Consider the following 40,895-nt stretch of genomic DNA (forward strand, 5'->3'; position numbering starts at 1 on the left):
CCGCCCGGCATCGTCCGCAAGGACCTCAAGCGCTGGGCCACCGACACCTGGCGCTCCCTGGACGCGATGACCGACCCCCTCACCGGTCTGGTCGCCGACAACATCGGCGCCGACCTGTCCACCCGCTCGGGCTACACCTCCCCGACCAACATCGGCGGCTACCTGTGGAGCGCCATGGTCGCCCGCGACCTGGGCATCATCAGCCCCGCCGACTGCTCGGCGCGCATCCGCACCACGCTGACCACCCTGGCCAGGATGGACCGCCACGAGCACTCGGGCATGTACTACAACTGGTACGACGAGGCCACCGGCGAGGTGTTGCGCATCTGGCCGGACAGCGGGGACGTGGTCGTCCCGTTCGTCTCGAGCGTGGACATGGGCTGGCTGGGTGCCGCCCTGTGGCTGGTGGCCAACGGTGACCCGGCGAACCGGTCGGCTGCCCTGGCCCTGTTCACCCCCATGCGGTGGGACGTGTTCTTCGACCGCGACTTCTGGCGTCAGCCGGGGGCCAACTACGGCGGCTTCTACACCGAGGACCCCAAGGGCGGCGGCGTCAACCCCGACGTGGTGCTGCGCGAGCCCCTGAACGGTGTCGGCGGCCCCTCGCTCTGGTACACCGCCAGCCACCACTACGACACCTGCGTCTCCGAGGCCAGGATGGTCACCTACCTGGGCATCATCCGCGACCAGATCCCCGGCGGCGCCTACTACGCGACCTTCCGCACCTTCCCGCCGGACTGGACCTGGCCCGAGATGCCGCCGGTCGGTGAGTTCCACACCTACCTGGGGGTCGAGGTCTTCGAGGGTGCCCACACCTACCGCGGCATGCAGGTGGTGCCCGGGTGGGGTGGCTCGATGTTCGAGGAACTGATGCCCGACATGTTCGTCCCCGAGTCGGCCTGGGCGCCGCGAAGCTGGGGGGTCAACCATCCCCTGCACGTGCGCGCCCAACGTGAACACGGACTCATCGAGGCGGGCTATGGCTACTGGGGCTTCTCCCCCGCCTCCGACCCCTTCGCCGGCTACCGCGAGTACGGGGTGGACGCCCTGGGCCTGAACCCTGAGGGCTACTTCTCGGACAAGGAGAAGACCGACTACCACTACGACAATCCGCCGACCAGCTACGGCGACGGTGTCGTCACCCCGCACGCCGCCTTCTTGGCCATGATGCACGAACCCAAGCAGGCCATCCAGAACCTGCAGCGGCTGGAGAAGAACTTCGACTGCTATGGCCCCGGCGGCTTCCACGACGCCATCGCGGTCCGTTCCGGGGCGGTCGCCCACCGGCACCTGTCGCTCGACCAGGCCATGGTGATGGGGTCGGTGGGGAACGTGGTGTTGAACAACCGGGTCAAGTCGTGGTTCGCCACCGACCTCGTCCACGCGAAACTGGCCCCGGTGATCGGGCCCGAAGTCTTCAGCGCTCGCGGCTGACCCTGCCAACCCTCTCGTCCCACCCCAGGAGACCATCGTGACGGTGCCCACCATCACTGCCGACTTCACCTCGACCGGCGCCCCTTCGCGTCTGGACGCCGACGGGCTCAGCCTGCTGCAGTACCCGGCGACCGAACTCGAGGCGGGCCCGTGTCGGGTCTGGTTGCGGTTGCGGGGTTCGGTGACCACCGCCCATCCCCTCTTCGGGCCGGACACCCCGGGCCGGGCCACCAGTCACGGGGTGGTGGCCTCCGAGGCCCGAAGCTCCCCGGGTCAGCGAGGCGTGACGGCGGTGGTCCGCTTCGAAGCCCCCGCCGGGGCCGGGGCGTACGGCTGGCACTGGACGATCACGAACACCGATGACCGTGCCTGTGAGGTCGACCTGCTCTTCACCCAGGACGTCGCCCTGACGGCGGCGGACGCGGTGGCCCGCAACGAGTACTACGTGTCCCAGTACCTCGACCTGACCCCGTTGGACCTCGACGGCTCCACGCTGCTGTGCGTGCGCCAGAACATGCCGGGCGCCCGGCAGCCGTGGTTGGCGCTGGGGTCCAGCGTCGGCACCGCCGGGTGGGCCACCGATGCGCGGCAACTGCTGGACCGGCGCCGCGGCGCCGGACTCGACCCCACCCTCGACCTGCCCAGCACCCGGTGGCAGCACGAACACACCCTGGCGGCGCTGCAGACCCCCGCCAGGACGTTGGCTCCGGGGCAGACCTGGACGGGAGTGTTCTGGGGCCTGGTCGAGGCCGACCATCCCGACGCCACCAGCGCGGCCGACGTCGAGCGAGTCCGGGGGCGACTCAGCACGATCGACTGGGGCGACCCGTCGGCGGCCGACAGCGAATTGGCCGACGCCACGCCCTGCACCCCGACCGTGTTCAGCCCGGCCTCCCACCTCGACGCGGAGCCCGCCGGGCCCGACCTGCTGGCCGACTTCGCCCCCGGGGAGCAGCGCCTGGTCGAGACCCACGAGGGGGCCTTCCAGTCGTGCTTCGTCGGCGACGAGCACGTGGTCAGCGGAGCCAAGCAGGCTCGGGTGCTGCGACCCCACGGCTCGGTGCTGCATCGCACCCCCACCGCGGTCGCCGACGAGCGGGGGCTCACCTCGACGGTCTGGATGTCAGGGGTGTTCTGCTCGCAACTGACCAGCGGCCACGTCAACGCGGCCCCGGTCGTCGACCGGCAGCGGTCCTACTTGGGGCTCGGTGAGGCAGGCGGCATTCGGGTGCTGGTCGGCGGTCCCGGTCACTGGACACTGCTCTCCCGGCCCTCCCTGTGGAGCACGGCCCGTGACAGCGCCCGCTGGCTCTACCTGCACGACGGGCGACGCATTGAGGTGACCACCCGCCTGCTGTCCACCGCCCAGGCGCAGCTCGCCATCGAATCCGACCAGCCGATCATGGTGCTGGTGCCCGGGCCGGTCGATGCTCTGATGCTGTCGGGGGCACCCGTGGGTGATGACGGCCCGGCCTTCGCCGACGGCCACTCCCGCGGACTGCAGCTTCGCACTGTGCGTGCCGAGGGACACCTCGACCTTCGGCTCACCGTGCCCGCTGTCGCCGAGGACCCCTCGACCCACCAGTGGCGGCTGCCACGCTTCGACCTTGACCTGCCCGACCAGGACGTGGCCGCCGTCCTCGATGCCCTGGAGTGGCTCGCCCACGACGCCGAAGTCCACTACCGGGCACCGCGAGGGCTGGAACAGTTCACCGGCGGCGCGTGGGGCACCCGCGACGTCTGCCAGGGTCCGGTCGGGCTGCTGCTGGTGGGCGGTGAGCACGCCGCGCTGCGTGACACCCTGCTGAAGGTCTTCGCCAACCAGCAGGACGACGGTGACTGGCCGCAGTGGTTCGAGTACCTGGCCACCCACGCCACCCCAGGTCATCGGGAGTCCCACGGCGACGTCGTCTACTGGCCGCTGCTGGCCCTGGGTGAGTACCTGCTGGCCACCGGCGACGACACCATCCTGGACGAACCCGTGCGCTGGGTCGGGCTTAGTGCCTACGGTGCGCCCGCACCCGTCCGGTCGCACGTCGAGCGGGCCCTGACCAGGCTGCTGGCACGCCGCACCGACGACCCGCGGCTGCCCGCCTACGGCCATGGCGACTGGAACGACTCGCTGCAACCGGCCCGTCCGGAACTGGCCCAGGACATGTGCTCGACGTGGACGACCTGGCTGGAGATCCACTCCCTGCGCATCCTGGCCGAGGGTCTGGACGGACCGTGGCCGCAGCAGGCAGACCGGTTGCGCACGGTCGCCGCCATGACCGAGCAGGCCCTGCGTGAGGTGCTGCTGGTCGACGGCGAACTGGCCGGCTACGCCATCATCCGCGGCCAGGACGTCGAACACGTGGTGCATCCCCGTGACCGGAGCACCGGTCTGCGCCATGGCGTCCTGCAGATGATCCACTCGATCGCCAGCCAACTGCTCACCCCTGCCGAAGCCAAGCACCACCTCGACCTGATCGAGCGGCATCTGCTCGGCCCCACCGGCGTGTACCTGTTCGATGCGCCGGTGTCCTACTCCGGCGGCACGCTGCACTCGTTCCAGCGGGCCGAGGCAGCCACCTTCTGGGGTCGGGAGGTCGGGCTGATGTACACCCACGCCCACATCCGCTGGGTGCAGGCCCTGGCCACGCTGGGCCTGGCCGAAAATATGTGGGATGAACTGCTCAAGATCATGCCCGTGGGTCTGGGTGAGCGGGTGCCGGGGGCGGCACCGCGGCAGGCGAACTGCTACTACTCCAGCTCGGATGCCGCCTTCGCCGACCGCTACCAGGCGCTGGCCAACCCCGAGGCGCTGCGCGACCCGCACTTCTGCTTCGAGGGCGGCTGGCGGGTCTACTCGTCGGGGCCCGGACTGCTGCTGCGCCTGCTCACCGAGGACATGCTGGGACTGCGGCAGCGCGCCGCGGGCCTGGAGATCGACCCCGTGCTGCCGGCCACCCTGGACGGTCTGAGGGCGCGGGTACCCATCCCCGGCGGCTGGCTGCGGGTGCGCTACCACGTGGGCGCCGGGGGGCACGGGGTGCGACGCGTGACCCTGGACGGCCGCGAGGTGACCGGCGCCGAGCTCGGCAACCGTTACCGACACCCTGGCATCCGCCTGGCCGCCGGCCTGCTGGACGGCTTGGCTGAGCCGAGCCTCGAGGTCTGGGTGGGCACGACCCCCGACGAGTAACGTGGAGCCGACTCCCCACGACCCGACACCCCCAGGAGCCAGCCGTGTCGCTCAGCCTCCAGACCGCCGACTTCTTCGACTCACGCCTGCTGCAGGTGGCAAAGCTGGTCCGCCAGTCGTTCGTCCGGTTGCTCTCCGACACCCCCACCGACCAGATCCTGGGGTTGGCACTGGTCACCGACGCGGCCGCCCAGCGGTTGGTGCCCACCATCTACCGCGTCCACGACCACGCCGCCCACCTGGCTGACGCCCAAGCCCGCTACGACGACACCGGGGTCGACTGGGATCTGTACCTGCGCTGGACACCGCTGGAATGGCCCCGCAGCACCACCAGCGCCCCCACCACTGCCGTGACCGCGCTGGACGAGCTGTGGCAGGAGTTGCTCGACCGACGCGCCCTGACCGGTGGGGTGGATCGCAGCTACTGGCCCTCGCTCATGTACGAGGTGGCCGCGAACGCGATGATCGTCCTGGCGCGCGCCGGCTGGTTCGACGAGTACTCCCACGCGGTGCGCATCCTGCAGGTGGCCGACGGTCGCATCGACCGGATCACCCGTCGTCGCTGGGTCGAGGCCATGAACACCGAGGCGGCCCTGCCGTCCTACCTGTCCCACGAACTCCAGTTCGTGGGCGCGCAACGCTGAGCCGGCGAACTCCCACATAGGATCGTCTGGTGGCGAAGCTGATAACCGACCGGTCCTTGATGGACTTCGTGCTCAGACTCGGCGCCGACCACCCCCCGATCGAAATCTCCTCGGTCGATCGTCACATCGTGAACCCGGCCCTGGTCAGGGACCGGTTCGCCGGCAGCATCGACTACCTGGCCCGGGTCGAGCTCGAGGTCGAGCGCAACGTCCTCGAAATCCTGACGATCCTGCCGCAGGCCTCCGAGGTCGACACCACCTTCTACCGCGATGTCTGGGCCGACCAGGAACTGGCCCACGGTCGGATCCTCGACCAGTTGCAGACCGATCTGGGCATGCCGGCAGCCGAACCCTTCGAGACCATCCCGCTGCGGATGAAGCTGTTGGGGGCGCTGGCCCATTGGCAGCCCATTCATGACATCTCGCGCATGCTCTACTACCTGACCGGGGCCTCCACCGAACGCCAGGCCGTGCTCGCCTACTCCTCGATCACCCGGGGACTGGACGCGATGGGCGAGCGGGCGATCAGCCAGACGATCATTGCGCCCATCAAACGCCAGGAGCCCGGCCACTTCGCCTTCTACCGCATGTCGGCCGAGAAGATGATCCAGGACGGCGTCCTGGCCCCCTGGCAGCTCTACGTGACGCGGCTGCTGCGCAGCAAGACCTTCACCATGGTCGGCGTCGACTACCTCAAGACCTACCAGGCGCACTTCGGCGGCGTGGCCACCGAACTGGGCATCGCCGATGAGATGGAGGTCTACGCCAAGGAGATTGGTCGGCTGGAGGCGAAGTTGCTGTGGGCCAACCAGAACGGGATGGAGTTCCCGCCCTACTTCCTGCGAGCGTTGCGCGAGTCGGTGGAGCTGTACCAGGCCCAGGGCAACTTCGAGCGCCCCCATCCCCGCCAGTGGGTCTTCTGAATCAGTCGGCCGTGCCCAGCAGGGGGTTGGGGTCCAGGACGATCTTGCCGCGCGCGTGACCGGATTCCAGTTCCCGGTGGGCGTCGGCGGCCCGCTCCAGTGGCAGCACCCGCGAGACTTCCAGGGACAGGGTGCCGGCGGCCAGGCGTCGGGCCAGCTCGGCCAGCTCGTCGGGCAGCGGATGGATCGACGGGATGTGCACCTCGATCCCCCGGTCGACCGCCGGCCCGATGTCGGCCAAGGTCGGCAGCACCACGATCCGGCCGCCCTCGACCAGATGGTCAAGGGACGGCACAAAGGTGTCGAAGTAGACCGCGTCCAGCACCACGTCCAGCTTGGGGCTGGCCTGGCGGAAGTCGGTGGTGGTGTAGTCGATGGGGGTGGCGCCCAGTTCCCGCAGCCGATCCTGGTTGCGGGTCGAGGCGGTCGCCCAGACCTCGGCGCCGGCATCGCGGCACAGTTGCACCATGAGCTGGCCCACTCCCCCGGCCCCGCCGTGGACGAGCACCTTCTCACCGGCACCCACCCTGGCCTGCTCGTGGACCGCCACCCACGCCGTCGACCCGGCCAGGGCAAGCCCGGCCAAGGCCGTGACGTCGGTGCCGGCCGGTGCAGCCGACAGGCTGGACTCGGGGAAGACGACGTATTCGGCGTAGCAGCCGGGCACCCCCGGTGCGAACGGCAGCATCCCGAAGACGAGGTCGCCCACCGCCAGGCGGGTGACACCCTCACCGAGCGCGTCGACGATGCCGGCGGCCTCGCGTCCGAGCACCAGCGGGAAATCGGCGTCGGTGAGGTTCTTCACCGCACCCGACGACCCGTCGCGCATCTTGTAGTCCACCGGGTTGGTGGCGGCGGCCTGGACGCGGACCAACACCTGCCCGGGCCCGGGCACCGGGACGGGGACCTCAGTGACGTGGAGCTCGTCGGCAGTGCCGAACCGGTCGATCTGTACCTGTCGCATGACCCCATTCTTGCGTCCGGCGCCGACGTCGTGGGCAGGTGTGCAACGACTGGCCCGCCGGGAATGCCCGGCCGGTGCCCCACGTTCCACCCAACGCCCGCGTTCCACCCCGCGCCCGTCGCCGACTAGACTCGGCGACGCCCTTCCACGATCGAAAGACAGGTCATGTCCGACGACATCCGCGACGTCATCATCATCGGCTCCGGCCCGGCCGGCTACACCGCCGCCGTCTACACCGCGCGCGCCATGCTGCGTCCGCTCGTCTTCGAGGGCGCGCTGGAGGCCGGTGGCGCCCTGATGAACACCACCGAGGTCGAGAACTTCCCCGGGTTCAAGGACGGGATCATGGGCCCGGAGTTGATGGACCAGATGCGCGAGCAGGCGTTGCGCTTCGGGGCGGAGATCATCACCGACGACATCACCGCGGTCGACCTCGTCGGCGAGATCAAGGTCGTCACCGACTCCGAGGGCGTCGAGTACCGCGCTCGCGCGGTCATCCTGGCCACCGGATCGGGATACCGCCGCCTGGGCCTTCCGGACGAGGACCGTCTCTCGGGTCGCGGCGTGTCGTGGTGCGCCACCTGCGACGGTTTCTTCTTCCGGGACAAGAACGTCGCCGTGGTCGGCGGTGGCGACTCCGCCGCCGAGGAGGCCACCTTCCTGACCCGCTTCGCCAAGAACCTGACCATGATCCATCGTCGCGACGAGCTGCGAGCCTCCAAGATCATGGCCGACCGTGTCGCCGACGACCCCAAGATCACCATGGCCTGGAACTCCCAGATCGTGGGCCTGGACGGTGAGACCAAGCTCGAGGGGATTCGGGTGCTGGACTCGGTCACGGGCCAGGAACGCGTCATCGAGGCTGACGGCCTGTTCGTGGCGATCGGTCACGACCCCCGCAGCGAACTGTTCGTGGGCCAGGTCGACCTGGACGACGACGGCTACGTGCTGGTCGAGCACCCCAGCACCCGCACCAACCTGTCCGGCGTCTTCGCCTGTGGTGACCTGGTCGACCACACCTACCGTCAGGCCATCACCGCGGCCGGCACCGGCTGCCAGGCCGCCCTGGACGCCGAACGCTTCCTGGCGACCCAGGCCGACTCGCATGTCACCAGCGCCCAGACCCCCGACCCCGTCACCGGGCAGGTCGTCGTCGCCTGATCAGGGCCGGCCGGGCCATCCCCATCCATCACCTGTCAGTATTGAACTGACGAAAGGACACCCCATGTCGAACGTTGTTGAGGTCACCGACGCCACCTTTGACCAGGTCGTGCTGCAGTCGTCCAAGCCGGTGCTGGTCGACTACTGGGCCGACTGGTGCTCACCGTGCAAGCAGATCGCCCCGATCATCGAGGAACTGGCCGCCCAGCACGCCGACAAGGTGGTCTTCGCCAAGATGGACACCAACGAGAACACCGCGGTGCCAGCGGCCCGCGGCATCATGAGCCTGCCGACCCTGCAGATCTACGTCGACGGCGAGGTGGTCACCCAGCTGACCGGCGCCAAGTCCAAGGCCGCCCTGACCAAGGCGCTCGCCGAGTACCTCTGAGCTGCTGATGGCTACTGGCGACGACGTGGATCCGACGACCGGGGACGCAGGCGGTTGGCACCACGTGGCCAGCCCGGCCTCGCCGTCGCCCGCCCAGGTCACGCCCACCGACGGGCTGGTGCGTGAGCGGCGCCGACGTCGGGGCCCGGCCCGCGCTGCCGACCCGACGCCGAGCCGGACCCGTCCGCTCGTGATCGCCGCCATCGTCTCGCTGCTCCTGGTGGGCCTGGCCGCGGGTTTCGGTTGGGTCTACGCCCGCTCCCAGCCCGACACGGTCACCACGCAGACCCAGTTGGCCACCCGTCCCCCCTTCGAGATGGTGCTACCCCTCGAGATCGGTGACTACTCCCGCGACGCCAACCAGGGCAACACCCCCAATACCGGCGCCGACGGCAAGGTGACCATCTCGGCCACCTACGCCAAGGGTGGGCAACCGGCCTTCGTGCTGCTGCTGGGCCGTCCCTATGGTGACGGTCGGGAGTTCATGCGCGACCTGAACATGAATGCCATCGCCGAGGTCGACGACGGCCTGTGCGGCATCTCCGGCGACAACCAGAACGACGGCTGCTCACTGATTCGCGACAACACCGGCATCCTGGTGCTGTCCACCGTCGACATTTCGCGCGCCGATCTGATGGTGATCACCCAACAGGCCGCCACCCAGCTAGCCGGCTAGTCGCCCCGACCCGGCGCAGCGCCCGCGCCCACGGCACCTTCCAGGCCACCGTCGTGTGCAGGTCCAGCCGCATCCGCCGGGCCCCTGCCGGCAGCCACTCCATGCCCGGTGCCGGGCGGAAACCCAGGTCGGCCAACCACTGCGAGGACGGTGCCTGACACGTGGGGTGCACCCTGGCGCCGGCCGCCTCGATCGCCCGCACCTGGCCGGACAGCCTCCCGACCAGCGAGGTGACCACCAGCCGCGACAGCCCCCGCTGACGCAGTCCACCATCCCCCTCGACGTGGGCCGCCAGCAGAATCGCGGTCCCTGGGCACTGCTTCTGGCCGAACAGGGGATGATCGCCGGGAAGCGACGTCGGCAGCGCCACCAGGGCGTAGGCCGGGACCCCGGTGGGTGACCCGAACTCGACGCCCACCATCCCCCACTCCTGCTGGGCGTCGCGCGCCCACACCTGGTCGGGGTCTGCCCTGAAGCCGCAGTCCGGGCAGGGCGGCAACCCCGCCAGCTCTGAGCGCCTCAGCGGGCGCACCCGTGGCACACCGAACATGGCGGACCCCCCTCTCGGCGTCGGCTGGTCCCATCCTATGAACTCCCACCCCATGCGGCAGTATTGGGGGGTGACCCAGTTCGAAACGACTCCCAGCGACGATGCCCCGACTGACCTCACCCGCGCCAACGCTGCAGCAGCGTCCGACGCCGCAGCGGTCGCCCGGGCCACCGGCCAGCGTTTCGACACCCGTCTCGACCGATACGTCGACCACTACGCCGAACGCGCCAACGCGCTCACGGCCTCGGCGGTCCGCTCACTGTTCTCGGTGGCCGCGCGGCCCGAGATCGTCTCGCTGGCCGGCGGCATGCCCAACATCGTCGACCTGCCCCTCAACGTGGTCGCCGAGGCAATGAACTCGGTGGTGATGAGCTCGGGGGCGATGGCCATGCAGTACGGCTCGGGCCAGGGTGAACCCTTCATGCGCGAACACATCTGCGAGGTGATGGAACTCGAGGGCATCAGCGCGCACCCCGACGACGTCGTGGTCACCGTCGGCTCCCAGCAGGCGCTCGACCTGGTCACCCGCATCTTCTGCGACCCCGGCGACGTGATCATGGCCGAGGCGCCCAGCTACGTGGGGGCACTGGGCACCTTTGCCAGCTACCAGGCCGAGATCGTCCACGTCGGCATGGACGACCAGGGCCTGCGTCCCGACGCCCTGCGCGCCGGTGTGGCGGCGGTCAGGGCGGCTGGCAAGCGCGCGAAGTTCCTGTACACCATTCCCAACTTCAACAATCCGTCGGGCATCTCCCAGAGCCTGGCGCGACGTCGGGAACTGGTCGAGACGTGCCGTGAACTCGACCTGCTGATCGTGGAGGACAACCCCTACGGCCTGCTCACCCTGGACGGCGACCCGATGCCGGCGATGCGGTCGATGGATGCCGAACGGGTCATCTACCTGGGGTCGTTCTCGAAGACCTTCGCCCCCGGGTTCCGGGTCGGCTGGGTACTGGCACCCCACGCGGTCCGCGAGAAGTTGTTGCTCGCCCAGGAATCCGCGGTGCTCTCACCGCCGGTGTTCAGCCAGTACGCCGTCTCTGCCTACCTGGAACAGCACGACTGGAAGGGTCAGATCGTGGCCTTCCGCGACATGTACCGCCAACGGCGCGACGCGATGCTCGACGCGCTCGACGAGTACATGCCCGAGGGCACCACCTGGACGCGACCGGGCGGCGGCTTCTTCGTCTGGGTGACCCTGCCCGAGGGCCTGGACTCCCAGTCGATGCTGCCACGCGGCATCAGCGGCCGGGTGGCGTTCGTGCCGGGCACCGCCTTCTATGCCGACGGCTTCGGCAGCAGCCACCTGCGACTGTCCTACTGCTACCCCACGCCTGCGAACATCCGCGAAGGTGTCCGGCGACTGGCCTCGGTGATGCGCCAGGAACTGGAACTGCGCGACACCTTCGGGCTGCGCGGGGCCGAACGCAAGCACCTCGACCGGGGCGTGCCCGCCTCGGACGTCTTCTGAGCGACACGGAGTCTTCGATGCAGGAACAGGAAGGAGCGGCCATGCCCGACCAGACGCACGCCGACCACACCCGGGCCGACCACGCCCAGGCCGACCAGGGCCCGTCCACGCGGCCAGCCGCAGCGGTGGGGGCGTCGCGACTGCCCCGGGTCATCGTGCTCTCGGGGGGCCTGTCCCACGAGCGTGACGTGTCCATCCGTTCGGGGCGACGCGTCGCCAATGCCCTCGTGGACGCTGGCCACGAGGTGATCGAGAGTGACGTCAACGCCGGCCTGATCGCCATGTTGAGCCAGAACCGCGACGCCGTCGTGGTCTCGTTGCTGCACGGCGGAGTGGGCGAGAACGGCGCATTGCGCGAGGTCTTCCAGTTGCTGAGCACCTGTTTCGTCGGCTCGTCGGGCGCCGCCTCCCGGCTGGCCTTCGACAAGTCGATCGCCACCCCGCTGCTGGCCGCACACGGCATCCGAACCCCCCGCCAGGTGGTCCTGCCCGCCGAGGTGTTCCGCGAGCTCGGTGCCCCGAGCCTGGTCGAGGCGATCAGCGTGACGATGGGCTACCCGGTGATGGTCAAGCCGACCCGCAGCGGATCGGCCCTGGGCTGTACCAAGGTCGACCGTGCCGAGGACCTGCCCTCGGCGATGGTCTCGGCCTATGCCTACGGTGACGAGGCCGTGGTCGAGGAGTTCATCGAGGGCACCGAGGTCGCCGTCGCGGTGCTGGGCACCGGTGACGAGGCCCGGGCGCTGCCCGCGGTGGAGATTCGCCCGGACTCCGGGGTCTACGACTACACCGCCCGCTACACCGCGGGCGCCACCCGGTTCGTCACCCCGGCCGAGGTGTCCGACGAGGTGTCGGCTGCTTGCGCGGAGATGGCGCTGACCGCCCACCGGGCGCTGCAGTTGTCGGGTGTCTCCCGCATGGACATCATCATCCGCGACGGTCAACCGGTCTTCATCGAGGCCAACGTCGCCCCCGGCATGACCGAGACCTCGCTGGTGCCGCTGGCCATGGAGGCTGCCGGGCTCGACCTCGGCGAGGCGGTGAGTGCCCTGGTGATCGAGGCCACCCACAAACCATGATCAAGTTCAAGCAGGGGGCTGTCCTGACGTTGGGGGTGGTGATCGCCGGCGTCATGGTGCTGCTCGGCATGTGGCAGGCGAGCACCTTCCGCAGCCAGGGGCAGCAGGCGACCCTTGAGCGCGCGCAACTGCCCGCTGTCGACCTGCCGGCGAACGCCGACGGCGACACCGTCGCCGGTCTGTACGGGCGTCCGATCACGGTCACCGGCCAGTACCTGCCGGAGTGGCAGTACTACGTGGGCAGCACGCCGCCGCTGCGGGTGGTGACCGCCTTTAAGACCTCCACCGGGCAGATCGTCGCGATTGTGCGCGGCCAGGTCGCTGAGGGCCAGACCCCGGCCCCCGCCCCCACCGGCACCCTGACCCAGAGCGGCCTGGTGATGCCCTCGGAGAAGGACTTCCACACCACCATGGGGCCGGGACTGCCGCGGCCGGTGATCCCAACCGTCAAACTGGAACGTCTGGCCCAGGAGTGGCCCGCTCCCCTGCTCAACGGGTTCATGACCTTGTCAGACGATGATTCGGCAGCGCAGTCAATGAGTCCTGCCGAGGTCGTCCTGCCGGAGGGCGAGGGCAGCCAGCGCAATGCCGGCTACGCCCTGCAGTGGTGGGTCTTCGCTGCGTTCGGACTGGCCATGTCGGTGGTCTGGGCGCGTCAGATCGGCAAGCCGGCGCGCGACCAGAAGCGCGCCGCCAGGGCCCGGGCGATCGCCGAGGCACGAGCCCGAGCGGGCCGGGCGACCGGCGACCACACCGGCTCCTGACTGGTGCACCAGGGTCTCACCCAGCGGGGTGAGGCCCTTTTCGTTCCTCGATAGACTGCGGGGGTGACCCATGACGCCCCCCGACCCACCGCCGCCGACCCCGCCGTGCCGACCGGGATCGACCAGTTGAGCGACGAAGAACTGCTGGCGCTCAGCGATGAGGACGCGATCCTGCCCGAGGAGGTCAAGGGCATCACGGCGGCCCTGGTCCGCTACCGGGTGATGGCCTATGTCGTGGGTGTCCTGCTGGTGGTGCTGGTCTGCGTCGGCATGCCATTGAAGTACATCTGGAACAACGGGGTGGTGGTCACCTGGACGGGTGTCCCCCACGGCTGGCTGTACATGATCTTGATCATCACCGCTGTTGATCTTGGTCGACGGGTGCACTGGTCATGGGGCCGCCTGGCATTGATCGCGCTGGCCGGCACCGTGCCCTTCCTGTCCTTCGTGGCGGAGCACTTCGCCACCAGGAACGTCCGGGAACGCCTTCGGCAGCACGTGGTGTCGACCAGCGACTAGTCTTTATGTCGACAAATTGATGAGTCGGCATATCTCTAGATCGATGGATCAATGATGCGCAGGACTCTCCCGAGGTCCTCGTGGTCGCCGAACTCGATGACGATCCGGCCCTTGTTGCGCCCCATGCTGACCTTGACCTTCGTGTCGAAGTGGTCGGTGAGCTCCTCCTGCACCTGAAGCGCGCGCTCCGACGGCGGACGTGGTGTCCTGCGGCGTCGCTCGGCGGGTTGGCTCCCATGCACCGACACCAGTTCCTCGGTGCTGCGCACGGACAATCCCTCGGCGACGATGCGCTGGGCCAGACGCTCCTGGTCGACGGGGTCACTCAGCCCCAGCAGGGCGCGGGCATGTCCGGCCGACAGCACGCCTGCTGCGACCCGTCGCTGGACCGGTGCCGGCAGCTTCATCAACCGCAGCGTGTTGGAAATCTGTGGACGTGACCTCTTGATGCGGGTCGACAACTGTTCCTGGGTGCACCCGAAGTCGTCCAGCAACTGCTGGTAGGCGGCGGCTTCCTCCAGCGGGTTGAGCTGCGCACGGTGCAGGTTCTCCAGCAGCGCATCGCGCAACATGTCGGTGTCGTCCGTGCCCCGGATGATCGCCGGGATGTGGGTGAGCCCCGCCTGGGTGGCGGCGCGCAGGCGGCGCTCGCCCATGATCAACTCGTAGGACTCCCCCGCCTGTCGCACCACGATGGGCTGCAGCAGGCCGACCTCCTTGATGGAGTCCGAGAGCTCCGCCAGGGCCTCTGGCTCAAAAACCTGTCGCGGTTGCCGCGCGTTGGGCACGATCGCGACGACTGGCAGTTCGCCGTAACGAGAGCCGTCCTCCAGCGCCCGCGACGTGGTGACCGGCTCGTCGGGCTGCGACGCGTGTGTCGGCGCCGGCGTCATCGTCTCCGTGTCGGTGGGACGGAACAGTTCACCCAGGCCACGGCCCAGGCCGCTGTGCTTCGCCATTACTTCTCTCCTGCGTCTCGTCGTGCCATCTCATGGGCTGCCTCGCGATATGCCACTGCGCCGGCTGATTTCGCGTCATAGCTCAACACGGTCGAGCCGTAACTCGGGGCTTCGGACACCCGCACCGAGCGAGGGATCACGGTCTGCAGGGTTTCACGACTGAAGTGTTCACGCACCTGGTCGGCGACTTCGCGTGAGAGGTTGTTGCGCTTGTCGTACATCGTCAACAGGACGGTGCCGAGTTTCAGGGAGCTGTTCAGCTCGCCCTTGACCATGGTGATGGTCCTCATCAACTGGGTGACGCCCTCCAGGGCGTAGTACTCGCACTGGATGGGAACGAGGATGTCGGTGGCCGCGACCAACGCGTTCAAGGTCAGCAGGCCCAGGGACGGGGGACAGTCGAAGAAGATGTAGTCGACGTCGTGTTGCCGGATGTAGCGCTGGATCGCCTTGTCCAGTCGGCGTTCCCGTCCCATCAACGAGACGAGTTCGATCTCGGCCGCAGCCAGGTCGATGGTGGCGGGCACGACCCACAGGTCCCCGGGTTCGGGGGAGGGCACGGCGACGTCATGGATGGACGCGCCTTCGATGAGCACCTCGTAGGTGCCCTCGGTGCCCTGGTTGTGGTCCACGCCGAGCGCCGTGGAGGCATTGCCCTGGGGGTCGACGTCCACCACCAGAACCTTCAGACCACCGAGTGCCAGCGCGCCGGCGAGGTTGACCGTGCTGGTCGTCTTGCCGACGCCGCCCTTCTGGTTGGCGACCACGATGATGCGGGTCGCCAGCGGGCGGGGGAGTGTCAGTGGGAGTTCCGTTTCACGTGAAACGCCCTCAGGTTCTGGCGGGTCGGCGAGGGGCTCCTCGCTGGTGGCATAGTAGGCGCGCCGGGGTCGGGGGACGGGGTCCCCCGTTTCACGTGAAACATCAGGCTCAACCGACGTGGCCATACAACTCCTCAGCAAGAGATCCAAGTACGTCGGCCAGCCTATCGGGCATCGCCACTCGGCCCGTCACTCCACGGCGGGTGCGCCGTCAGATCTTCCGCACCACGATGGCCTGGGTCGGTTCCGCGCGCTGATCGGCGCGCACCGTGACCACGGTGCCGGTCAACCGCCGCCGGGCCAACTCCCGCCCTGCCGCCGCCAGGTCGTCGTTGGCTGATGCCCCTTTGAGGGCCACCAGGGCGCCGTCCGGAAGGAAGTGGTTGGCCGTCCACTTCAGGAGCTTCTCCAGGGGGGCCACCGCCCGGCAGGTCACCACGTCCACCGCCATCGACTGGTCCTCGGCACGCCCGCGGACCACCGTGACCCGGTCGGCCAGACCCAGTTCGTCCACGGCGAGGTCGAGGAAGGTGGCGCGCCTCTGCAATGACTCCACGAGCACCATCTCCAGGTCGGGCCGGAGGACCGCCAAGGGGATGCCCGGCAGTCCGGCCCCCGAACCAATGTCCATCACGGTCGACCCGTGGGGGAGCAGGCCTGACAGTGAGGCACAGTTCAGGATGTGTCGGCCCCAGATGCGTGCGGGTTCCCGAGGGCCGATGAGACCCCACTCGACACCACGGCCTGTCAATATGTCGACATATCGTTCTATCGTCTTGAACGAACCGTCAAACACTGCCTTGGCAATGGTCTTGGCGCCGGCGTCGTCGCTGGTCTCCGGGTTGGCAGAAGCAGCAGAGCCGCCGCCGACCTGGGTCGACGACGGCTCGGATGCAGCACTGTGCTGGCTCACGGCAGGATGACCACGCGACGCTTGGGCTCCACGCCCTCGGACTCCGAGACCAGACCTGCCTCGGCCACCAGGTCGTGGATGATCTTGCGTTCGAAGGGGTTCATGGGTGCCAACCGCACCGCCTCGCCGCTCTGCTTGACCTCGGCGATCGCGTCCTTCGCCAGGATGGTCAACTCACTGCGGCGACGATCGCGGTGCCCGGCGATGTCGAGCATCAAGCGCGATCGATGGTCGGTCTCGGTCATCACGACCAGCCGAGCCAACTCCTGCAGCGCGTCGAGCACCTCGCCGTTCTTGCCCACCAACTGGTCACCCTCGGTGACGATCGAGACCTGGGCGCGGCCACCCTCGACGTAGGTGTCAATGTCGCCGTCCAGGTCGGCGATGTCCAGCAATTCCTCGAGGTAGTCGGCGGCAATGTCGCCCTCGACCTCCAGACGACTGGCTGGCCGGTCGTCCCCGTCCGCGGCGTCATCGGCCGCGTCCGCGTCGGCGTCATCGGCCGCGTCGTCCTCATCGTCCTCGTCAGATTCATCGTCGGACTCATCCTCGGGAACGTCCTGGTCGGAGGCTGCCGGGGGAGTGGGCTGCGGGGCTGCTGCCCCAGCATCCCCGCCTGCCTCGGCGTCCACGCCTGCCTCGACGACCGGGGCCGCTTCCGGGGTCTCGGTCGGCCCGCCCTCGATGGCGGCGTCCTCCGCGGACGCGGCTTCCTCGGGGGTCACAAAGGTGCTGTCAGTCACTGTTCTGCTCCTGGGATCGCAGGGGGCCGCCGAGCGGCCAATGGGTCGTGGAAGGGTTGGTCACTGCTTCTTGCGCGCAGCGCGCGTCTGGCGCGCCGGCTGCTGGCGGGTGACGACCTGCTTGGTGCCGCTGGCGTCGGTCTTGACCACGCTGCGAGCACTGCCCTGGCGCGCCACCGTGGCCTTGGTCTCGCCATCAGCCGTGGTGATGGTGCTGACGGGGGTGGCCTTCGCCTTGCCTCGCAACTTGGCCCGGCGTTCGCGCTCGATCTCGTCGGGGTCCTTGCCCTTGGCGCGCATCCGCTCCTGCCAGTCGACGTGCGCGGGAGTTCCGGGCGTGGGGTTGTTGTGGATCAGGAAGTACTGCTGGGCCAGCGTCCACAGGTTGGTGGTGAACCAGTAGACGAGCACACCGACAGGGATCCAGGCGCCGCCCACGGCGTACATGAACGGGAACAGGTACAGCATCATCTTCTGCTGTTGGGCCATCGGGCCGGTCAGGGCCTCCGGCGGCATGTTCTTGCGCATCAGCTGGAGTTGGGTGACGAACAGCACGGCCGTCATGCCGATGATCAGCAGGATGGCCAGGATCTGGGTGGCACCGAAGCCGTTGGTGAACGGCCAGGCCCTGCCCGAGAGTTCCGCGCCCAGGAAGCTGGCGTTCTGCAGCGACGCCAGCAGATCGGGGTTCTCGCGGAAGAAGGTGCCGCGCGGGATGCCCCGGGCGGCGCCCTCGAGCACGCGGAACAACGACAGGAAGATGGGCATCTGCAACAACAGGGGCAGACAGGACGCCAAGGGGTTGACGCCCTCCTCGGCCATCAACTTCTGCGTCTCCATGCCGAGCTTCTCGCGGTCGCCGGCGTACTTCTCCTGCAGCGCGCGAATCTTCGGCTGGACCAGCTGCATGTTGCGCGAGGTGTTGATCTGCTTGACGAACAGCGGAATCAGCAGGATGCGGATCGCGATCACCAGGGTGACGATGGCCAGCACCCAGGTGACGCCCGAGTCGAAGCCGAATACCGGGGTCCACATGGAGTGGAAGAGGTACAGCAGCCCGGACAGGGCCCAGTAGACCGGCTGGATCATGGAGGACAACAAGCCTTGAAAGCTGTCCCACAGGGACTGCATCGCGACAATGTTCACTGCTCACCTCGTGGTTGGTGATCGGGCCCGGCAACGTGATCTGCCGGGTAGGTCTGGTGGTGGCGCCGCTCTTCTTCCCAGTCGAGCGCCGCCTGGGTGCCCGGCACCGGGTCGTAGCCACCATGGGACCAGGGGTTGCAACGCAGGATCCGCCAGACGGTGAGGGCGGAACCGCGGAACGCTCCATGGACCTGGAGTGACTCCAAGCCGTAGGCCGAACAACTGGGGTAATACTTGCAGACGTCGCCGTACAGCGGCGAAATGACCGCCCGCCACAGTTTGACGAAACCGATCATCAGCCAGGTCAGCGGACGAAACCGGCGCAGGCTCCTCATGCTGGGTCGCGACGTTCTGGTGTCAGGCGTTGCAGCACCGAGCGCACGGCACCGTGCAGGTCGGGCTCGAGACGTCCTGGGTCGGTGGCCGCCGCGGGCAGCGCCCGGACGACCATGTGGACATCTTGTGGAAAACTCGTCAGGAGTGGCGCCACCAGGTGCCGGAGCCGACGCTTGACCCGGTTGCGTGTCACGGCATTCCCCACGGCCTTGGACACAACAAAGCCCACCCGGGGTGCGCAGGTTTCCGGCGAGGAATCCTGAGAACTCGGGGGGCTCTGGTCCAACAGCCGTGCGTGCACGACAAGTGTGGGACGGGCTGCTCGGACACCGCGTCGGGTGGTGGCACGAAAGTCGGCCGCCACCGTCAACCGCGAGGACGCGGGCAGCATCCAGATCTCGTCAGGCCGACAGTTCCGAGCGACCCTTGCGACGGCGGGCAGCCAGGATGGAGCGGCCAGCGCGGGTGCGCATGCGGGTGCGGAAGCCATGGGTACGGCTGCGACGCCGGTTGCTGGGCTGGAACGTGCGCTTGGTCACGGCAAATCTCCGTCTAGTTCGTCAGGATGAGCACCCAGACCGACGGCCCAGAGGTCTGGGCTGCCGCAAGGGCACAGGGAAGTGGACACCGACAAGCGGTGACTTGGCAACGATACGCAATTCTGCCCCGCAGTGCCAAACCGGCGACGAGACTCACGTGAAGTCCCCGCGTGGTCAGGGCCCGTGCCTCACGTACTTCTCCCCGCGAACGGGGTGGGCCGGTCACGATGGGGTGTGAGTGTGAAGGATTTGTCGTTGTCGGCACGGGTGGAGATCACGAAGAAGTACGCGGCGGCGTATGCGAAGGCCTCGAAGCTCGACAAGGGCCTGATCCTGGACCAGGTCGTGCAGGTGACCGGCTGGAACCGCGACCATGCCCGTCAGCAACTTCGTCGCCGGCTGGCCCAGCCCATGGGCCGCGCCCAAGCCACGGTCGCAGTGATCGACCGACGACGCACCAAACCCCGCAAGTACACCTACGACTCGGTGAGGGTCCTGCAGCAGGTCTGGGCCGCCTCGGGCGGCTCCTGCGGGAAGTACCTGCAGGTGTCGTTGCCTGATCTGCTCGACGCGATGGAAACCGAAGGGGCGCTGGTCTTGGGCCACGATCGCTACACCGACCAGGTCCGTGCCGAACTGTTGCAGATGTCGGCGGCCACGATCGATCGCTACTTGGCCCCGGCCCGGGCCACTGACCCGATCCGCGGCAAATCAACCACCAAACCCGGCACCTTGTTGCGGAACTCCATCACCGTGCGCAGGGCCGGTGATGAGGTCGAGGCCGAGCCGGGGTTCTTCGAGGTCGACACGGTCGCCCATTGCGGCCCGACCCTGAAGGGTGAGTTCATGCGCAGCGTGAACTTCACCGACATGCACACCGGGTGGGTGTTCACCCGCGCGATCCGCAACAACGCCGGGGTGCACATCTTGTCCGCGTTCGACCTGTTCATCGAGCAGGTGCCGTTCATGGTCACCGGGCTCGACTGCGACAACGGGTCGGAGTTCATCAACCACGGCCTGATCGGCTGGGCCGGGGTCCACAGCATCTTCTTCACCCGGTCACGGCCCTACAAAAGCAACGACCAGGCCACCATCGAGTCCAAGAACAACCACCTCGTGCGCCGCTACGGGTTCTACCACCGCTACGACACCGCACTGGAACTGGAACTGCTCAACCAGCTCTGGGGGCTGGTCAATGACCGGCTGAACTACCTGACCCCCACCAAGAAACCGATCGGATATGCCACTGACCAGGTCGGACGACGCAAACGGCTCTACGACAAGCCCCGCAGCCCCTACCAACGCCTCCTGGACGCCGAGGTCCTCAGCCCGGCCCAACAACGTGAGCTCAGCGCCCACAAGGCCACCCTGAGACCAGCCGCAATGGCCACCCAGATCCACCACCTCCAACAAGAACTCACCCGCCTCGCCGGACACAAGACCCGCCGCCTCGCCGAACAAGCCCGCCCAAACCTGCCGAACCCCTCAGGGATCCGCCTACAAGCCAGCTGAACCATGCGGGGAAAACTTGTGTGAGGCACGGACCCACTTTCGCGGGGACTTGACAGTGAGGCACCACGACCGGGACGCCCGCGAGCCGAGCACCTTGGCGAATGCCATCGGTGTAGTCCAGCCGCCACGCCGATGTTTCCTGAGTTTTCCCTGTCAAATGTTTGCTGATCCGCACGCGCGGGCACTACCGTCCTAGGGAACACCACACGACCGACCGACCGAACCCTGGTGGGCGCCGACGCGCTCACCCCACAAGTTTTCCACAAGCAGTTTCGCTGGGGACAAATCTGTGGAAAACTATTGTCTCTGCACAGAGTGGGCGAACCTCGAGGAGTCGGTCACATGCATCGAGAGCGGACGGCAGTGCCGGTTCGTCTGGGAGGAATCGCACATGGGACAGCCCGCATCATCGGGGGCGGCACTGCCCAACTCCGAGGCTCCCGCACCCCCACTGGTCTCCCTCGACACGGCCTGGGCCGACATCCTGCGCGAGGTCGACAACCCGACCCGCGCCTGGCTCGGCAACACCAAGCCGCTGACCGTGCACGAGTCAACCGTGATGGTGGCCGTCCCCAACGAGTTCACCCGCGAGCGCATCGAGTCGCGTCTGCGCCACGCCCTGGAGGAGTCCCTCTCGGACATCTTCAACAAACCGATGCGCTTGGCCATCACCATCGAACCCGATCTCGAGTTGAACCTCGGGGCCCCCGAACGCCCTGACGAGGACGACCTGGACGACGACGACGTCGAGGAGCCGCCGGCGCTCAGCGAACTGGCGAGCCAGGTCCAGGTCAACGAGAACGACGCCAGCCGCCTGAACCCGAAGTACACCTTTGACACCTTCGTGATCGGCCCCTCGAACAGGTTCGCCCATGCGGCCGCCGTGGCCGTCGCCGAGGCCCCCGGGAAGTCGTACAACCCGCTGATGATCTACGGCGACTCCGGGCTGGGCAAGACCCACCTGTTGCACGCCCTGGGCCACTACGTCCGCAACTTCTACAGCCGGCTGCGGGTGAAGTACGTGAGCACCGAGGAACTCACCAACGAGTTCATCAACGCCATCTCCGAGAATCGCACCGCCAAGTTCCGCCGCACCTACCGCGACGTGGACGTGCTGCTGATCGACGACATCCAGTTCCTGGAGTCCAAGATCCAGACGCAGGAGGAGTTCTTCCACACGTTCAACACCCTGCACAACGCCCAAAAGCAGATCGTGATGACCTCCGACCGTCCGCCCAAGGCGTTGGAGGCCCTGGAACCCCGACTCCGGAGCCGCTTCGAGTGGGGACTGATCACCGACATCCAGCCCCCCGACCTCGAGACCCGCATCGCGATCCTGAAGAAGAAGGCAGCAGCCGACGGGTTGAGCGTCTCGCCGGAGGTGCTGGAGTTCATCGCCAGCCGCATCCAGACCAACATCCGTGAACTCGAGGGTGCGCTGATCAGGGTGACCGCCTTCGCCTCGCTGAACCGCAAGTCGGTCGACCTGGAGTCCGCCGAGCAGGTGCTCAAGGACCTGATTCCCCAGGGCGGTGACACCCCTGTCGAGTCCGGCCTGATCATCCGCACCACCGCCGAGTACTTCGGGATCAGCATTGAAGAGCTCACCGGCACCTCCCGCACCCACGTCCTCGTCACGGCCCGCCAGATCGCGATGTACCTGTGCCGGGAGCTCACCGAACTGTCCCTGCCGAAGATCGGCCAGCAGTTCGGCGGCAAGGACCACACCACCGTGATGCACGCAGAACGCAAGATCAAGGGGTTGATGAGCGAGCGGCGCAGCGTCTTCAACCAGGTCACCGAACTGACCAACCGCATCAAGCAGGAGTCCCAGCAGCGCTGAGACCGCGTCTTGACCCTTGTCCACGACCTGTGGATGAGGACCTGAGAGGTTGTCAGCATCGTGGTGGACAACCTGTGGACAACTCGGCACAACGGTGCGGCACCCGCTCTCGTCCACAGCCGACAGGCGCCCATCCACCGGCGGTGCACAGCGGCTGTGGAGCAGCCGTCCAGCGGGCTGACAAGGCAAAGCACGAGTTGTCCACAGTTTCCACAGCAGTGACTACCAGTACGAAGAGATAGATGTCATTCACTGGTCCAAGTACGTCGGTCCCCGATCTGGGGATGGCTCAGGCAAATGACAAGAACTCTCGACGCCACCTACAGGCGCGGCGCGCCGGGCCAATGGCATGGATATGATGCCCTTGCCAACGATTAGACCGTGCGATCCATTTCCCGTGCGGACGACTTTCCAGTCTCACCAGAGGAGAAACCCCGAGTGAAGATTCGCCTCGACCGCGACGTCATGGCTGAAGCTGTTGCCTGGGCGGCACGCAGCCTGCCGACGCGCCCCTCTGTGCCGATCCTGGCCGGACTGCTGATCAAGGCCAGTGATGCCGGGGTCACCATGTCCAGCTTCGACTACGAGACCTCCGCGCAGATCGACGTTCCCGCCACCGTCATCGACGAGGGTGAAGCGCTGGTCTCGGGCAAACTGCTGGCCGACATCGCCCGGTCACTGCCCAACAAGCCGGTCGAGCTCAGCAGCGACGAGTCACGGGCCGAACTGGTCTGCGGATCGGCCCGGTTCACCCTGCAGACGCTGCCGGTCAATGAGTACCCGAACCTGCCCGAGATGCCCGCCGCCACCGGCAACGTGGTCTCCGGCGACTTTGCCAAGGCCGTCGCCCAGGTCGTCGTGGCCGCCGGACGCGACGAGCTGCTGCCCGTCTTCACCGGCGTCCGGCTCGAGATTGAGGGCGACAAGCTGTCGCTGCTGGCCACCGACCGCTATCGCATGGCGCTGAAGGAGTTGTCGTGGAACCCGGGCAACTCGCAGGCCTCGGGGGCTGCGCTGGTGCCGGCGAAGGTGCTCAACGAGACGTCCAAGTCCATGACCACCGGTGAGACGGTCACGATGAGCCTGTCGTCCGGGTCCCTCGGCGACGGCCTGATCGGCTTCGAGGGCGACGGATCGGGCGGCACCCGCCAGATCACCACCCGCCTGCTGGACGGCGAGTTCCCCAAGGTTCGCCACCTGATGAACATCACCCCGAACGTCAGCGTGCGGGCCAACACCTCCGAGATCATTGCCGCGGTCAAGCGCGTCGCCCTGGTGGCCGAGCGCAACACCCCGCTGCGGATGATCATTGGTGACGGCCAGATCGCGCTGGAGGCTGCCACCGGCGACACAGCTCGCGCCTCGGAGGCCATCGAGGCCACCGTCGAGAACCACGCCGGGGGAGAGCTCGCGATCACCGCGGCCGGGTTCAACCCCGTCTACCTGTCCGATGCGCTCTCGGCGGTCGACGCCCCGTTCGTCCACTTCTCGTTCACCGCACCGGGCAAGCCCTGCCTGGTCACCGGTCTGGACAGCATCGACGGTGACCAGCACGACGACTACCGCCACGTGATCATGCTGATGCGCCTGCCGAGCTGATCGCATCGCTCTATCGTTGGAGGCGTCCGCAGCCCAGGCTGCGGGCGCCTTCGTCGTTTGTGCTCCACATCGTCCACGGAAGGACGCAACATGGAACTCGGTCTGATCGGTCTGGGCAAGATGGGCGGCAACATGCGCGAGCGACTGCGCGCCAAGGGCCACACCGTGGTCGGCTACGACCGCAACCAAGAGATCAGCGACTCCACCTCGAACCAGGACATGGTCAGCCAGTTGACCGAGTCGCCGAGGATCGTCTGGGTGATGGTGCCCGAGGCAGCCGTCGACTCCGTGGTGGCCGAGCTCAAGGGCCTGCTGGCGCCTGGCGACATCGTCATTGACGGCGGCAACTCCAAGTGGAGCAATGACAAGGTGCACGCTGCGACGCTGGCCGAGGCAGGCATCAAGTTCCTGGACTGCGGCGTCTCGGGCGGCGTCTGGGGCCTGGAACTGGGCTACGCCCTGATGGTCGGCGGGGACCAGGATGCCGTCCAGACCTGCCAGCCGATCTTCGACGCGTTGAAGCCCGACAGCAAGTACGGCTTCGTCCACGCCGGCGGCCACGGTGCCGGGCACTACTCGAAGATGGTCCACAACGGCATCGAGTACGCCGTCATGCAGGCCTACGCCGAGGGCTGGGAGCTGTTGGAGGCCGCCGAGGAGGTGGTCGCCGACGTGCCCGAGATCTTCACCTCCTGGAAGGAGGGCACCGTCATCCGCTCCTGGCTGCTCGACCTGCTGGTCAATGCCCTGGAGAAGGATCCCGACCTGAGTGCCATCAAGGGCTACGCCGACGATTCCGGCGAGGGTCGCTGGACGGTGCAGTCGGCCATTGACCTGGCGGTGCCGGTGCCGGCCATCACCGCTGCCCTGTTCGCGCGCTTCGTGTCCCGCCAGGAGGACTCCCCGGCGATGAAGATGATCGCGGCCATGCGCAACGAGTTCGGCGGCCACGCGGTGCTGCCCGAGGACGACTGACCCGCACAACCCGCACAACCCGCACAGCTGCAGTAGTTAGCAGCAGGTGCACGCCTTCAAGCCATGCAGGAGCACCGTGGCGTTGCAGATGGCGAGGTGCGCCGCGTTCCAGCTTCGACGGCGTGCTTGTGGTGCACCTGGTGCCCTCTCGCGGCGGCTTGTGGATGACTCCGGAGTTGTCCACAGATCCCCTGTCACGTCTCGGAGCAAGGCGAGATTCGGCTTGTCTGGTGGGCATGGACGTGTTCACCACCACCGACCTGTTGGCCCAGGGGCTGAGCCCCAGGATGATCGTGCGCCTGGTGGACCAGGGCAACCTCGTGCGCATCAGTCGAGGCTTCTACCAGTGGGCGACCGACGACGACCACCGGGCAGAACTCGTCCACTTGGCCAGGGCCGAGGTATGCCGCGGCGAGGTGCTGGCACTGGAGTCGGCCGCGCTCGTCCACGGCCTCCCCCTGCTGCGTGCGGTCCCCGACCTGGTCGAGGTCATCGAGGATGGCGATGGGCGAAGTTGGCGGCGTGGACTGCGCCAGATTCGCAGTGCGCCCCTGCCTGATGACCAGGTCACCCAGGTGGACGGCTTCCGCCTCACCTCCCCGGCACGGACCGTGGTCGACCTGACCCGTCTGCGTGGACTTGAGGCGGGCCTGGTTTCCTGGGAGGCGGCACGCTGGCAGGCACGGGTCGCCGGGAGCCTCGAGGTCTTCGACGCCGGCACCATCCGGGCCATCAGCCTGCTGGAACGACGGACGGGCATCACCAGAGCCCGGCGTGCCCTGGAATGCGCCTCGGCCTGGTCACAGAGCCCGATGGAGACCCGCAGCCTGCTGGCCATCACCACCGTGGGTCTGCCCACACCCGTGCAGCAATTCGAGGTGCGCAACGCGTGGAACGAGGTGCTGGGCATCGCCGATTTCGCCTGGCCGGATCTCGGCGTGCTGGGGGAGTACGACGGCGAGGGGAAGTACCTGGAGCTGGCTCACCGCGATGAGTCACCGATGGACGTGCTCCGGCGGGAGAAACGCCGCCAGGAGTCCATGGAGGCTGACGGCTGGATCTTCGCGCGGTGGGGCAAGCAGGAGGTCGCCAGGCCACGGTTGCTGTACGGCCGGATCACCACCGCCTTCGCCATCGCCCAGGGCCGCCGAGGCCGATCGGCATGAGTCGGCCACACCTGCAACAGCTGCGTCCTGTTGCAGCGTTTGAAGCCGTGCAGCTGACCCGAACCGCTGCAGGTGCTGGCTGGGGCGGTTCGGCTAAGGTGCGCACGTGTACGTAGAGCACCTCAGCCTGGTCGACTTCCGCTGCTATCGCAGCGCGGAGGTCGCGATGCTGCCCGGGGTGAACCTGTTCATCGGCCAGAACGGCCAGGGCAAGACGAATCTGGTCGAGGCCGTGGAGTACCTGTCGACGCTCTCGTCGCACCGGGTCAGCAATGACGCCCCGCTGGTGCGAGCCGGCGCCGAGCAGGCCGTCGCCCGCGCCCGGGTCCGGGCCAGTCGCGAGGACACCCGATCGCTGCTGCTCGAGCTGGAGATCAACCCTGGCCGGGCGAACCGCGCACGCATCAACAAGGGACCCCAGCCCCGGGCCCGTGACCTGCTGGGGGTGCTGCGCACCGTCGTCTTCTCCCCCGAGGACCTGGCCATCGTCAAGGGCGACCCGTCCGACCGGCGCCGGTTCATTGACACCGTGGTGGTCACCCGCTGGCCCCGGATGGCCGGGGTCAAGGCCGATTACGACCGCATCCTCAAGCAACGCAACCACCTGCTCAAGCAGCTGGCCCAGCGCGGTGCTCGCGCCCAGGACGAGGATGCCATGTTCACCCTGGAGGTCTTCGACGAGCAGCTCAGCCAGGTGGGCGCCGAACTGCTGCTGGCCCGGCTCGACACCCTGACCGAATTGTTGCCGCACACCACGCTGGCCTACTCCGACATCGCACCGGCCAACAACAGCGTCCAGGCCAGCTACCGCACCAGCATCGACGTGGCGGCGGCGGTCGAGGGCGAGCCACTCACCCGCGACGACCTGACCGGCCGGCTGCGGGCCGCCCTGGTCGAGCGACGCAAGGACGAACTGGTGCGTGGCGTCAGTCTGGTCGGGCCCCATCGCGACGAGATCGTGTTCAGCATCGGTGAACTGCCCGCCAAGGGGTACGCCAGCCACGGCGAGTGCTGGTCGCTGGCCTTGTCGCTGAAGCTGGGTGCCTTCCACCTGGTGCGTGCCGACGGCGTCGAGCCGGTGCTGATCCTGGACGACGTCTTTGCCGAGCTGGACGCCACCCGCCGCGACCGACTGGCCGGGGCCATCCTGCAGGCCGAACAGGTGCTGATCACCGCCGCCGTCGGCGCCGACGTCCCCGAAAGGCTGGTCGGACGACGATTCCTGGTGGCCGACCGGCGGGTGGTGGCCGACCCTGCCGACCCTGCCGCCGGCGAGTTGTCCACAGGTGTTGTGGACAACGAGGGGACAACGCCGTTGCAAAACGTCTCACCGGGCGCGTCGGCGAGCGTGTCGAGCGGGGCGGGGGCGACGCCATGACGCCCCCACCCGGTTCCTGGCTGCACGAGCCTGTGGAAAACTCCGACCCGGTGGATGACCCCGACACGGCGCAGATCGATCCGGAGGTGGCGGCCGCCCAGGAGGCATTGGACCAGGAACTGCTGGCCGAGCATGACCCCACCGGCATCGACCTGGCCACCTCGGTGGCCCACCAGACCCGCGGCAGCGGCGGGGGAGTGAACCTGCCGCCACCGCGGGGGGTCCGCACCGGCCCGGTCCGGCGACGCACCAGCCGCGTCACCGGCATCACTTTCTCGGGGGCCCGCCCCGACGACCGCGACCCCCAGTCGGTGGAGTCGGTGCTGGGCGAGGTCATCCGCCGACGGGGATGGACCACCCAGGTCAACGTCCGCTCACTGCTGGTGCAGTGGTCCGCGCTGGTCGGTCCCACCAACGCGGCGCACTCGGTGCCCGAGGGGTTCCAGGACGGGGTGCTCACCATCAGGACCGAGTCCACCACCTGGGCCTCGTCCCTGCGCGCCCTGGCACCCAACCTGGTCGCCGAGCTCAACCGCCAGCTCGGCAACGGCTCGGTCAAACGCGTCGTCGTGCTCGGCCCCCAGGCGCCGAGCTGGAAGCACGGCATCCGCAGCGTCCGCGACGGTCGGGGACCCCGGGACACCTATGGTTGAGCCGTGAACCAGCTGCGCATCTGGTGGGACCACGTCTGGACCATGGGGCACGAGGCCGTCGCCCTGTGGTGGCGGGTGCTGCCCAAGGTGGTCGGCATCACCATGGCCTGCTTCGTGCTGAGCCAGGTCACCATGGTCGTGGCCGCCTCGCAGACCGAGGAGCACCCGTGGCTGGCGCTGGGTCTGCTCGCCCTCGGACTGGTCTTCACGCTCAGCGCGATGATCATCAGCCTGCAGATCATGGGACGCGACCTGGGCATCAAGAACGAACTTCCACCCGGTGCCCAGCCGGACGACCGCGATGAGTCGGTGACCCGACTGGTCGCCATCACGCTGCTGCCATTTCTGGGCATCTACGCGGCCTTCGACTACATCGAGGAGATCGCCAGCCTGGTGATCGCCTACGAAATCGTCCTCAATGGCCTGTTCAGCGGCGGGATCCTGGACAGCCTCAGCCCGGACACCCCCGAGGAGGTCCGACGCACGGTCCTCATCATCATCGGCGCCTACATCGTGCGCCGCCTGGTCGACTTGGCCCACGAGAAGAGCAACTTCCGTCCCCTCGGGTTGGTGGCCGCCCTGATCGAGGCGTTCTTCCTGCTGCTGCTGGTCTTCCTGGGCACCTCGTTCATCAGCAGTTGGCTGTGGCGGCTGCGCTCGACCCGCGTCTACGGCTGGGGGGTCGAGGTCTGGCAGGGGTTCAGGACGTCGCTGGGACGGATCAGCGACGTGCTGCCCGGGGTGGCCGACTGGGTCGTCGGCCTGGTCGAATGGCTGTGGCCGGTCTTCACCCACGCCTTCGTCCAGCCAGTGATGTGGCTGGCCGTGGCCGCCCTGGTCTACGGCTCCCACGTGCTCAGCTTCGCCGAGATGTGGCGCAAGGGGGAACCGTTGAGCGCGCACCTGGACGCTCAGTCCGACGTGGTGCTCGACAAGCGCGGACGCCGCCGTGCCCGGCCCGGCACCAGGGGGCGCTCGGTCGCCATCGAGGTGCAGGAGGCACTGTTCGGTGACCTGAACGACAAGTACCTGCCCACCTTCCAGTCGGTGCGCCTGGTGTTGCGCGGCGGGGTGCTGTTCCTGGCCGCCTACGTGTTCATCTACTCACTGGTCACCGTGGTCGCCCGCGCGTTCAAGGACACCGTCCTGGAGATCTTCGGGGGTCGGGTCGCCACCTTCTGGGTGGCCTGGGACGACCTGATCACCGGCCTGACCCAGCCCTTCGGCGAGACCCTCCGGTTGGCGCTGTTGGCGGTCGCCTTCCGTCGGGTGCTCACCCACTTCCGGGACTCCGCCGACCCGTCGACGGTGCGGCCGGAGCACCGCGGACAGTTGACGGGGGCGCTCCCGCGATGAAGTTCAGCCTTCCCACCACCATCGTGCTGGTGCTGTCGGTGATCGCCGCCGGCCTTTTGGGCCAGTTCCGCGACAGCGCCATCGAGGACTTCCAGAAGGTCGCGGAACTCGGTCAGGAACTGGACCTGGACAACGGGCAGACCATCACCCCGCTCGACCTGAGCTTCGGCCAGTTCGCCGTGCAGCCCAGCGGCGCCAGTTCACTGATGTCACCCGAACGCCTGCTCAGCATCCGCTTCCAGTTCACGACCCCGCGTGAGAGCGAGATCATCGGCATGCGCTGCTTCCTGCGGATCGCCGGTGACGCCGTCGTCGAGTCGTTGGCCGAGGACAACCTCAGCTTCCCCAAGCCCGGCTTCCGCAGCACCGGCACCGTCATCTTCGAGGTCACCCGCGAGAACCTGGTCGGCGCCAGCGTCGCCTGCGTGCCCACCGGGGTGATCGTCTACCGCGAGCCCGAGATGGTGATGTCGTTGGGCGTCACCCCGCGCAACGTCGACCAGATCTGGGAGAACTCGGCCTACAAGCGGGTCGCCTGGCTCGACGACACCCTGGAGGTGGTCCGATGAGTCGCGCCCGGCTCTCGCCACGGGCCCGACCCTGGCTCGGATTCGGCCTGGCCGTGCTGATGGTGCTGGTCTGGGGCATTGGCTGGGGAGTGTTCACCCATGTCCGGATGGATGCCTACGTCAACCACGTGGTCCCGGTCGGCGAGTCCTGGACCGATTCCCGCACGGGCACCACGTACAAGGTGCTGGCCACCGAGGTGCACAAGCGCATCGAGCGAGGCTCGAGCGATGCCCACACCGCCCCCGACGGCGCGGTCTACCTGCTGGTCAAGATGGAGCGGGCCAACCTGGCCGAGGACTCCACCTGCGGTTTCGACCTGGTCGGCCCCGATCGGATGAAGTGGACCACCGATTCCCTCTCGCTGCCCGACCAGTACCCCTACTGCAGCAACAGCGATGCGGTGACGACCTACTGGATGACCTACCTGGTGCCCGAGGCACTGCTGCCGGAACTGGTCGGGGTGACCGTGCACTACATGCAGCTGGTGCACAACCCTGCTCTGGCCCTGCCCGAACGCTCCAACTGACCGCCGTCCTGCCTGAGGACGACTGAACAACACCTGCGCAGCGGCAGTAGAAAACCTGCGCAGTTGCAGTAGTTAGCAGCAGGTGCACGGCTTCAAGCCCTGCAGGAGCACCGTGCCGTTGCACCTGGCGAGGCGCGGCGACCCGGCTCAGTCCTCGGGCAGGACGGTGACCGGCACCTTCATCGAGACCCCTCCCCGGACCACCACCCACTGCTCCGACTCGCCGGAGGCGAAGCCCTGGTTGGTCCACTTCTGGTTGAGGACCAGCAGCTGGACGAAGGGCGCCGGGCCCTGGTTCGGGGGCAGGTCGCCCTTGATGATGCACGGGGTGGGCTCGACGCCCGGTGACAGCTCGTCGCGCGCGGTGGCGCTGCTGGTGTTGGGACCGAACTTCACGTACCGCTCGGCCTGGGCCACCACCAGGCCACCAAAGGTCATGCCGACGCCACTGCGCACGTCGCTGCTCTGCACCCGGGTGGCACTGTCGACGACCAGTCGGCACAGGGCCTCGACGATGATCTCGGGTTCGGAGTACTCGGTGCCCGGCTGGTAGATCGCCCGCAGGACGGTGATCTCGACGGGGCCCGTGACCGCCGGGGTGCGCCAGTCGACGGCGGTGACCGTTGCCTGCGGCCGCAGCCCGCCGGCCACCCACGTCAGACCGGCGAGGACCGCCAGGGCGGTGAGGACGGCCGCCAGCTTGGTGCCCGGACGGAACCGGTCGTGCCACTTCGGCGGGTCCCAGTCGCTGTCCAATGGACGCGGATCGACCCACACCGGGGCCGGCGGCGGGCCCGGCGGTAGCTGGTTGCTCACCCCGGCATCCTAGCCAGCAGCAGGACCGCCCCAACGATTTCCCGCCGCAAACGATTCAACCCCCGCGTCAGTGTCCTCCCACCGGTTGACCCGTTGCGGGCCTTGGCGGGCCGAAATTTCGCGATTGGTGCGAAAAGGTCACCGGGGAGCACCCGCCACATGGGCGTCCAGCCAGCAATGTTGGTAGAGTTGGGACGCTGGCCACAGCGCACCACGAACCTGATGAGGAGACCCGTTCTCTTGAGCGACGCCGACAACTCCCTCCCCGAGGGACTGAACGACCCCATTCTCGACGACGCTGCCGGCAACGACCTCGCCGGGTCGGGGGACCACCGCGTTGACGCGGGAAGCTACGACGCCGGCAACATCACCGTCCTCGAGGGTCTCGAGGCGGTGCGCAAGCGCCCCGGCATGTACATCGGTTCGACCGGCGCCCGCGGCCTGCACCACCTGGTCTACGAGATCGTCGACAATGCCGTCGACGAGGCGCTGGCCGGCTACTGCGACACCATCACCGTCGAACTGCTCGACCGGGGCGGGGTGCGGGTGGCCGACAACGGTCGCGGCATTCCGGTCAAGATGCACCCCGTCGAGAAGATCCCCACCCTGACCCTGGTGCTCACGGTGCTGCACGCCGGCGGCAAGTTCGGCGACGGCGGCTACAAGGTCTCGGGTGGTCTGCACGGCGTCGGGTCGTCGGTGGTCAATGCCCTGTCCGACCAGCTGTTCGCCGACATTCGCCGCGACGGCTACCACTGGCGCCAGGAGTTCGCCCTCGGCACCCCCATCGGGGAATTGCAGCAGCTTGAGGCGACGGAGGAGACCGGCTCGACGATCACCTTCTACCCCAGTCCTGACATCTTCGAGACGACCACCTTTGACTTCGACACCCTGTCGACCCGCTTCCGCGAGATGGCCTTCCTCAACAAGGGCCTGGCCATCAGCCTGCTCGACCGTCGCACCGAGGCCCAGGCGTCCCCGGACGCCGCCGACGACGCCGAGCCGACCGCCGTGCCCGTCCGCAAGGACGAGTTCGCCGACGAGGACAGCCTGTCGGAACGCAAGGAGGTGCACTACAAGTACGACCGTGGCCTGATCGACTTCGTCGAGTACCTCAATGCGTCCAAGGACCCGGTGCACCCCACGGTGATCGCCGTCGAGGCACACCGCCCCGAAGAGGGCATGGGTGTCGAGGTCGCGATGCAGTGGAACAGTTCCTACACCCCCTCGGTGCACACCTTCGCCAACACCATCAACACCCAGGAGGGCGGCACCCACGACGAGGGCTTCCGCGCCGCCATGACCAGCACGGTCAACAAGTGGGGCGAGACCTGGGGAATGATCAAGAAGCGTGACGACCGCGTCTCGGGTGACGACATCCGTGAGGGTCTGACCGCGATCGTCTCGGTGAAGCTGGCCAACCCCCAGTTCGAGGGCCAGACCAAGACCAAGCTCGGCAACACCGAGGCCCGCTCCTTCGTCCAGCGGGTCGTCAACGACCGCCTGGGCGACTGGTTCGAGCGCAACCCCAACGAGGGCAAGGACATCGTCCGCAAGTCGCAGGCCGCGGCCGCTGCCCGGATCGCCGCCCGCAAGGCCCGCGACATCGCCCGCAACCGCAAGGGACTGCTCGGCGGCGGCGGGCTCCCCGGCAAGCTGGCCGACTGCTCCAGCCGCAACCCCGAGGAGTGCGAGGTCTTCATCGTCGAGGGTGACTCCGCCGGTGGCTCGGCCAAGGGTGGACGCAACCCGCGCACCCAGGCCATCCTGCCGATCCGCGGCAAGATCCTGAACGTCGAGAAGGCGCGCATCGACCGCATCCTGCAGAACCAGGAGGTCGAGGCCATCATCAACGCGCTGGGCACCGGCGTCCACGAGGACTTCGACATCGACAAGCTGCGCTACCACAAGGTCGTGCTGATGGCTGACGCCGACGTCGACGGCTCCCACATCCGCACGCTGCTGCTGACCCTGCTGTTCCGGTTCATGAAGCCGCTGATCGATGCCGGGCACGTCTACCTGGCCCAGCCGCCGCTGTTCCGGCTGCGCTGGACCAATGCGCCCCACGAGTTGGCCTACAACGATGCCGAGCGTGACGCCATGCGTGACAACGGCATCGCCTCCGGCAAGAAGCTGCCCACGGTCAACCCGATCCAGCGCTACAAGGGTCTGGGCGAGATGGACGCCTCGGACCTGTGGGACACCACCATGGACCCCGACAACAGGATCCTGCTGCAGGTGACCCTGGACGACGCGGTCCGCGCCGACGAGATGTTCTCGGTGCTGATGGGCGAGGACGTGGAGTCACGTCGCGCCTTCATCCAGAAGAACGCACGCGACGTGCGCTTCCTCGACATTTGAGTCCTGAGGGGGGCGACCCCCTCAAACCCCCCGTGCTCCGCACGAGTCTGAAGCTGCTCCTTGGTCGCAGCGACTCGCAGGTGCTCCGCAGTTCGCAGTTCTGAAGGGACAGCAATGGCAGACGACGACAACCAGGTCGAAGGGCCGACCGAGTCGACCATCGACGAGATCGTGCGCCCGCAGAAGGGCAGCATCCAGCAGATCGACCTGAACACCGAGGTCGAGAGCAGCTACCTCGACTACGCCATGTCGGTGATCGTCGGACGAGCGCTGCCGGACGTGCGGGACGGCCTGAAGCCGGTGCACCGCCGGGTGCTGTACGCGATGTACGACGGTGGCTACCGCCCCGACCGTGGCTGGAACAAGTGCTCGCGCGTGGTCGGTGAGGTGATGGGTCTGTACCACCCGCACGGTGACTCCGCGATCTACGACACCATGGTGCGCCTGGCCCAGCCATGGGTCATGCGCGCACCGCTGATCAGCGGGCAGGGCAACTTCGGATCGCCGGGCAACGACCCGGCGGCCGCGATGCGATACACCGAGTGCAAGATGGCGCCGATGGCCATGGAGATGGTGCGCGACATCGAGCAGGACACCGTCGACATGCAGCCCAACTACGACAACCGTGAGCTCGAGCCCACGGTGCTGCCGGCCCGCTTCCCGAACCTGCTGGTCAACGGGTCGACCGGTATCGCGGTGGGCATGGCCACCAACATCCCCACCCACAACCTGCGTGAGGTCGCCGAGGCCGTCCAGTGGTCGCTGGAGCATCCCGAGGCGACCGTGGAGGAACTGCTGGAAGCCGCGATGGCCCGGATCAAGGGGCCCGACTTCCCCAGCGGCGCCCAGATCGTCGGCCGCAAGGGCATCGAGGACGCCTACCGCACCGGCCGCGGCCTGGTCACGATGCGCGCGGTCATCACCATCGAGGAGGACGACCACGGGCGCACCAACCTGGTCGTCACCGAGCTGCCCTACATGTGCAACCCCGACAACCTGGCCCGCAAGATCGCCGACCTGGTCAACGCCGGCAAGATCGGCGGCATCGCCGAGATGCGCGACGACACCTCGGCGCGCACCGGCCAGCGTCTGGTCATCCAGCTCAAGCGCGACGCCCAGCCGCGGGTGGTGATGAACAACCTGTACAAGCACACCCAGCTGCAGGACACCTTTGGCTGCAACATGCTGGCCCTGGTCGACTCGGTGCCCCGCACGCTGCGCCTGGACCAGTTCATCAGCCACTGGATCGACCACCAGCTCGAGGTCATCCGTCGTCGCACCGCCTACCGGCTGCGCGAGGCCGAGAAGCAGGCCCACATCTGGCGCGGCCTGGTGCTGGCACTGGACGCCCTCGACGAGGTGATCGCCCTGATCCGTGCCTCGCGGACCACCGAGATCGCCCGTGAGGGCCTCAAGGACCTGCTGTCGATCGACGACGACCAGGCCACCGCCATCCTCGACATGCAGCTGCGCCGCCTGGCCGCGCTGGAACGCCAGAAGATCGTCGACCGGCTCGCCGAGATCGAACTGCAGATCGCCGACTTCAAGGACATCCTGGCCCGCGACGAACGGCAGCGGTCCATCGTCAGCACCGAGCTCGCCGAGATCGTCGACCGCTACGGCGACGAGCGTCGCACCCAGATCGTGGCCCCCGACGGTGACGTCAGCGAAGAGGACTTCATCCCCGACTTCGACATGGTCGTCACCATCACCCACGGCGGCTACGCCAAGCGCACCCGCACCGACCAGTATCGGGTGCAGAAGCGCGGCGGCAAGGGGGTACGCGGCGCCACCCTGCGCGCCGACGACGAGGTGCAGCACCTGTTCACCACCACCAACCACCACTGGATCCTGTTCCTGACCACCATGGGACGGGTCTACCGCACCAAGGTGTGGCAGCTGCCCGAGGCCGGTCGTGACGCCAAGGGCGGCCACGTCGCCGGGTTGCTGAGCTTCCTGCCCGAGGAGCGGATCGCACAGGTGGTGACGATTCGCGACTACGAAGCGGCCGACTACCTGCTGCTGGCGACCCGCCGTGGGCTGGTGAAGAAGAGCGCCCTGTCGCTGTACGACTCGCCGCGCCAGGCCGGCGTGATCGCCATCAACTTCCGCGACGAGGACGACGAGCTGATCGGCGCCGGGGTCTGCGGCCCCGAGGACGACGTGCTGCTGATCTCGCGCAAGGGCCAGGCCATCCGCTTCACCGCCAGCGACGAGCAGTTGCGTCCGATGGGCCGGGCGACCTCGGGGGTGACGGGCATGAAGTTCCGCGAGGACGACGAACTGCTGAGCATGGCCATCATCGATTCCGAGATGCCCGAGGACGACCGCTACGTCTTCACCGTCACCGACAACGGCTACGCCAAGCGCAGCCCCGTCAGTGATTACCGCGAGCAGAACCGCGGCGGCCTGGGCATCAAGGCGATGAAGCTGAACGAGGACCGCGGCCACCTGGTCGGTGGCCTCGTCGTCAGCGAGAAGGACGAGGTCATCGCCATTCGCCAGTCCGGCCAGATCACCCGCTCCTCGGTGGCCGAGGTGCCCTCGAAGGGCCGCACCACCATGGGGGTGCGCTTCGTCCGGGTCAAGGAGGGCGACGAGGTGCTGGTGATCGCTCTGAACCCCGAGGCCCAGGAGGAGGAGATCGTCGAGGTCACCGAAACCGACGCGAGCGACGCCGAGATCACCACCGAGGCGGGTACGGTTGACCCGACCACTGACGGTGACGCCGAGGATCTGACCGAGGCCGACGTCCAGGACGAGGAACAGGAGACCGACGGTGAGTGATACCCCCCGCGGGTCTGACAACCGCACCAGTTCGCCGTTCTCGCGGCAGGCATCGGCAGACGAGCCCAGCCGCACCCTGTACCGCCCGGCGGGTGCCGAGCAGTCCGGGCCGACCGGTCGGTTCAGCGCCCCCACGGCCGGCGGCCGTCCTGCGCGAACCGCTGCGGCCGCCACGTCCGGCACCACCGGGGCACCCTCGTCCCAGGCAACGCCCGCCCAGGCGCCGACCACGCACCGCAGCGGGCAGTCCGCCGATGCCGGGGTCGGGATCACCCAGCCGAAGCCCTCGCCGTCGGCCAGGCCGGCAGCCAGCGCGTCCTCGGCATCCTCCTCGAGGGTGGCCGGGGCTGCCGCGGCCGCACCCGCCCGCCGCACCCGCAAGGCCCGACTGCGGCTGTCGCGGGTCGACCCGTGGTCGGTGATGAAGACCTCGTTCCTGTTCTCGATCGCCTTCGGCATCCTGCTGGTCGTCGCCGTGTGGGTGCTGTGGGCGGTGCTGCAGTCCTCGGGCACCTTTGAGTCGATCAACCGGGCCGTCAACGACCTGTTGGCCACCCCGAACTCGGCCAGCACCTTTGACCTCGGCCGCTACGTCACCGGCGACCGGGTGATTGGTTTCACGGCGCTGATCGCGGCTGCCGACGTGGTGATCTTCACCGCCCTGGCGACGCTGTTCAGCTTTCTGTACAACCTGTCAGCGACCGTGCTGGGCGGCCTCGAGGTCACCCTGGCCGAGGACTGATCCACAGATTTGGGCGTTCGGCGGCAGTTCCGCTAGAGTCTTTTCTTGCGGTCAGACGTTGATTCGTCCAGCCCGGGCCTATAGCTCAGTCGGTTAGAGCGCTGCCCTGATAAGGCAGAGGTCACTGGTTCAAGTCCAGTTAGGCCCACAGACAATCAGAACCCCCTTCCCGGTTGGGAGGGGGGTTCTTTGGTGTTCTCTCGGGGAGGGGTCCCGCGAGCGGCGGCGGCAGGGCATTCGCGGCCTTCCCTATGAGAAGCCGAAATAGTTTCATAAAGCTGTTTTCGGTCCGTCGGGGCCGGGGTTACCATCAACATCATCCCCCTCCCCGAGGACGGCCCCGATGAACTGCTCGACCTCGTCACCTGCGCTGCGGAGCAGCGATGCCCGCGGCCCGTAGCGCCCTCGAGAACCTGCTGGACACCATCCGGCAGGCCCTCGCCCCGGTGGCGGTCGGACTGGCGGGGCAGGCCGGGGACACCGACCAGGACGATGCCGAGGTGCTGCTCACCCCGGTCGCCCTGCGGCGGGTCGGACGATCCCGTCGCGCTGGTGCCCTGCTCGACCTGGAACTGACCGTGGCCGTCACCGCGCAAGGGCCTGACGCCATTGACCACCTCGAACGGCTCCTCGTCCTGGCCGAGACCCGCGGACTGACCATCGCCTCCGCACCCGAACCGCCCGCCCTCGGGCTGAACCTCGCCCTTCCGGTCACCGTCAGCATCGACGAACCGACCGGCCCGCGCGTCGAGACCGTTGTCGTCGACGTGCTCCCCACCGTCACTCGTGACGGTCCCCCCGGCGTCCCTGCGGGCGCCGCCAGCGGCGCCTCCGCCCACGCGATCGAGACGTCCAGCACTCCCGAAGGGAGCTAGCTCATGGTCAACTATCGGGCCCCGGGCGTCTACGTCCAGGAAGTCCCCAGCGGCACCCAGATGTTCGGTCAGGCCGGCACCAACGGCACCGGCTTCATTGGCGTCGCCCCCAACACCAAGGCCCCCCGGGACACCGTGGTGACCATCGACAACTGGAGCCAGTTCGTCCGCATCTTCGTCGGCGAAGCGACGGAGGGGACCCACCTCAGCACCGCCGTCCACGGGTACTTCGCCAATGGCGGCGGCCGCGCCTACGTGGTCAATGTCGGCCAGGACGGCACCCTGACCGGCACCGCCGCCCACCCCACCGGGCTCACCCTGCTGGAGGCGATCGACGACGTCTCCATCGTGGTTGCCCCCGGCTTCACCGACCCGGCCGACTACAACGCGCTGACGACCCACTGCCAGCACCCCCTGCGCCAGGACCGGATGGCGATCCTCGATCTGGTCGAGGAGGTCGACGACGTCGGTCGCCTGCTCGAGGTCGGCACCTCCGGGGTGCCCGTCCGACCCACCAGCGACGGCGACACCCCCGGGGCGCCACCACCGGCGGCACCGCCTCGAGGCTTCCGGCCGGAGAACTCCGAGGACGGCTACACCGCCGCGTACCACCCGTGGCTGGTGGTGGTCGACCCCATTTCCGGACAGCGGATCACTACCCCGCCCTCGGGCCACATGGCCGGGGTCTGGGCCCGCACCGACGCCAGCCGGGGCGTCCACAAGGCACCCGCGAACACCAACATCGCCGGCGCCCTGGACCTCGTCAGCAGGGTCAGCAAGGGTGACCAGGAACTGCTGAACCCGGCCGGCATCAACTGCATCCGCTTCTTCCCCGGCGAGGGCATCCTGGTCTGGGGTGCACGCACCCTGGCTCCGGAGTCCAGCGAGTTCCGCTACATCAACGTCCGGCGGCTGACCAACATGATCAAGGAGTCGGTGCTCGACGGCACCCGCTGGGCCGTCTTCGAACCCAACCACCACCCCCTGTGGGCAGCCCTGCGCCGCGACATCAACGCGTTCCTGATGAACGTGTGGCGTGACGGTGCCCTGGTCGGACGCACCCCGCAGGAGGCGTTCTTCGTCAAGTGCGACGAAGAGACCAATCCGCCCGAAGTGCGCGACGCAGGCATGGTCGTCACCATCATCGGCATCGCCCCGGTCAAACCGGCCGAGTTCGTCGTCTTCCAGTTGATGCAGTCGGCCGACACCTCCACCAACCAGACCCCGGGAGCATGAGATGTCCGCACAACCGGGCGTGCGCCAGGACCCCTACCGCGCCTACAACTTCAAGTTCGAGATCAACGGCACCGTCCAGGGTCACTTCGTGAAGGTGGAGGGGCTGGGTTTCAAACTCGAACGCATCCTCTACCGCGCCGGCGGGGAACACGCCGAGGTGCGCTCAGTGCCCGGCCGCGTCGAGTACAAGCCGGTCACCCTGCGCTACGGGCTGACCGACTCCACCGAACTGCTGACCTGGCTGTTCGCCGCCGTCGAGGGTCGCGTCCAGCGCCAGAACGTGTCCATCGCCATGCTGGACGACTCCGGCTCGCGCGAGGTGCGGCGCTGGAACCTGATCGCGGCCTGGCCCTGCGAATGGGATGGTGCGCCCCTGGACGCGCTGGGCAACGAACTGGCCATCGAGTCGCTCACCCTGGCCTACGACCGACTGGAGTTGGACGGTGCCGCGGCACCGGTGGCGTAGCCGTCTCTCGCGGCTGCTGCACTCGCTGGCCGAGGCCCTGGAACCGGCCCCGGGCGTCGTCGACCCGGACGGATTCGACCCGGCTGGCTTCGACCCGGCTGGCTTCGACCTGTCCGGCGCACCACCCGCGTGGGCCGACCGGGTCCGCGCGGCCGCCGCCCGCAACGGTGGACTCACCAGGGTCGGATCGCACCACGGGGAAGGGGTCCGATCGTCCGCGGAGCACCTGTCCGGACAGTCGGCGACTCCCGACCCACTGGAACGTCGAGGCCAGCCACCAAGGTGGCGCTCCCGGATCGGGCGCGGGCAATTGGTCATGCCCCGGCCAGTGCGGGGACCATGGCGCACGACAGGGGATGTCCCTGTCCGGGCCACCGGCTCCGGCAGCGCGGCCACCGACGCACCGGGCGCCCAGAAACCAACCACCGGCGACGCCGCCGTCACGGCATCGGGGACGGTTGCCTCGCCGGGTCGCACCACGGCAGCGTCCTCAGCAGGGGAGTCCACCGATCCATCGGTAGCGCCACCGCCATCGACCAGGGGTGGGCCGCTCGTCCGCCCCGCCCGGCCCCGAGGGGAAGCATTGACCGCACCACCCGAGCTGAGGCGGCCTGAGCCCAAGTGGTCCGGGCCCGGGGGGCTGGAGCCCGCGCCCGGTTCGTCTGCACCCGCACCCGGGACGAGGAGCCACCCCGAAGGTTGGCCTGCGACCTCCGAGCACGCCGTGGCCCCTGATCACGCCGTGATCCCGGATTACTCGGCCAGCTCCGAGCCTCCGGCCACACCCGAACCCCCGGCAGCCGCGCCGCGGACGCCGCTC

At 68.1% G+C, this 40,895-nt stretch carries 38 protein-coding genes and 1 tRNA gene; 28 read left to right on the forward strand and 11 right to left on the reverse strand.

The genetic code is table 11. The features are described 5' to 3' along the window. From IPV09_RS11160 to IPV09_RS11175, 4 genes are all read left to right on the forward strand, one after another. The coding region (locus IPV09_RS11160; RefSeq protein ID WP_207475329.1) for a glucoamylase family protein at positions 1–1,434 on the forward strand (1,434 nt) is incomplete at its 5' end. A 37-nt stretch (positions 1,435–1,471) separates the two neighbouring features. Next, on the forward strand, positions 1,472–4,618 hold the full coding sequence (locus IPV09_RS11165; protein ID WP_207475330.1) for a GH36-type glycosyl hydrolase domain-containing protein: 3,147 nt from the start codon (positions 1,472–1,474) through the stop codon (positions 4,616–4,618). A gap of 44 nt (positions 4,619–4,662) precedes the next feature. Beyond that, positions 4,663–5,262 (forward strand): DUF4303 domain-containing protein, encoded by a 600-nt coding sequence (locus tag IPV09_RS11170; RefSeq protein ID WP_207475331.1) that lies wholly within the window; start codon positions 4,663–4,665, stop codon positions 5,260–5,262. A 29-nt stretch (positions 5,263–5,291) separates the two neighbouring features. After that, complete coding sequence (locus tag IPV09_RS11175; protein WP_370590296.1) at positions 5,292–6,185, forward strand: GTP-binding protein LepA; 894 nt, start codon at positions 5,292–5,294, stop codon at positions 6,183–6,185. 1 nt (position 6,186) lies between these two features. On the opposite strand, the gene IPV09_RS11180 is transcribed toward IPV09_RS11175, so the two are convergent. Further along, a complete protein-coding gene (locus IPV09_RS11180; protein ID WP_207475332.1) occupies positions 6,187–7,149 on the reverse strand; it encodes an NADP-dependent oxidoreductase in 963 nt (320 codons plus the stop codon). Positions 7,150–7,314: 165 nt separating this feature from the next. Here IPV09_RS11180 and trxB point away from each other — a divergent pair, with 165 nt between their 5' ends. The 3 genes from trxB (at position 7,315) to IPV09_RS11195 (ending at position 9,374) form a co-directional block, all read left to right on the forward strand. Beyond that, positions 7,315–8,310, forward strand: a complete 996-nt coding sequence (gene trxB, locus IPV09_RS11185) for a thioredoxin-disulfide reductase (protein ID WP_207475333.1) — start codon at positions 7,315–7,317, stop codon at positions 8,308–8,310. Positions 8,311–8,374: 64 nt separating this feature from the next. Next, positions 8,375–8,698, forward strand: coding sequence for a thioredoxin (trxA, locus tag IPV09_RS11190; protein ID WP_207475334.1), 324 nt, complete (start codon positions 8,375–8,377; stop codon positions 8,696–8,698). Between the two features lie 7 nt (positions 8,699–8,705). Beyond that, positions 8,706–9,374, forward strand: a complete 669-nt coding sequence (locus tag IPV09_RS11195) for a hypothetical protein (protein ID WP_207475335.1) — start codon at positions 8,706–8,708, stop codon at positions 9,372–9,374. On the opposite strand, the gene IPV09_RS11200 is transcribed toward IPV09_RS11195, so the two are convergent. After that, on the reverse strand, positions 9,340–9,924 hold the full coding sequence (locus tag IPV09_RS11200) for a hypothetical protein (protein ID WP_207475336.1): 585 nt from the start codon (positions 9,922–9,924) through the stop codon (positions 9,340–9,342). The two genes, IPV09_RS11195 and IPV09_RS11200, sit on opposite strands and share 35 nt — an antisense overlap. Before the next feature lie 70 nt (positions 9,925–9,994). Between IPV09_RS11200 and IPV09_RS11205 the strand changes: the two genes are divergently transcribed. The 4 genes from IPV09_RS11205 (at position 9,995) to IPV09_RS11220 (ending at position 13,757) form a co-directional block, all read left to right on the forward strand. Further along, positions 9,995–11,395 carry a PLP-dependent aminotransferase family protein gene (locus tag IPV09_RS11205; protein ID WP_370590297.1) on the forward strand — a complete coding sequence of 467 codons (1,401 nt, stop codon included), beginning with the start codon at positions 9,995–9,997 and terminating at the stop codon, positions 11,393–11,395. Positions 11,396–11,436: 41 nt separating this feature from the next. Continuing rightward, entirely contained in the window at positions 11,437–12,474 is a 1,038-nt protein-coding gene (locus IPV09_RS11210; RefSeq protein ID WP_207475338.1) for a D-alanine--D-alanine ligase, read from the forward strand. Then, a complete protein-coding gene (locus IPV09_RS11215) occupies positions 12,471–13,238 on the forward strand; it encodes an SURF1 family protein (protein WP_207475339.1) in 768 nt (255 codons plus the stop codon). The genes IPV09_RS11210 and IPV09_RS11215 overlap by 4 nt, the downstream gene beginning before the upstream one ends. Before the next feature lie 63 nt (positions 13,239–13,301). Next, the gene (locus IPV09_RS11220; RefSeq protein WP_370590298.1) at positions 13,302–13,757 is read left to right on the forward strand and encodes a DUF3817 domain-containing protein; all 456 of its coding nucleotides are present in this window, start codon (positions 13,302–13,304) and stop codon (positions 13,755–13,757) included. A gap of 35 nt (positions 13,758–13,792) precedes the next feature. Here IPV09_RS11220 and IPV09_RS11225 read toward each other — a convergent pair whose 3' ends face one another. The 8 genes from IPV09_RS11225 to rpmH form a co-directional block, all read right to left on the reverse strand. Continuing rightward, the gene (locus IPV09_RS11225) at positions 13,793–14,716 is read right to left on the reverse strand and encodes a ParB/RepB/Spo0J family partition protein (RefSeq protein WP_207475340.1); all 924 of its coding nucleotides are present in this window, start codon (positions 14,714–14,716) and stop codon (positions 13,793–13,795) included. After that, a complete protein-coding gene (locus IPV09_RS11230; protein WP_207475341.1) occupies positions 14,716–15,663 on the reverse strand; it encodes a ParA family protein in 948 nt (315 codons plus the stop codon). The genes IPV09_RS11225 and IPV09_RS11230 overlap by 1 nt, the downstream gene beginning before the upstream one ends. 85 nt (positions 15,664–15,748) lie before the next feature. Continuing rightward, the gene (gene rsmG, locus IPV09_RS11235) at positions 15,749–16,345 is read right to left on the reverse strand and encodes a 16S rRNA (guanine(527)-N(7))-methyltransferase RsmG (protein ID WP_370590301.1); all 597 of its coding nucleotides are present in this window, start codon (positions 16,343–16,345) and stop codon (positions 15,749–15,751) included. A gap of 101 nt (positions 16,346–16,446) precedes the next feature. Then, positions 16,447–16,887, reverse strand: a complete 441-nt coding sequence (locus IPV09_RS11240; protein WP_242681540.1) for a R3H domain-containing nucleic acid-binding protein — start codon at positions 16,885–16,887, stop codon at positions 16,447–16,449. A gap of 366 nt (positions 16,888–17,253) precedes the next feature. After that, a complete protein-coding gene (gene yidC, locus IPV09_RS11245; RefSeq protein WP_207475365.1) occupies positions 17,254–18,324 on the reverse strand; it encodes a membrane protein insertase YidC in 1,071 nt (356 codons plus the stop codon). An 11-nt stretch (positions 18,325–18,335) separates the two neighbouring features. Continuing rightward, the gene (yidD, locus tag IPV09_RS11250) at positions 18,336–18,674 is read right to left on the reverse strand and encodes a membrane protein insertion efficiency factor YidD (RefSeq protein ID WP_207475343.1); all 339 of its coding nucleotides are present in this window, start codon (positions 18,672–18,674) and stop codon (positions 18,336–18,338) included. Beyond that, positions 18,671–19,066: a ribonuclease P protein component gene (rnpA, locus tag IPV09_RS11255; RefSeq protein ID WP_207475344.1), complete on the reverse strand. Its 396-nt coding sequence runs from the start codon at positions 19,064–19,066 to the stop codon at positions 18,671–18,673. The genes yidD and rnpA overlap by 4 nt, the downstream gene beginning before the upstream one ends. Before the next feature lie 10 nt (positions 19,067–19,076). Next, positions 19,077–19,214 carry a 50S ribosomal protein L34 gene (gene rpmH / locus IPV09_RS11260; RefSeq protein ID WP_207475345.1) on the reverse strand — a complete coding sequence of 46 codons (138 nt, stop codon included), beginning with the start codon at positions 19,212–19,214 and terminating at the stop codon, positions 19,077–19,079. Between the two features lie 234 nt (positions 19,215–19,448). Here rpmH and IPV09_RS11265 point away from each other — a divergent pair, with 234 nt between their 5' ends. From IPV09_RS11265 to IPV09_RS11310, 10 genes are all read left to right on the forward strand, one after another. Further along, complete coding sequence (locus IPV09_RS11265) at positions 19,449–20,726, forward strand: DDE-type integrase/transposase/recombinase (protein WP_207475346.1); 1,278 nt, start codon at positions 19,449–19,451, stop codon at positions 20,724–20,726. Positions 20,727–21,117: 391 nt separating this feature from the next. Next, a complete protein-coding gene (dnaA, locus tag IPV09_RS11270; RefSeq protein ID WP_207475347.1) occupies positions 21,118–22,569 on the forward strand; it encodes a chromosomal replication initiator protein DnaA in 1,452 nt (483 codons plus the stop codon). Positions 22,570–23,007: 438 nt separating this feature from the next. Next, positions 23,008–24,168, forward strand: coding sequence for a DNA polymerase III subunit beta (dnaN, locus tag IPV09_RS11275; protein ID WP_207475348.1), 1,161 nt, complete (start codon positions 23,008–23,010; stop codon positions 24,166–24,168). A gap of 90 nt (positions 24,169–24,258) precedes the next feature. Further along, positions 24,259–25,143, forward strand: a complete 885-nt coding sequence (gene gnd / locus IPV09_RS11280) for a phosphogluconate dehydrogenase (NAD(+)-dependent, decarboxylating) (protein ID WP_207475349.1) — start codon at positions 24,259–24,261, stop codon at positions 25,141–25,143. 236 nt (positions 25,144–25,379) lie between these two features. Further along, entirely contained in the window at positions 25,380–26,309 is a 930-nt protein-coding gene (locus IPV09_RS11285) for a type IV toxin-antitoxin system AbiEi family antitoxin domain-containing protein (RefSeq protein WP_207475350.1), read from the forward strand. A gap of 106 nt (positions 26,310–26,415) precedes the next feature. Further along, entirely contained in the window at positions 26,416–27,687 is a 1,272-nt protein-coding gene (gene recF / locus IPV09_RS11290; protein ID WP_207475351.1) for a DNA replication/repair protein RecF, read from the forward strand. Positions 27,688–27,737: 50 nt separating this feature from the next. After that, the gene (locus IPV09_RS11295; RefSeq protein ID WP_370590299.1) at positions 27,738–28,340 is read left to right on the forward strand and encodes a DUF721 domain-containing protein; all 603 of its coding nucleotides are present in this window, start codon (positions 27,738–27,740) and stop codon (positions 28,338–28,340) included. Positions 28,341–28,343: 3 nt separating this feature from the next. Beyond that, on the forward strand, positions 28,344–29,696 hold the full coding sequence (locus IPV09_RS11300) for a hypothetical protein (RefSeq protein ID WP_207475353.1): 1,353 nt from the start codon (positions 28,344–28,346) through the stop codon (positions 29,694–29,696). Then, positions 29,693–30,265 (forward strand): hypothetical protein, encoded by a 573-nt coding sequence (locus IPV09_RS11305; protein ID WP_207475354.1) that lies wholly within the window; start codon positions 29,693–29,695, stop codon positions 30,263–30,265. Before IPV09_RS11300 ends, IPV09_RS11305 begins: the two co-directional genes overlap by 4 nt. Next, complete coding sequence (locus IPV09_RS11310; RefSeq protein WP_207475355.1) at positions 30,262–30,792, forward strand: hypothetical protein; 531 nt, start codon at positions 30,262–30,264, stop codon at positions 30,790–30,792. Before IPV09_RS11305 ends, IPV09_RS11310 begins: the two co-directional genes overlap by 4 nt. A gap of 147 nt (positions 30,793–30,939) precedes the next feature. Here the strand turns inward: IPV09_RS11310 and IPV09_RS11315 are convergent, their stop codons facing one another. Further along, on the reverse strand, positions 30,940–31,608 hold the full coding sequence (locus IPV09_RS11315; RefSeq protein ID WP_207475356.1) for a hypothetical protein: 669 nt from the start codon (positions 31,606–31,608) through the stop codon (positions 30,940–30,942). Positions 31,609–31,893: 285 nt separating this feature from the next. Here IPV09_RS11315 and gyrB point away from each other — a divergent pair, with 285 nt between their 5' ends. The 7 genes from gyrB (at position 31,894) to IPV09_RS11350 (ending at position 40,075) form a co-directional block, all read left to right on the forward strand. Continuing rightward, complete coding sequence (gyrB, locus tag IPV09_RS11320; protein ID WP_370590302.1) at positions 31,894–33,969, forward strand: DNA topoisomerase (ATP-hydrolyzing) subunit B; 2,076 nt, start codon at positions 31,894–31,896, stop codon at positions 33,967–33,969. Positions 33,970–34,083: 114 nt separating this feature from the next. Next, positions 34,084–36,756 carry a DNA gyrase subunit A gene (gene gyrA, locus IPV09_RS11325; RefSeq protein ID WP_207475358.1) on the forward strand — a complete coding sequence of 891 codons (2,673 nt, stop codon included), beginning with the start codon at positions 34,084–34,086 and terminating at the stop codon, positions 36,754–36,756. Beyond that, positions 36,749–37,498 (forward strand): DUF3566 domain-containing protein, encoded by a 750-nt coding sequence (locus tag IPV09_RS14695; protein ID WP_370590300.1) that lies wholly within the window; start codon positions 36,749–36,751, stop codon positions 37,496–37,498. Before gyrA ends, IPV09_RS14695 begins: the two co-directional genes overlap by 8 nt. A gap of 74 nt (positions 37,499–37,572) precedes the next feature. Further along, positions 37,573–37,646: transfer RNA gene (locus IPV09_RS11335), tRNA-Ile, on the forward strand. A 235-nt stretch (positions 37,647–37,881) separates the two neighbouring features. Next, on the forward strand, positions 37,882–38,373 hold the full coding sequence (locus IPV09_RS11340; protein ID WP_207475359.1) for a hypothetical protein: 492 nt from the start codon (positions 37,882–37,884) through the stop codon (positions 38,371–38,373). 3 nt (positions 38,374–38,376) lie between these two features. Further along, positions 38,377–39,609 carry a phage tail sheath C-terminal domain-containing protein gene (locus tag IPV09_RS11345; RefSeq protein ID WP_207475360.1) on the forward strand — a complete coding sequence of 411 codons (1,233 nt, stop codon included), beginning with the start codon at positions 38,377–38,379 and terminating at the stop codon, positions 39,607–39,609. A gap of 1 nt (position 39,610) precedes the next feature. Beyond that, on the forward strand, positions 39,611–40,075 hold the full coding sequence (locus IPV09_RS11350) for a phage tail protein (RefSeq protein ID WP_207475361.1): 465 nt from the start codon (positions 39,611–39,613) through the stop codon (positions 40,073–40,075). Positions 40,076–40,895 lie beyond the last annotated feature (820 nt).

The organism is Tessaracoccus sp. SD287 (assembly GCF_017355265.1).
GTDB lineage: Bacteria > Actinomycetota > Actinomycetes > Propionibacteriales > Propionibacteriaceae > Aestuariimicrobium.

Coding starts and splice junctions, on each gene's coding strand:
- IPV09_RS11180 (WP_207475332.1), bottom strand. CDS start 7,149: ATGCGACAGGTACAGATCGACCGGTTCGGCACTGCCGACGAGCTCCAC.
- trxB (WP_207475333.1), top strand. CDS start 7,315: ATGTCCGACGACATCCGCGACGTCATCATCATCGGCTCCGGCCCGGCC.
- trxA (WP_207475334.1), top strand. CDS start 8,375: ATGTCGAACGTTGTTGAGGTCACCGACGCCACCTTTGACCAGGTCGTG.
- IPV09_RS11195 (WP_207475335.1), top strand. CDS start 8,706: ATGGCTACTGGCGACGACGTGGATCCGACGACCGGGGACGCAGGCGGT.
- IPV09_RS11200 (WP_207475336.1), bottom strand. CDS start 9,924: ATGTTCGGTGTGCCACGGGTGCGCCCGCTGAGGCGCTCAGAGCTGGCG.
- IPV09_RS11210 (WP_207475338.1), top strand. CDS start 11,437: ATGCCCGACCAGACGCACGCCGACCACACCCGGGCCGACCACGCCCAG.
- IPV09_RS11215 (WP_207475339.1), top strand. CDS start 12,471: ATGATCAAGTTCAAGCAGGGGGCTGTCCTGACGTTGGGGGTGGTGATC.
- IPV09_RS11225 (WP_207475340.1), bottom strand. CDS start 14,716: ATGGCGAAGCACAGCGGCCTGGGCCGTGGCCTGGGTGAACTGTTCCGT.
- IPV09_RS11230 (WP_207475341.1), bottom strand. CDS start 15,663: ATGGCCACGTCGGTTGAGCCTGATGTTTCACGTGAAACGGGGGACCCC.
- yidC (WP_207475365.1), bottom strand. CDS start 18,324: ATGCAGTCCCTGTGGGACAGCTTTCAAGGCTTGTTGTCCTCCATGATC.
- yidD (WP_207475343.1), bottom strand. CDS start 18,674: ATGAGGAGCCTGCGCCGGTTTCGTCCGCTGACCTGGCTGATGATCGGT.
- rnpA (WP_207475344.1), bottom strand. CDS start 19,066: ATGCTGCCCGCGTCCTCGCGGTTGACGGTGGCGGCCGACTTTCGTGCC.
- dnaA (WP_207475347.1), top strand. CDS start 21,118: ATGGGACAGCCCGCATCATCGGGGGCGGCACTGCCCAACTCCGAGGCT.
- gnd (WP_207475349.1), top strand. CDS start 24,259: ATGGAACTCGGTCTGATCGGTCTGGGCAAGATGGGCGGCAACATGCGC.
- IPV09_RS11285 (WP_207475350.1), top strand. CDS start 25,380: ATGGACGTGTTCACCACCACCGACCTGTTGGCCCAGGGGCTGAGCCCC.
- IPV09_RS11305 (WP_207475354.1), top strand. CDS start 29,693: ATGAAGTTCAGCCTTCCCACCACCATCGTGCTGGTGCTGTCGGTGATC.
- IPV09_RS11310 (WP_207475355.1), top strand. CDS start 30,262: ATGAGTCGCGCCCGGCTCTCGCCACGGGCCCGACCCTGGCTCGGATTC.
- gyrA (WP_207475358.1), top strand. CDS start 34,084: ATGGCAGACGACGACAACCAGGTCGAAGGGCCGACCGAGTCGACCATC.
- IPV09_RS11340 (WP_207475359.1), top strand. CDS start 37,882: ATGCCCGCGGCCCGTAGCGCCCTCGAGAACCTGCTGGACACCATCCGG.
- IPV09_RS11345 (WP_207475360.1), top strand. CDS start 38,377: ATGGTCAACTATCGGGCCCCGGGCGTCTACGTCCAGGAAGTCCCCAGC.
- IPV09_RS11350 (WP_207475361.1), top strand. CDS start 39,611: ATGTCCGCACAACCGGGCGTGCGCCAGGACCCCTACCGCGCCTACAAC.